General features: G+C 58.5%; 46 protein-coding genes and 2 pseudogenes (2 of these 48 cut by a window edge). 13 read left to right on the top strand and 35 right to left on the bottom strand.

Annotated elements, in window-relative coordinates:
• The 3 genes from BLR16_RS01895 to BLR16_RS01885 form a co-directional block, all read right to left on the bottom strand.
• Positions 1 to 942: the 5' portion of a TonB-dependent siderophore receptor gene (locus tag BLR16_RS01895; protein WP_371123433.1), read on the bottom strand. 1,431 nt of this gene lie to the left of the window's left edge; only the first 942 of its 2,373 coding nucleotides appear in the window; its start codon is at positions 940 to 942; its stop codon lies beyond the left edge, outside the window.
• 160 nt (positions 943 to 1,102) lie between these two features.
• Entirely contained in the window at positions 1,103 to 2,083 is a 981-nt protein-coding gene (locus tag BLR16_RS01890; RefSeq protein WP_074806455.1) for a FecR domain-containing protein, read from the bottom strand.
• A gap of 2 nt (positions 2,084 to 2,085) precedes the next feature.
• Entirely contained in the window at positions 2,086 to 2,625 is a 540-nt protein-coding gene (locus BLR16_RS01885) for a sigma-70 family RNA polymerase sigma factor (RefSeq protein WP_003370913.1), read from the bottom strand.
• Positions 2,626 to 2,917: 292 nt separating this feature from the next.
• On the opposite strand from BLR16_RS01885, the gene BLR16_RS01880 reads away from it, so the two are divergent.
• Positions 2,918 to 4,219: a sensor histidine kinase gene (locus BLR16_RS01880; RefSeq protein WP_054080937.1), complete on the top strand. Its 1,302-nt coding sequence runs from the start codon at positions 2,918 to 2,920 to the stop codon at positions 4,217 to 4,219.
• On the opposite strand, the gene BLR16_RS01875 is transcribed toward BLR16_RS01880, so the two are convergent.
• Positions 4,212 to 5,015 carry a phosphatase PAP2 family protein gene (locus BLR16_RS01875; protein ID WP_003370920.1) on the bottom strand — a complete coding sequence of 268 codons (804 nt, stop codon included), beginning with the start codon at positions 5,013 to 5,015 and terminating at the stop codon, positions 4,212 to 4,214. The two genes, BLR16_RS01880 and BLR16_RS01875, sit on opposite strands and share 8 nt — an antisense overlap.
• A 258-nt stretch (positions 5,016 to 5,273) precedes the next feature.
• Here BLR16_RS01875 and BLR16_RS01870 point away from each other — a divergent pair, with 258 nt between their 5' ends.
• The gene (locus tag BLR16_RS01870; protein ID WP_223272540.1) at positions 5,274 to 5,948 is read left to right on the top strand and encodes a lipopolysaccharide core heptose(II)-phosphate phosphatase PmrG; all 675 of its coding nucleotides are present in this window, start codon (positions 5,274 to 5,276) and stop codon (positions 5,946 to 5,948) included.
• Positions 5,949 to 6,065: 117 nt separating this feature from the next.
• On the opposite strand, the gene BLR16_RS01865 is transcribed toward BLR16_RS01870, so the two are convergent.
• Positions 6,066 to 7,997, bottom strand: a complete 1,932-nt coding sequence (locus tag BLR16_RS01865) for an LTA synthase family protein (protein WP_054080936.1) — start codon at positions 7,995 to 7,997, stop codon at positions 6,066 to 6,068.
• Between the two features lie 328 nt (positions 7,998 to 8,325).
• Between BLR16_RS01865 and BLR16_RS01860 the strand changes: the two genes are divergently transcribed.
• Positions 8,326 to 9,813 (top strand): ArnT family glycosyltransferase, encoded by a 1,488-nt coding sequence (locus tag BLR16_RS01860; RefSeq protein WP_074806461.1) that lies wholly within the window; start codon positions 8,326 to 8,328, stop codon positions 9,811 to 9,813.
• 33 nt (positions 9,814 to 9,846) lie between these two features.
• On the opposite strand, the gene BLR16_RS01855 is transcribed toward BLR16_RS01860, so the two are convergent.
• The 8 genes from BLR16_RS01855 to arnB are packed head-to-tail and all read right to left on the bottom strand — an operon-like array spanning position 9,847 to position 18,670.
• Positions 9,847 to 11,241, bottom strand: coding sequence for a UDP-glucose dehydrogenase family protein (locus tag BLR16_RS01855; protein ID WP_003435331.1), 1,395 nt, complete (start codon positions 11,239 to 11,241; stop codon positions 9,847 to 9,849).
• On the bottom strand, positions 11,219 to 11,623 hold the full coding sequence (arnF, locus tag BLR16_RS01850) for a 4-amino-4-deoxy-L-arabinose-phosphoundecaprenol flippase subunit ArnF (RefSeq protein ID WP_003370934.1): 405 nt from the start codon (positions 11,621 to 11,623) through the stop codon (positions 11,219 to 11,221). The genes BLR16_RS01855 and arnF overlap by 23 nt, the downstream gene beginning before the upstream one ends.
• 26 nt (positions 11,624 to 11,649) lie before the next feature.
• Positions 11,650 to 11,994: a 4-amino-4-deoxy-L-arabinose-phosphoundecaprenol flippase subunit ArnE gene (arnE, locus tag BLR16_RS01845; RefSeq protein ID WP_003370936.1), complete on the bottom strand. Its 345-nt coding sequence runs from the start codon at positions 11,992 to 11,994 to the stop codon at positions 11,650 to 11,652.
• Positions 11,991 to 13,640, bottom strand: coding sequence for a lipid IV(A) 4-amino-4-deoxy-L-arabinosyltransferase (gene arnT, locus BLR16_RS01840; protein WP_161437849.1), 1,650 nt, complete (start codon positions 13,638 to 13,640; stop codon positions 11,991 to 11,993). The genes arnE and arnT overlap by 4 nt, the downstream gene beginning before the upstream one ends.
• Complete coding sequence (gene arnD / locus BLR16_RS01835) at positions 13,640 to 14,521, bottom strand: 4-deoxy-4-formamido-L-arabinose-phosphoundecaprenol deformylase (RefSeq protein WP_003370941.1); 882 nt, start codon at positions 14,519 to 14,521, stop codon at positions 13,640 to 13,642. Before arnD ends, arnT begins: the two co-directional genes overlap by 1 nt.
• On the bottom strand, positions 14,521 to 16,515 hold the full coding sequence (gene arnA / locus BLR16_RS01830; protein ID WP_054080933.1) for a bifunctional UDP-4-amino-4-deoxy-L-arabinose formyltransferase/UDP-glucuronic acid oxidase ArnA: 1,995 nt from the start codon (positions 16,513 to 16,515) through the stop codon (positions 14,521 to 14,523). Before arnA ends, arnD begins: the two co-directional genes overlap by 1 nt.
• On the bottom strand, positions 16,512 to 17,525 hold the full coding sequence (gene arnC, locus BLR16_RS01825) for an undecaprenyl-phosphate 4-deoxy-4-formamido-L-arabinose transferase (protein WP_074806471.1): 1,014 nt from the start codon (positions 17,523 to 17,525) through the stop codon (positions 16,512 to 16,514). The genes arnA and arnC overlap by 4 nt, the downstream gene beginning before the upstream one ends.
• Entirely contained in the window at positions 17,522 to 18,670 is a 1,149-nt protein-coding gene (arnB, locus tag BLR16_RS01820; RefSeq protein ID WP_058396909.1) for a UDP-4-amino-4-deoxy-L-arabinose aminotransferase, read from the bottom strand. The genes arnC and arnB overlap by 4 nt, the downstream gene beginning before the upstream one ends.
• A gap of 976 nt (positions 18,671 to 19,646) precedes the next feature.
• On the opposite strand from arnB, the gene BLR16_RS01815 reads away from it, so the two are divergent.
• Positions 19,647 to 20,057, top strand: coding sequence for a DUF2946 family protein (locus BLR16_RS01815; RefSeq protein ID WP_054080930.1), 411 nt, complete (start codon positions 19,647 to 19,649; stop codon positions 20,055 to 20,057).
• Positions 20,058 to 20,165: 108 nt separating this feature from the next.
• Positions 20,166 to 21,560 (top strand): PepSY-associated TM helix domain-containing protein, encoded by a 1,395-nt coding sequence (locus BLR16_RS01810; RefSeq protein ID WP_074806474.1) that lies wholly within the window; start codon positions 20,166 to 20,168, stop codon positions 21,558 to 21,560.
• Positions 21,561 to 21,655: 95 nt separating this feature from the next.
• On the opposite strand, the gene BLR16_RS01805 is transcribed toward BLR16_RS01810, so the two are convergent.
• From BLR16_RS01805 to BLR16_RS01760, 10 genes are all read right to left on the bottom strand, one after another.
• Positions 21,656 to 23,251: a gamma-glutamyltransferase family protein gene (locus BLR16_RS01805; protein WP_161437848.1), complete on the bottom strand. Its 1,596-nt coding sequence runs from the start codon at positions 23,249 to 23,251 to the stop codon at positions 21,656 to 21,658.
• A 31-nt stretch (positions 23,252 to 23,282) separates the two neighbouring features.
• Positions 23,283 to 24,155: an ABC transporter permease gene (locus tag BLR16_RS01800; RefSeq protein WP_003370958.1), complete on the bottom strand. Its 873-nt coding sequence runs from the start codon at positions 24,153 to 24,155 to the stop codon at positions 23,283 to 23,285.
• The gene (locus BLR16_RS01795) at positions 24,155 to 25,099 is read right to left on the bottom strand and encodes an ABC transporter permease (protein ID WP_003435284.1); all 945 of its coding nucleotides are present in this window, start codon (positions 25,097 to 25,099) and stop codon (positions 24,155 to 24,157) included. The genes BLR16_RS01800 and BLR16_RS01795 overlap by 1 nt, the downstream gene beginning before the upstream one ends.
• Before the next feature lie 28 nt (positions 25,100 to 25,127).
• The gene (locus tag BLR16_RS01790; protein ID WP_003435281.1) at positions 25,128 to 26,630 is read right to left on the bottom strand and encodes an ABC transporter substrate-binding protein; all 1,503 of its coding nucleotides are present in this window, start codon (positions 26,628 to 26,630) and stop codon (positions 25,128 to 25,130) included.
• Positions 26,627 to 27,760 (bottom strand): ABC transporter ATP-binding protein, encoded by a 1,134-nt coding sequence (locus BLR16_RS01785; RefSeq protein WP_092194065.1) that lies wholly within the window; start codon positions 27,758 to 27,760, stop codon positions 26,627 to 26,629. The genes BLR16_RS01790 and BLR16_RS01785 overlap by 4 nt, the downstream gene beginning before the upstream one ends.
• Positions 27,757 to 28,773 (bottom strand): ABC transporter ATP-binding protein, encoded by a 1,017-nt coding sequence (locus BLR16_RS01780; protein ID WP_074806486.1) that lies wholly within the window; start codon positions 28,771 to 28,773, stop codon positions 27,757 to 27,759. Before BLR16_RS01780 ends, BLR16_RS01785 begins: the two co-directional genes overlap by 4 nt.
• The gene (locus tag BLR16_RS01775; protein ID WP_042930935.1) at positions 28,770 to 29,507 is read right to left on the bottom strand and encodes a FadR/GntR family transcriptional regulator; all 738 of its coding nucleotides are present in this window, start codon (positions 29,505 to 29,507) and stop codon (positions 28,770 to 28,772) included. Before BLR16_RS01775 ends, BLR16_RS01780 begins: the two co-directional genes overlap by 4 nt.
• Before the next feature lie 331 nt (positions 29,508 to 29,838).
• Positions 29,839 to 30,159 (bottom strand): AtuA-related protein, encoded by a 321-nt coding sequence (locus tag BLR16_RS01770; protein ID WP_060707809.1) that lies wholly within the window; start codon positions 30,157 to 30,159, stop codon positions 29,839 to 29,841.
• Positions 30,156 to 31,520, bottom strand: a complete 1,365-nt coding sequence (locus BLR16_RS01765) for an acyclic terpene utilization AtuA family protein (RefSeq protein ID WP_074806489.1) — start codon at positions 31,518 to 31,520, stop codon at positions 30,156 to 30,158. The genes BLR16_RS01770 and BLR16_RS01765 overlap by 4 nt, the downstream gene beginning before the upstream one ends.
• Complete coding sequence (locus tag BLR16_RS01760) at positions 31,521 to 32,813, bottom strand: CitMHS family transporter (RefSeq protein WP_074806492.1); 1,293 nt, start codon at positions 32,811 to 32,813, stop codon at positions 31,521 to 31,523.
• A 131-nt stretch (positions 32,814 to 32,944) separates the two neighbouring features.
• On the opposite strand from BLR16_RS01760, the gene BLR16_RS01755 reads away from it, so the two are divergent.
• From BLR16_RS01755 to BLR16_RS01745, 3 genes are all read left to right on the top strand, one after another.
• Positions 32,945 to 33,844, top strand: a complete 900-nt coding sequence (locus BLR16_RS01755; protein WP_042930937.1) for a LysR family transcriptional regulator — start codon at positions 32,945 to 32,947, stop codon at positions 33,842 to 33,844.
• Between the two features lie 90 nt (positions 33,845 to 33,934).
• Positions 33,935 to 34,405 carry an arsenate reductase ArsC gene (locus tag BLR16_RS01750; RefSeq protein ID WP_074806498.1) on the top strand — a complete coding sequence of 157 codons (471 nt, stop codon included), beginning with the start codon at positions 33,935 to 33,937 and terminating at the stop codon, positions 34,403 to 34,405.
• Positions 34,406 to 34,478: 73 nt separating this feature from the next.
• On the top strand, positions 34,479 to 35,006 hold the full coding sequence (locus BLR16_RS01745) for an NUDIX hydrolase (RefSeq protein WP_074806500.1): 528 nt from the start codon (positions 34,479 to 34,481) through the stop codon (positions 35,004 to 35,006).
• Positions 35,007 to 35,211: 205 nt separating this feature from the next.
• On the opposite strand, the gene BLR16_RS01740 is transcribed toward BLR16_RS01745, so the two are convergent.
• A complete protein-coding gene (locus tag BLR16_RS01740) occupies positions 35,212 to 36,048 on the bottom strand; it encodes a PhzF family phenazine biosynthesis protein (protein ID WP_074806551.1) in 837 nt (278 codons plus the stop codon).
• Between the two features lie 523 nt (positions 36,049 to 36,571).
• A complete protein-coding gene (locus BLR16_RS01735; protein ID WP_003433874.1) occupies positions 36,572 to 37,036 on the bottom strand; it encodes a DUF3429 domain-containing protein in 465 nt (154 codons plus the stop codon).
• Between the two features lie 499 nt (positions 37,037 to 37,535).
• On the opposite strand from BLR16_RS01735, the gene BLR16_RS01730 reads away from it, so the two are divergent.
• Entirely contained in the window at positions 37,536 to 38,255 is a 720-nt protein-coding gene (locus BLR16_RS01730) for a hypothetical protein (RefSeq protein WP_004417680.1), read from the top strand.
• A gap of 503 nt (positions 38,256 to 38,758) precedes the next feature.
• Positions 38,759 to 39,829 (top strand): alpha/beta fold hydrolase, encoded by a 1,071-nt coding sequence (locus tag BLR16_RS01725; RefSeq protein WP_003433875.1) that lies wholly within the window; start codon positions 38,759 to 38,761, stop codon positions 39,827 to 39,829.
• Positions 39,830 to 39,876: 47 nt separating this feature from the next.
• Here BLR16_RS01725 and BLR16_RS01720 read toward each other — a convergent pair whose 3' ends face one another.
• Entirely contained in the window at positions 39,877 to 41,202 is a 1,326-nt protein-coding gene (locus BLR16_RS01720; protein ID WP_054080912.1) for an NAD(P)/FAD-dependent oxidoreductase, read from the bottom strand.
• Positions 41,203 to 41,599: 397 nt separating this feature from the next.
• Here BLR16_RS01720 and BLR16_RS01715 point away from each other — a divergent pair, with 397 nt between their 5' ends.
• On the top strand, positions 41,600 to 42,040 hold the full coding sequence (locus tag BLR16_RS01715) for a tryptophan-rich sensory protein TspO (RefSeq protein WP_003371008.1): 441 nt from the start codon (positions 41,600 to 41,602) through the stop codon (positions 42,038 to 42,040).
• Between the two features lie 124 nt (positions 42,041 to 42,164).
• On the opposite strand, the gene BLR16_RS01710 is transcribed toward BLR16_RS01715, so the two are convergent.
• Entirely contained in the window at positions 42,165 to 43,343 is a 1,179-nt protein-coding gene (locus tag BLR16_RS01710; protein ID WP_032609567.1) for a DUF2252 domain-containing protein, read from the bottom strand.
• A gap of 48 nt (positions 43,344 to 43,391) precedes the next feature.
• Between BLR16_RS01710 and BLR16_RS01705 the strand changes: the two genes are divergently transcribed.
• On the top strand, positions 43,392 to 43,595 hold the full coding sequence (locus tag BLR16_RS01705) for a hypothetical protein (RefSeq protein ID WP_032609569.1): 204 nt from the start codon (positions 43,392 to 43,394) through the stop codon (positions 43,593 to 43,595).
• Here BLR16_RS01705 and BLR16_RS29145 read toward each other — a convergent pair.
• The 5 genes and pseudogenes from BLR16_RS29145 to BLR16_RS01685 form a co-directional block, all read right to left on the bottom strand.
• Positions 43,585 to 44,169: pseudogene (locus tag BLR16_RS29145) on the bottom strand (methyl-accepting chemotaxis protein); the annotation flags it as partial. The gene BLR16_RS01705 and the pseudogene BLR16_RS29145 sit on opposite strands and share 11 nt — an antisense overlap.
• A gap of 273 nt (positions 44,170 to 44,442) precedes the next feature.
• Positions 44,443 to 45,213 (bottom strand): annotated as a pseudogene (locus BLR16_RS29140) (MCP four helix bundle domain-containing protein); the annotation flags it as partial.
• 475 nt (positions 45,214 to 45,688) lie between these two features.
• Positions 45,689 to 48,721, bottom strand: coding sequence for an efflux RND transporter permease subunit (locus BLR16_RS01695; protein ID WP_074809524.1), 3,033 nt, complete (start codon positions 48,719 to 48,721; stop codon positions 45,689 to 45,691).
• Entirely contained in the window at positions 48,718 to 49,821 is a 1,104-nt protein-coding gene (locus tag BLR16_RS01690; protein WP_016568179.1) for an efflux RND transporter periplasmic adaptor subunit, read from the bottom strand. Before BLR16_RS01690 ends, BLR16_RS01695 begins: the two co-directional genes overlap by 4 nt.
• The gene (locus BLR16_RS01685) at positions 49,818 to 51,248 is read right to left on the bottom strand and encodes an efflux transporter outer membrane subunit (protein WP_024663274.1); all 1,431 of its coding nucleotides are present in this window, start codon (positions 51,246 to 51,248) and stop codon (positions 49,818 to 49,820) included. The genes BLR16_RS01690 and BLR16_RS01685 overlap by 4 nt, the downstream gene beginning before the upstream one ends.
• Positions 51,249 to 51,524: 276 nt before the next feature.
• Here BLR16_RS01685 and BLR16_RS01680 point away from each other — a divergent pair, with 276 nt between their 5' ends.
• Positions 51,525 to 52,859, top strand: coding sequence for a diaminobutyrate--2-oxoglutarate transaminase family protein (locus BLR16_RS01680; RefSeq protein WP_074809522.1), 1,335 nt, complete (start codon positions 51,525 to 51,527; stop codon positions 52,857 to 52,859).
• A 215-nt stretch (positions 52,860 to 53,074) separates the two neighbouring features.
• Here BLR16_RS01680 and BLR16_RS01675 read toward each other — a convergent pair whose 3' ends face one another.
• The 3 genes from BLR16_RS01675 to sypC all read right to left on the bottom strand — a co-directional run.
• Positions 53,075 to 55,036, bottom strand: coding sequence for a MacB family efflux pump subunit (locus BLR16_RS01675; RefSeq protein WP_003426772.1), 1,962 nt, complete (start codon positions 55,034 to 55,036; stop codon positions 53,075 to 53,077).
• Positions 55,037 to 55,038: 2 nt separating this feature from the next.
• The gene (gene macA / locus BLR16_RS01670) at positions 55,039 to 56,196 is read right to left on the bottom strand and encodes a macrolide transporter subunit MacA (protein ID WP_074809519.1); all 1,158 of its coding nucleotides are present in this window, start codon (positions 56,194 to 56,196) and stop codon (positions 55,039 to 55,041) included.
• A 63-nt stretch (positions 56,197 to 56,259) separates the two neighbouring features.
• Positions 56,260 to 57,671 carry the final stretch of a syringopeptin non-ribosomal peptide synthetase SypC gene (sypC, locus tag BLR16_RS01665; protein WP_092194062.1) on the bottom strand. Its footprint extends 39,166 nt past the window's final position, so 1,412 of the gene's 40,578 nt are visible here — the last part of the coding sequence; its start codon lies beyond the right edge, outside the window — the gene reads right to left on this strand; its stop codon occupies positions 56,260 to 56,262.

Here is a 57,671-nt window from a genome sequence, read left to right as displayed (position 1 = left end):
CGTGTCGCCGTACCAGGCAAGCGATGGCGCGACCAGAGATTCGCGATGGGTGCCGAAATTACGCCAGTAATCCTCGTCTTCATAATCCACCACCATGCGATAAGCCAGACGGCTGTCGCCCAGCCCGCCGGTGCTGTCAAAGCTGCCACCGCTACCGTCGCGGCCATGCGCATAGGCGGAGGCGCGACCACTGATTGCGTTGTAGCTCTCCAGCTGCGGGCGTTTACTGACGACGTTGACTACGCCACCTGGGTCCATGATGCCGTAAAGCAGCGATGCCGGACCTTTGAGCACTTCCACGCTGTCAGCAGTAGCGCTCAGACCACGTCCCTGAACGATGGGCATTCCGTTGTGCATGATCGAACCGTCGCGATTGCCGCCAAAGCCACGCTTCATCAAGGTGTCTTGCGTCGCCGCCAGGGTGTTGCCCTGAGTGATGCCACTGGTATTGGCCAGCGCATCGTCCAGATTGCGCGGCTTCTGATCGCGCAGAACTTGTGCAGAGACTACGTTCACGACCTGGGGCACTTCCAGCGTCGACCTGTCGCTGTGCAGGATCGAACTCGTACCGGTTGGCTGGTAGCTGGTACTGCGATCGGAGTTGGCTTCAACCTGTATCGCGCGCAACTCCATCGACTCTGAGGCAACCAGCGTGTAGCTGCCGTTGCTTTGCTGCGCGGCAAAGATGCCGCTGCCTGCGAGCAATGCGGTCAGTCCTTCAGTGACCGAGTAGTTGCCGTCAAGGCCCGGTCCGACCTTGCCGTCGGTATACGCCGCATTTCCGGCCAACTCGATACCTGCCTGCTGGGCAAAACGGACGAGTTGCCCGGTGAGTGGGCCTTTCTCGATGCTGAACCGGTGAGTCAATGCGCTTGCATCGGTGGCAGAGGCGGTTGAGACCCACGATGCACTTACACCGCCCACCGTCAATGGAATGATCATGGCCAGCGGCGTCAGGCTGAGATAAAACGGGCGTCGTTTATGGAAATGCATAGTGCTGGCGTCCACGCTGATGAAAGGAAAAAATATTGGCTTTCATCTACACCGGACGAGCAGGGCAAAAGGGGAACCACCGCGTGCAAAAAAAATCAGGACCGCGCAATTATGCCCGCGCCTCGACAGTGACCCACCAGGGCAGCGTGCGCTTGATCGCCACGGGCAGTACCGACGCGAGGGCAGCCAGTGCCCTGTCTGTATCTTTGATGGAAAAGGTGCCGACCACTCGCAGCCCTGCAATCTTCTCGTCACAAGCAAGGTAGCCATGCCGGTAGCGGGACAGTTCATTGACGAACTGCAGGAGCGGCATACCTTCAGCGACCAGAATGCCGGAGGTCCACGCGCGGCCAGAGGCAGGAGCGGGTTGTGGGCCGTCGAGTCGATCCCCATAAAGGGTTATCTGCTGCCCGGCATGTACATCGCAGCTTTGATCGGCTGCCATGACCGACACCTCGCCTGAATAGACCGTGATGCAGGTGGCGTCATCATTCAGCAGCCGTGCACTGAATTCTGCGCCGTATGCCTGCGCTTTTCCATTAAGGGTCTTTACCTGCGTCCGCTTATTCCGCGAGCGGATAGCGTCGATCAACACTTCGCCTTTCAGCAGTTGCAACGCTTGAACATCAGGGGAGGCCGTAACGTTCAATGCGCTGGCGGTGTTGAGCCAGATTCGGGTGCCGTCAGCCAGCGTGAACTCTCGTGTTTCGCCCGTTGAGGTGGATAAATCGGCCCGAATCGAAGCAAACAGCGAGCCGTTCTCACCGTTGTTCAGCAGGTGCCAGCCCAATGCCCCGCCCAGTGCGAGAACGCCCATTGAAAGAAGGGTCTGACGGCGGCTCATCGATGAAGAGGTGGTGGACTGTAGAACCTTGTAAGCGCCATTTCTTTCTAGCGGATCCTGAAACTGGGCGAAGCGTCCACCTATCTTCTCCACCAGTGCCCAGGCCTTGCGGTGTTCCTCGTTCTGGCTCAGCCAATTCTGCCACTTGCGTCGCTCGGAATCGCCAGCATCCTCTGCACCCAGACGCGCATACCATGCCGCAGCTTGCTGGAGAACATCATAATGATCACTGCGAGGACTGTTCATGGTCAACACCCATCGGCACGTGCGGACAGTTCACGCACCATGCACTGATACATGACCTGTGCCATGTACTTTTTCACCATGCGCTCGCTGGTGCCAATCTGTTCGGCAATCTCGCGGTAAGTGTTGCCTGACAGTTGCGCCAGCAAAAAGGCGGTTCGCGCCTTGTGCGGCAAGTCACGCAGCATGGCGTCGATTTCATGCAGTGTCTCGAGAAGAATGGTGACGTACTCGGGGGAGGGGTGTAGGTTCTCGGGCCTGTTTGCCAGCTCTGTCAGCCATGCCTGCTCGATCTGCCCCCGGCGCCATTGATCGATGCACAGGCCACGTGCAACGGTACATAGGAACGACCGCGCTTCACCGGGCAGCATGAATACTCGTGGCTTGAGCAACAGGCGCAGGAAGGTATCGTGAGTCAGGTCCGCTACGTCGGCAGTGTTGAACGAGTTGCCAAAGCGCCGGGTCAGCCAATGACGTAGCCAGCCGGAGTGCTGTGCATAAAGGTCGTCGATGCGGGTCTGATCAGGAGCGCTTGAGCAGGTCATGAGAAAGCAGTCGTTCCGAAGTTATAGAGAATCATACGCATACAATAAACAATCTCATTGATAAAGCACAGAACAAGCGTGCCAATTGTCTTGTTGACTGACGTATGCCCTGCTTGCGTGTTCTGGCGTTGCCGCTCAATACGCTCGCCGCACGTGGGCAGGCGCTGTCGCAGATTCTGATCCTGCGTGCTATACCGATAAGCTATCGTCGATTTGAACCGGTTGCGTAAAGTGTCCAGCGTCGCGATATCCCGCCTGTGCGTGACGCACAAACGTATCGTTTTGGTAAGCCATGAATATAAAAACCAACCTAAGACGCCGCATTGTGGTGGTGTTTGCGCTGATGAGCGCATTTGTGGCGGCCATGTTTGGCATCGGTATTTACATGACCGAGCACTTCGTTGAATCCAGGCTCATTACCATTGATCTTGAAAACGATCTGCACCGTCTCTTGAATGCGCAAAGTACCAATGAGTGGAGTCATCGGCCTGAGCGCGAGGAATTGTTCTACGTCGAAGAAGGCGCAGGCGATTTGGCTGTTCCGCAGGATCTGGAATATCTGCATCCGGGGTTTCAGGAAATCACCCGTCAGGGCAAGGAGTATTATGCGCTGGTGAGTACCGTCGCCGACCGTCGCTATGTGTTGTTGCGAGATCAAAGTGGTTTCGAAAAGCGCGAAAGGATGTTGCTGGCCATTGTATTTGTCGGTTTTGTGCTCAGCGTGCTGCTTGCCGTGTTGCTTGGGCGTGTGCTCGCCACACGCGTCATCGCTCCGGTCGCGCGTTTGTCGCGTCAGGTTCGACACCGTGATCAACTGTTGTCTATTGCGCCGCCGTTGTCTCCGGACTATGCCGATGATGAAGTGGGTGAGCTGGCTGTTTCTTTTGACCATACGCTCGGGCAATTGCGAGCGGCACTGGGCCGAGAGAAGTTGTTTACCAGTGATGTCAGTCACGAGTTGCGTACCCCTTTGATGGTACTTGCCTCGTCCAGTGAGTTACTGCTTGAGAGCCCCTGCCTGGATGAGTTGGGGCGAGCGAAAGTCTTGCGTATCACGCAGGCGACGTCCGACATGCGCCAGCTCGTTGAAACATTTCTCATGCTGGCCAGGGACAATGGAGCCCATGCGCGCAATGGTCTCCGGGCAACCGTACATGAAGTGGCGTGCGAGCTGATTGAGGTATGGCGAACGCCGATAGAAAAAAAAGGGCTGGAGTTGATGTTCAGTCCTGGCGCGAACGCAGGTGCGTCTTACAACGCGACCCTGTTGCATTCGGTAATGGGGAATCTGCTGCGTAATGCCTGGCATTACACCGATACGGGGTATATCAAGCTGTCGCTGTTCAAGACCGGGTTTTGTGTAGAGGACAGCGGCTCGGGTATTTCCGACGACACGCAGAATGCGTTGTCCCGACCCTTCGTACGGGGTGAGGAACAACGTGGTGAAGGGCTGGGAGTAGGGCTGTCACTGGTTAATCGGATCTGTGCCTATCAGCGATGGCAGGTGACATCAAGCAACCTGCCTGGCGGTTGCAGCTTCCGTGTGGAACTGCAACCGCAGGATGCGGACAGCGAGCCCGTCAGAGTCAGTTGAGTGGTTTATGCGGGGTGGTTTCAATCGGTTGCGCCAACTGCCGCCAGCCATAAAAGGCGAGCGCGGTAAGCAGCGCACTGAGCCAGACAATCACACCAGCCCAGAATGTGTGGGACATGAAATGCCAGCCCTGAACAACTCGTGTGGTGCCGTAGATTGCACCCAGTACGGTCGATGCGTAGAGGATTGCCTTGGCATGGCGCCAGCAGTAACGGCGTGCAACGAAATACAGTGCCACCATGGTAAATCCCCCCGAAGCATGGCCTCCTGGCCAGCAACGACCTGCACCTGCTTCATGGAACAGGCTGAAGTTTTCGAACCACTCCTTTTTCTCCATTGTGCCGCCATACAGAGTGGTTTCCACAGGGCAGTAAATGCTCGTGTGACTTTTGAAAAAGTGGATCATGCCGGTGATCACCGCGAAAGAGACCACGATAAATAGCAGGTCGCGACGGTGACGAGCAGTGAAGCGTAACAATGGGGCTACCCGAGCAGTTTCCAGCAAGCCAATCATTCGGTCATTGCGCCCGGGCTTCAGCAGTGGCCATATAAAGGACAGCAACAGCCCGATCACTGCGGCTTCTCCCGTCCAGTCGGGAATGATCCTGGGCCAGCGGTGGGTCAAATTTTCAAATAGGCGGTCATGCTCAAACGGAAATACCTGAAGCGGGTAGTAAAGCCAGTTGCTGATCGCTTCGTCGAGCGAAGTAAGATCAAAAACGAAAAAGGTCAGCAGCGCTATTGCCACCGGCACGCCGAAGTTCCAAGCATAGAATCTTGATTTTTCGCTTTGCACTCTTTTTTATTCCATAGTCATTTGCGTGGCTTGAGAGTTCAGGTCGATGTGCCCAAGTCTTCTGCGAGGCAGAATATACGTAGCGGCCTGTTCAATTCCTAGCAGGACTTTCATGAAAACCGTTTCATTCAGCTTTGGCATTTTTTTCACATGTCATTGACCCGACGATGACCTGTCCTTGATCAAGCTGGCGGCCTTAAAGGACAGAGTCAGCGTGTTCGGTTGTCCATTGAACAGGCAGGCATGCGGGGCAACTTGATGAAAAGTTATGGTAAATCCGCGTTCAGGGCATCTTCGCTTCTGGGCGGCAGGGTAAATGTTGTTCTGATGGCGGCCGCCATTGTGATTTCTTTGCTTGTGTTGACGGGTTACACCTATTGGCCGCGCTCGCCAGTTCGGCTTGTTCAGGGCGAGAATCTGGCCATGTCCGGTTTGTATGCCAGCTGGAAGAAAGGTGATGTGATGGTACTGGTTCGCCACGGCGAACGCTGCGACCGCTCCAGCAACGAGTGCCTTGGTGCAAACGACGGCATCACTCGCTACGGCAGTTCCGTTTCGACAGATGTCGGCCGGTCGTTCAGCGAACTCGGGCTTGCACACACCGATGTAATAACCAGCCCTTTGACCCGCACCGCCCAGACCGCACAAGCCATGTTTGGCCATCCGATGGAGGCCCAGGAATGGTTGTACAACTGTGATGAGAAGATGCTGAATGAAGTCATGGCGCACAAGTCTCTGAATCGAAATCTGATTCTGGTGACGCACAGCGGTTGTATTGGTCAGTTGGAAAGCCTGCATGGGTATCCTCATGCAGCCACCAGCGAGTACGACAGTGCGCTTTTCATTTCGCTCGACAGCCAGGGTAAACCCGTTATCCGGGGAATTATAAACCCGGAGGACTGGACGCAACTGGCGCAGCAGAAAAGCCGCTGAGTTGCCAGGTACGCAGTGAAACTTAGTAGTGACTGAGGGCGGCGCATCGAAGAGGGTCTGCTCGGATAGAGGGCAAGTCGTGGCTTGCCCTCTATAGGCGGCGATGTTGCGTTACGGCTATGGCTTGGCGTTTTCAGGCTTCCAGCCGAGCAACTTGTGTTTGAACCCGTAACTGGCAACCTGGTAATAGGCGATGGCACGAGCGATCAATGGATCATCGCTGGTCGCCTTGCTTTCGACACTTTCTCCCGGCGCATTGTCGTGACGACGCAGACCCTGGCGGGGGCTGAGGATCGCAAGGTTGTTGCCGTCAAACAGGCCCAGGTGCTGGTAATTGCCGACTACCACGCGAGGTGGCAACGAGGTGTCCAGAAACAGGTTGCGGCCGAAGAACGTCGATTGATAGTCCAGGTTCAACAAACCCAGCAAGGTGGGCGCCAAGTCGATCTGACTGGCCAGACGGGATATTTCTGCCGGCTGGATCAGCTTGGGGGCGTAGATGAACAGCGGGATAGCATAGTTATCGATAGGCAGGTCTTCCTTTCCGGCGCTGCCCGCGGTGTGGTCAGCGACGAAGACGAATATTGTGTTGTCGAACCATGGTTTCTGGCGCGCGTCCGCCAGGAACTTGCCAATGGCGTAATCGGTATATTTCACTGCGCCATCACGGCCGTTACCCGACGGGATGTCGATACGTCCTTCGGGATACGTATAAGGGCGATGGTTGGACGTCGTCATGAGTTGCAGCAGGAACGGTTTTTTTGCCGCAAAATCGGCATCCGCCAGGTTCAGCGCCTGACGATAAAGGTCTTCGTCAGCCATGCCCCAGGCATTCTTGAAGTGAATGTCCTCTTCCTTGACGCTGCTCTGATCAACGACGCGATAACCGTTGCCGCTGAAAAAAGCATTCATGTTGTCGAAGTAACCACGCCCGCCATAAACGAAAACGCTGTCATAGCCCACATGGGCCAACTGCTGACCCAGGCTGGCAAAACCACTTTCGCGACCCACGCGCTTGACCACCGAGCGCCCTGGCGTGGGCGGAATGGAAAGGGTTATGGCCTCCAGACCACGGTCGGTGCGTGTACCTGTGGCGTAGAAGTTGTTGAAGTAAAGACCCTGTTTGCGTAGCGCATCGAGGTTGGGCGTCAGGTTGCGTGTGTCTCCATTGCTGCCCAGGTATTTGGCACTGAGACTTTCGATGGTGACCAGTACGATGTTAGGCGTGCGTGGCGTTCCCGGGTTGTTGATCGACCGTCGAATATCCAGAGGGTCGTTGCCAGTGAACTGGCTGTCGGGCTCGGCAAGCTCCTGGCGCATTTGACCGGCGACCTGAGCATCGGGGAGGGTGGCGTAGAACTGTTGATAGTCCAGTTCATTGTTGCGGAACGCGGCAAAAAACTGATAAGGCCCGTTACTGGCGAGTTCCCGCTGATAGGCATTGCCACCCATACCGCGTGGTGTGTCCTGATCGACCCATTGCAGGCTGATACCCGCGAACAATAGCAATAATGCACTGGCGGCAAGACGACCACGATAGGACGGCAGGGCCGCTTTCACTGCTGCGGCTACTGCTCGACTGATCAGCAGGCTAACGACGATAGCAACCAGCGCCAGAATGCCGAGCAGTTTACCAACAGGGTAGGATTCGAGAATGTTATTGAGTACTTCATCGGAATAGACCAGGTAGTCCACCGCGATAAAGTTGAACCTCACCCCGAACTCATCCCAGAACAGCCATTCGGCGACCGATACAAACAGCATGACGAATATACTTATCGTCATGACCCCTTGAAGGAACCAGCGGTGCCCGCGGGCACGCCACAACACCGGCGGGCAGAGGAAGACGTAAATGCCCAGAGGGACTGCAGCGTAGCTCAGGAAGGCAAGGTCGTAGAGAAGTCCTGTTGCGAAAGTCGCGAAAAATTGCGTTCCTGCTTGATCCATATGAGTCGAAAATAAAAAAAGGCGTGTCAGAAAGAAAATGATCAGCCATGTACCAGTCGCCAGCAGCAAGAATCGGGCTGGGGCTGTTGAATAAATCCGCATTTGTCAATTCCTTGGACGGGAAAAATCTGAAATTTCAGGGTGAAATATGTTGAGCATCAGCGTCTACTGCTGCGTCATGAAAGTAGAAGAGTTTTTCGCGTTGTCAAATTTCTGTAATCATAAACACACGCGGAAAGACAGTGCATCCTGCACGCTCTATTAATGAGTGTTAGCCAATTATTTATACACAAGGGTGAGTATTTGGTTGCGCAGGCGTGAAAAAAATGTTTAAGAGCTGTTCAACAATTATTCAACAACTCACTGTTTATAATTTGTCGTCCTGTTGCCTGTCGGTATCCTCTTTCTCGTCAAACCGGTATCTCCCTTGATGACTTCTCGTGTGCGTTCGCCGTTGCTGTTACTGCTGGGTGTCTTGCTGTTTTTTCTCGCACTGGGAAATCACCAGTTGCAAAATTCGACGGAGCCACGCGTGGCTGGCATTGCCATGGAAATGCACCTGAGTGGCAATTGGATTACGCCGAAACTGAACGACCAGCCTTTTCTGGAAAAGCCGCCGATGAGTGTCTGGCTGGATGCGGCGGCTATTCAGGTGTTCGGTCCTGCCCCATGGGCGGTAAGACTGGCTTCTGCCTGCGCGGGTCTGCTCAGCGTGTTGCTGCTTTACAGCATGCTGCGACGTTTCGGGCGGCCGGCATCCGTGGCCTGGGTGGCTGCTTTCATGCTGGCGACCCAGGCCAGCTTCTGGAGCAATTCGCGGCAAGTGGGCGAGGATGCCTTGCTGGCGTTGGGGGTAACCACCGCTTTGTTGGCATTCTTCCATGCCAGTAATCGCCTGCGTAGTGATGGGCTCTCTACCGGGCCCTGGTTGCTGTTCATGCTGGGTATCACACTGGCGACCCTGAGCAAGGGCGTGCTGGGGCTGGCAATGCCGGGCGTGGTGATTTTCGCCTGGCTTGTTTGCGAGTCAGTGCAGAACAAACGCATTGTTATTGCTCACTGGTTGCGCCCGGCAATGCTCACCCTTGTGGCCCTGATTCCGCTGCTCGTGTGGCTGTGTTTCCTGTACGGACAGGGTGGCACGCAATCAGTGAAGGACGTGCTGTGGACCAACAGCGTTGGACGCTTCAGTGGTTCGTTCGAAGAGGCGGGTCATTACGAACCTGCCTATTATTACCTGACAAAACTGCCTGAGGCATTCTTGCCGTGGAATATCCTGGTTTATCTGGGGCTGTGGCATTTTCGAAAGCAGTTAATGGCCAATCGTTATCTGCTGTTCTTCGCCCTGTGGCTGGGCGCGCAGTTCCTGTTGTTGTCGCTGGCCTCCAGTAAACGCATGGTTTATCTGATGTCGCTGGCACCTGCGGCGGCAGTGATTGCTGCGGAATATGCTTTTGTTCTGGGTGAGCGATTGCAGGCTCGGTCGGGGCGCTCATTTTTTGCGGCGTCTATCATGAGAAATGGAAAGGCGCTCATGGCCGCAGGCGTTGTGCTGGTTGTAGCGAGCTATCTAAGTGCAGCCCTATGGCTCGCGCCATACGCCGACAGGCAGTTGTCATTTCTGCCATTGACCGACAAAGTCCATAACCTGCAGGTGCAGGGACGGCAGGTTGCCTTATTCCAGCCCAGCGAACGGCTGGCGGGGGCCAGCGTGTTCTATAGTCAGAGCCTGCTGAAAACACTCGCTAGCAACGCTGAATTGACTGGTTTTCTTACCAGCGCTGACGGCAATGTCGCTGTGATGGAAAGCATGCAGCCACCCGAACCACCTCTGCGGATTGTTGACAGCGTAAAGGTCGGGGATCGTATCTACTATTTCGTCAGTCAGGCACCGCTGGGAGTGGCTGTCAGTTACTGACAGCCACTCTGCACGGCGAGCGTCGCAGGTTTGTTATACGGCCTGACTGCTCGCCACTTGATCATGCGGTATCCACTGCTTCTGCGGGATCGGCAGATCGCACGATTCACCACGACCGATGGGGAAGTAGTGAAAGCCGCGTTTTGCCAGCCGTTCAGTGTCATACAGATTGCGGCCGTCGAAGATGACCGGGGCGTTCAGGCGCTGCTGGATCAACTCGAAATCCGGAGCTTTGAACTGCTGCCATTCGGTGCAGACGATCAATGCATCAGCCTCGTTGAGCGCTGATTCTGGCGTCCCCATGAGAATCAGATCCTTGCGATGACCATAGAGGCGCTGGGTTTCCTGCATGGCTTCGGGGTCGAACGCGCGCACGCTGGCCCCCGCGTCCCACAGCGCTTCCATGAGCACGCGGCTGGGGGCATCGCGCATGTCGTCGGTGTTGGGCTTGAATGCCAGGCCCCACAGGGCAAAGGTCTTGCCGCGCAGGTCGCCCTGATAGAACGCGTTGACCCGCTCGAACAGTTTGTTCTTCTGTCGTTCGTTGATGGCCTCGACCACCGACAGCAGGTCGTTGGAGCAATGCGCCTCTCTGGCGCTGTGTATCAACGCACGGATGTCCTTGCCGAAGCATGAGCCGCCATAGCCGCAACCGGGGTAGATAAAGTCGTAACCAATACGTGAGTCGGCACCGATGCCCAGCCGCACGGACTCGACGTCTGCGCCCAGATGTTCTGCCAGCTCGGCGATCTGGTTGATAAAGCTGATTTTGGTCGCCAGCATGCAGTTGGCGGCGTACTTGGTCAGTTCGGCGCTGCGCAGGTCCATGAACATGATCCGCTCATGATTGCGGTTGAACGGCGCATACAGCTCGCGCATGACGTTTCGCACCGCTTCATTTTCGCAGCCGATGACGATACGGTCCGGGCGCCGGCAATCGTTGACCGCCGAGCCCTCCTTGAGAAATTCCGGGTTGGAGACGATATCGAACTGCAACAGCCGGCCCGCCTGACGCAGCGCCTTGTCGATGTGGCTGCGCAAGGCGTCGCCACTGCCGACCGGTACGGTGGATTTCTCGACGATGATCAGTGGTTCGCGTCGATGCCGGGCGATGGCTTCGCCCACCGCGAAAAAGCCGCTCAGGTCAGCTGAACCATCGTCTCGGGAGGGCGTGCCGACCGCGATGAACAGGACCTCGGCATGCTCCACCGCCAGTTGCCCGTCGGTAGTGAAGTTCAGACGCTGCTGATCCAGATTTTCACGCACCAGGTTGGCCAGGCCAGGCTCGTAGATATGCACCTGGCCCAGGCGCAACTGATCGATCTTGGCCTGATCAATGTCCATGCAGACCACATCGTGGCCGACTTCGGCGAGCACGGTCGCTTGTACCAGGCCGACATATCCGCTACCGAAAACGCTGATTTTCATGGGAAAGATCCTGAGGTGATGGGTCGCACATGCGCCGGAGGTTGATGGTCAAGACACCTGCCACGATCAGGGTGACACCCACAGTTTTCGATACCGTGAACGTCTCGTGGAAAAACGGCAGCGCTGCGGCGAGCATATAAACCAGCGCGTAGCTGATACTGAGCAGCGAATAGGCACGGCTCAGGGGCAAGCCCCGCAGGGCAAGTAGCCAGAAAAGCATGGAGAGCGCATAAGCGGTGATCGAGGCGCAAACGACCACCAGTGCACGGAGATCGAGCTGCGTCGGATTGTGCAGTTCGAGCCATTGAGCGGGCGAGGGCAGGCGGCTCATGCTCCAACGCATGCCCAGTTGCGCTGCGCTGACCAGCGCCACACTGGCCATGGCGCACAGGGTTGCCCGGCAGCGCGTCACGCCTGACGCCCCAGCTGAAATACCCCGACAAGAATCAGCGCAATACCCAGCCAGTGCTGTGCGTCAACCGGCTCATCGAACAGATAGCGACCTGCCAGCGTGATCAGCACGAAATTAAGACCCAGCATCGGATAGGCGATGCCAACGTCCAGGCGTTGCAACACCAGCAGCCATATAAGCAGGCCCGCTCCAAGGCAGGCCACCGCCAGCCACAGCCATATCGAACGCAGCGCTGTAAACGCGCCGGGAAATGCGCCACGCCAGTCTTGTACTGCGTACTTCTGCGCGATCTGGCCCAGACAGGTCAGCAGGCATGCACACGCGAGCATCAGCCAGGTCACGATGCCGATTTCTCGTAAATGAGGATGGCCAGGTTGCCTTCGTCATAGCGCTGACCATCCTTGGGAAGACTTTCGAGCTCTTTCAGTTCCTCATCGCTCTTGCCGCGCATGATGACGCCGACCCGGCCTTGGCTGCGGGCGTTCTTCATCCAGGCATCGATGTCCTGCAGGCGGACTTCGCGACCCTGCACATCGGGATAGCCCAGCCCGTATTCCAGCTCGCCCCAGGTGTTGAACAGCGCAACATCAGGCCGTTTCAGGCGCCACGCCAGTGCCGAGGCCGCGCCCAGATCGTTGCTCAGCAGATGCGTGCAGTCCGCCAGTTCGACCTGGTGCCTGACCACGAACGGGTCGGGAGTCTTGTTATTGATCACATCGTTTGGCAGCGCAGCGGGTAGCAATGCGATCAGCAGCCAACTGCCCAGCGCCGGCATGGTCCAGAACGTCAGTGGACGCAAGCCTTGCAGCGCGTTGGCAAATGTCCATCCGAGAAGCACGATGACCGCCAGTGACAGATGCATCGGTTCGTTTTCGTAGACGGGCTGCTTGAGTTGCAGGTAGATCAACGCCACAAGCCCGACAAAGCTGACGGTCGCGTTGACTAATCCATTCGTGCGCAACGCAGTGCTGTGACCTTTATCAAGGCGGTCGACCAGAGCATTGGCCATCAGCAGTGCCAACGGCAGCAGGCACGGCAGTATGTAGGTCGGCAGTTTGCCTTTGCTCAGGCTCAAAAACGCCAGCGGCAGCAGCAGCCACAGCAGCAAAAAGGCAATGTCAGGGCGGCTTTTTTGTTGCCATGCCTGCTTCAGTGTTGCCGGCAGCAGCAGTGCCCACGGCACACAGGCCGCCACGAGCAGGGGCACATAGAACCACCAGGGCTGGGCATGCTGCGCATTGTCCCCGGCAAAGCGGTGAATATGCTCGTGCCAGAAGAAGTAACGCCAGTAGTCGGGCGCTTGCTGGTGGATCGCCAGCGCCCACGGCAGGCAGACGGCGACCGCAATCAGTACCGCGAGCGGACCGAATCTGAGCAGCTCGGCCAGGCGCCGCTGGCACAGCATGTAAGGCAGGGCGATGATGACGGGCAGTGCCCAGGCGAGAAAGCCCTTGGTCATGAACCCCATCCCGCAGGCCACGCCGACTACCGCCCATGCCGCCAGACGCGCTCGACCGACGCTGTGCACGGCGTACCAGAATGCCAGCAGTGTCACGTTGGTCCAGAAGGTGAATTGCGGATCGAGATTGGCGTAACCGGCCTGGCCCGCGACAAAGCCGAAGCTCATGAACAGCAAGGCGCTGGCGAACTGCTTGCGCGGGTCGTTCCAGATCTTGCCGGCCAGCAAATAGGCCAACAGCACGCTCAAGCCGCTGGCCAGTGCCGACACAATGCGCACGCCGAACAGGTTTTCGCCAAAAACCTGCTGCCCCAGTGCAATCAGCCAGTAACCGGCAACCGGTTTTTCGAAGTAACGCAATCCCATGAAGTGCGGGACGACCCAGTTGCCACTGTGGAGCATTTCCTGGCTGATCTGCGCATAGCGGGTTTCATCGGGAATCCACAGGCCGTGAAAGCCCAGGGGCAGCAGATAAGCCAGTACGAACGCCAATAACAGCAGCGCAAGATGACGGTGCCTGACATGCATCACTGCTGCACCCCCAGCCAGCCATCGCGGCCGGGCAGGTGACCGCGAACGATATGCCCGGAAGGCAGCCGTTCAATGGCACCTGGCAGCAGATCGCCCAACGGTGCGAAGTGGATGCCCTGGGTATTGGCGCGCTTTAACAGCTGCCTGAAACCGTCGGCCATGATGATTCCTTCCACTTCGGCGTGGAGGGTGTAGACATTGAGTCTGCGTGCGGCAAAACGGCCGAGAATGTAGTCGTTGAACGCATCCGGCTGCAGGTGCGGACCGACGACTTCATCGAAGGTCGGCAAGTCCACCGGAACCTGAGCGGTACCGACACTTCCATCCGCCAGCAACGGGCGAAACAGACTGACGCCACGGCAATCACTGTTGTAACGAAAGCCAAACGCTTCTTTGGCCTGCACGACGCGCTGGTCGGCGCGCCAGCCTGCTGCCGCAGAGCACACCACCGGCTGGCCGAGGATGTCGCTCAGGCAATCGACCCCACGGTGTATCTGGGCGGTCAACTGTCGGTCGCTCCAGTGTCCGGCATTCGCTTGCCAGCCATGGTGATCCCACGCATGCAGGCCTATTTCGTGGCCTGCATCCAGCGCGCGGCGCATCAGTGGGCCAAGGTCCCGGCCAATCGGTTTGCCCGGCCATGCGGTACCGGCCAGCAGAATATCCCAGCCATACAGGCTCGCCGCCCTGGAACGCAGCATCTTCCAGAAGAACGTGGGCCTTACCAGGCGCCACAGGTGGCGTCCCATGTTGTCGGGGCCGACACTGAAAAAGAAGGTCGCCTTGACCTGCGCTTCGTTGAGTATGTCCAGCAGCCTTGGCACGCCCTCACGGGTGCCTCGGTAAGTGTCGACATCGATTCTCAGGCCTGCCTGCATCAGCACTGGTCCGCTTTTTCAGCCATGGCTTCGCGCAGGAAGAAATCCAGGGTTTTGCCGATGGTTTCGCTCAGCTCGATACCCGGTGTCCAGCCAATAAGCTTTTTAGCGTTGTCGATGCTCGGCGTGCGGTGGCTGACGTCCTGATAGCCCTTGCCATAGAAGGACTGGCTTTCGACTTCGCGGAAGCCCGCGAAAGGCGGAAAATGGCCGCGCAACGGATGGGCTTCGAACTGGCGAAGCAACTCTTCACCCAACTGACGGATGCTGGCTTCGTTATCGGGGTTGCCGATGTTGATGATTTGTCCGTTACAGCGCTCATCGCGGTTTTCGATGATCCGCGCCAGCGCCTCGATGCCGTCGACGACATCCGTGAAGCAGCGCTTCTGGGCGCCGCCGTCCACCAGGCGAATGGGCGTGCCTTCGACCAGGTGCAGGATCAACTGAGTGATGGCCCGCGAGCTGCCGATGCGCGCCGAATCCAGGCGGTCCAGACGCGGTCCCATCCAGTTGAACGGACGAAACAGGGTGAATTGCAGGCCTTTCTGGCCATAGGCCCAGATCACCCGGTCCAGTAGCTGCTTGGACACCGAGTAGATCCAGCGCTGCTTGTTGATCGGGCCAACGATCAGGTTGGAAGTGTCTTCGTTGAAGTTTGCGTCCTGGCACATGCCATAGACTTCGGAGGTGGACGGAAAAATCACGCGCTTGTTGTACTTCACGCAGTAGCGGACGATCTTCAGGTTCTCTTCGAAATCCAGCTCGAAAACCCGCAGTGGATTGCGCGTGTATTCAATCGGCGTGGCGATGGCCACCAGTGGCAGCACAACGTCGCATTTCTTGATGTGGTATTCGATCCACTCGGTGTGGATGCTGATGTCACCTTCGATGAAATGAAAGTTCGGCTTGGCACGCAGGCGCTCGATGGCGTCCGAGCCGATATCCATGCCGTAGATTTCGTAACGGTCATCCTGCAGCAGACGCTCGGACAGGTGGTTGCCGATGAAACCGTTGACGCCGAGGATCAGCACACGGGTACGACGGATCGACCGGCGCTGTGCCTTATCGAGCAGTTGCGAGCCTGCTACAAGCCCGAATTCGCGCGCCAGTTGTGCACCACTGAGGTACAAGCCGCTGTCGCCGCGCTGCCCTGCGGTGATGATCAGCGAACCCTCGCCACAGGCAATACGCAACGGGTCGTGGCTGATGACCGTGCCGGGTGCTTCGCCGTTATTGCCTGCCTCGGCATTGGCGGCCCAGACAATCAACTTGTTCTCGCCTACCGGGCAGAATGCGCCAGGGTAGGGCTGCGTGACTGCGCGGATCAGGTTGTAGAGCTGGGTGGCTGGCAGCGACCAGTCGATCAAACCGTCAGCCGGGGTACGCCGACCGAAATACGTTGCACGGGATTCATCCTGAAGCGTAGCTGGCAGTTGCCCTTCTGCCGCCAGCAGGGGCAGTGTTTCGCAAAGCAGGTCAGCGGCGGCATCACGCAATTTGCCATGCAGCGTCAAGGCGGTATCGGTGGCACTGATCGAAACCCGCTGCTGGGCGACTATCGGCCCGGCATCCGCGCGTTTGACCATCTGATGCAGGGTCACGCCGGTTTCACTTTCGCCGTTGACCAGCACCCAGTTGGCCGGCGCGCGGCCGCGATAACGTGGGAGCAGCGAGCCGTGCAGGTTCAGCGCGGCCTTTTTCGCGCAGGCCAGCAGCGAGTCGCCGAGGAGCTGGCGATAGTAAAAGGAGAAAATGAAGTCCGGGGCCAGTTTGCCGATGCGCTCCACCCACAGCGGGTGATTCGGGTCCTCGGGGGCATGCACCGTAATGCCGTGCCGGGCGCACATCTGGGCCACAGAACCAAAAAAGGTTTTTTCTCTGGGGTCGTCGGCATGGGTGAACACTGCGGCAATCTCATAGCCTGCATCCAGCAACGCTTGCAGGCCGACACAGCCAATATCGTGATACGCGAAAACGACAGCTTTAATGCTCATGGCGCGACCTTGTTCATATAGGGAGTTACAGGGGAATCAACGCTGTTGGTGGCCACTCGGGACGAGCTGCGCACGACTTTCTCGATGAAGAAGCGCGGACGCGCACGCACGTCGCTGTACATCCGGCCCAGGTACTCACCCAGCAGTCCCATACCGATGAACTGCCCTCCGGTGAACACGAACAACACGGCAAACAGGACGAACATGCCGTCCCCGGCCCATGACGCGCCGAAGATCAGGCGCAGAACGATCAGCAGCGCCGCGAACAAGACACCGAGCAACGCCATGCTGAAACCGATGATGCTGAGCAGGCGCAGGGGCGTGGTGGTCATGCAGGTGATCAGGTCGAACATGAGGTTGATCAGGCGCATCGGGCTGTATTTGGAGTCGCCGTGCTCGCGTTCGGCATGGTCGACCAGCACCTCGGTGGTGTGTCGCGCGAAGCTGTTCGCCAGAATAGGAATGAACGTGCTGCGCTCCCGGCAGGCGAGCATGGCATCGACAATCGTGCGTCGGTATGCGCGCAGCATGCAGCCGTAATCGTTCATGGCCACGCCGGTGGAACGCTGCACGGCCAGGTTGATGAGTTTCGATGGCCAGCGTCGCCAGGCGGAGTCCTGACGATTGCCGCGCACCGTGCCGACTACGTCGTACCCTTGTTCAGCGAGCTTCACCAGGCGAGGGATTTCCTCGGGGGGATTCTGCAGATCGGCATCGAGGGTGATGACTACGTCGCCCTGGCACTGCTCGAATCCGGCCATAATGGCGGCGTGCTGACCGTAGTTTCGATTCAGGATCACCGCGACGAACGGGCTGTCGGCGCGCCCGGCAGCCCGCTGGAGGATGTCTGTCGAGTCGTCGCGGCTGCCATCGTCGACCAGCACGATTTCGAATCGGTGGTCGAGCTGTTCGCAGGCCGCTTCAGTACGGCGCAACAACTCTGGCAGGCTTTGTTGTTCGTTGTAGACCGGGATGACGATCGACACGAACTTGATGGGATACGGTTTCAATGGCTGGATTCCACGGTCGATTCAATGGCACCGACCACCCGCTCGACATCATCGAGGGTCATGTCGGGGAACAGGGGGATGGAGCACAGCCTTGATGAATTCCATTCAGTGTCCGGCAGACGGACGTTCGGGAAACGCTTGCGGTAATAGCTGTGCAGGTGAGTCGCGATGAAGTGGATGCCGGTGCCGATGTTCTGCGCTTGCAAGGCCTTCATGAAGGCGTCGCGATTCAGCCCGCAGCGCTCGGGGTCGATGCGCAGAATGAACAGGTGCCAGGCATGTTGCTGGGCATGCCGGGGCAGGGCGAGAGGCAGAACGGGGCTGTTGGCCAGTCGATCGAGGTAATGGCTGGCGAGTGTCTGGCGCTGTGCATTGATGGCGTCAAGGCGCTGCAACTGCACCCGCGCAATGCTCGCATTCATGTCGGCCAGGTTGTATTTGAAGCCAGGCTCCATGACCTCGGCCTGAGGCTTGCGACCCAGGGTCAGGCGGTCGTAGGCATCGACACCCAGACCATGGAATTTAAGCTGACGCACCCGATCAGCCAGCCGTGCATTGTCGGTGACCAGCATCGCGCCTTCGGCACAGGTCATGTTCTTGATTGCGTGAAAAGAGAAGATCGCAGTGCCTTGCTGGCCGACCGGACGTCCCTGGTAACCGGTGCCAACGGCATGTGCAGCATCCTCGATCACGGTGATGCCGTGCCGTTCGGCGAGCGCATACAGCGGATCGAGATCGAATGCGGCGCCTGCGTAATGCACCGGCACGATCGCTTTGGTCCGGGGGGTGATGGCTTGCTCTATCAGCGCGGCGCTGGTCATCAGGGTGTCACGGTCAACATCGACAAACACCGGAGTGGCCCCCAGCAGGCAGATCATGTTGGCTGTCGACACCCAGGTTTGCGATGGTGTAATCACTTCATCGCCAGGCCCTACACCCAGCGCCAGCAGCGCAATGTGCATCGCTCCGGTGGCCGAAGACAGTGCAACTGCATGTTGCGCGCCGACCCGTTCGGCGAACTCTTCCTCCAGCTTCTGACATTCCGGGCCGGTGGTGATCCATCCGGAACGCAGCACGCGCGTTACCGCAGCAATTTCTTCATCGCCAATGGACGGCCGTGAAAAGGCAAGAAAAGTTTGACTCATTTACAGAGACTCTCCGATTGACGCAGCAGGGCCGAACATAAAAAAGTCACACGACGAGTGCGCAAATACAGGGTGCGTGAGTGCCGTGAACTTAGGCGTTCAATTGTAAAAATAATGTCCAGATGCCGTTGCTTTTTTGTATCGCCTGGCAGGCTTTCGAAGCATAGAGTAGGGGGAAACTCAAACGGCCGACAATGTCGTTATGCGTCCATGTAGAATTATTAATCTGGCGTTCAGGTTTCATCGAGCTCGTCATGAACAGACAGCTTTAGTTCAGCTTGTTCATGATAATCATGGAAAGTTAAAGCGGATGAAGTGTGTTGCAGTTGCAGGATTTTTTAATGAAGGTTTCATGACCGCGAAATGGGTTTCGCGTTTTTTAACAGGGTCGAACCTGAATCGAACAGGTTGCTATTGGCCCGGTTTCATTGGGGGGGAGGCAGCTTTTTTCTCGGTTTTTTGAAAAGCAGACTGCGCGTCCGGATAAACCCGGGTCAAGAGGAATTCGCTCGGGTGTAGAAAACAGTGTCGCCATCAAGTGATATATATAACCAAGCGATAGAGTCGGGCAGTGTGGTATGGAAAAGTACGTGTATAAGGGCCAGGTTGGTACGGGTCATCATCGAGGTGTGATTGGGGGCGTTATAAGTTCGAGACGGTTCAGTGCACGCGTGCTGGTTGTTGCAAGGTGTTCAAGGTTTACTTCATGTTCTCTTATGTCCATTGGCACGATCCTGTAGGTGGCGGGTACAGGCGAAGTATTTAACGACGGATTTAAAAACGACTGTCTGCTCGACTGCAATTGCCAGGTTCATTCGATGCAGCGAAGCAAGAAACCACGCGGTGCGCCCTGGCGTCCACCAGCACATGGCGGGCTCGTATAACCCGCTTCACCGCGATTATCGCTCCTGCGAAGGCTGCCGATCTGTACACCCCATTCTGTCTAGTTCCGGCTGGAGATGTTAAATTAGCCGCCATGAACTTCTTCCGAACCCATTGCTCGCCCATTGCCTGGATACTGTACGCAGTTGTCCTGTTCAATGGTCTTGCGTGCAGCATCGGTCACGGCCAGATGATGGCCGCCTTTGCAGGCACTGCAGTGGCGTCGGTCTCCCATGCAGACCATGGGATGTCGGATATGCACGGTGGGCATCACACGATGCACATGTCCATGGACGGCTCGTCCAAAAAGACGGACATGTCAGGCGGCATGAAGGCGCAGTCGGGAGACTGTTCGTTTGCCGGCACGCTGACGCTGGCGATGATTTTCTTCGTGGCGCTGGGCTGGCTGACCCGTATCCGCCGTTCTCGTTTCGTGTTGCCCGACCTCTGGCTCGGCAACCTGCCAAGGTACTCCCTCCCGCGACTCAATCCACAGGCCCCGTAGCGCCCATCGTGGACGTGTGATTATCGCTCGCACGAACAACCGATATTGTCTTTACAGCCTGCCGGAAGGTCATTCCGGCGGGGCGCGTTTATACGTTGGTGAGTCCTTATGTCTGCATCCTGTTCAAGCCCGGAGCTACGGCCTTCCGGGGCGTTTGTCGCCTTTCTGAAAAGGCTCCATTTTTACATCGGCGTATTCGTCGGTCCGTTCATGCTGGTCGCGGCCTTGAGTGGCATCGTCTATGCGCTGACCCCGCAGATCGAAGATTCGCTCTATGCGCGTGCGCTGCACACAGACAGCCGTGGTCCTGCCATGAGCTTGCAGGCGCAGATCCAGCGCGCGCAGGCATCGGCAGGTCCAGGCCTGAGCGTTGCCGCAGTGCGCCCGGCACCCCGGGAAGGGGATACCACTCGGGTCATGTTCAGCGATCCGGGCTTTGGCCCATCAGAGCATCGAGCGCTGTTCGTGGACCCGGTGAGTGGCGAAATTCGCGGCGACATGAAGGTCTACGGTACCAGTGGCGTACTACCCCTACGCACCTGGATCGATCAGTTTCATCGGGGCCTTCTGCTGGGCGATGTCGGCAGGATCTACAGCGAGCTGGCCGCCTCATGGCTGTGGGTGGCTGCGCTCGGCGGTCTGGTGCTGTGGACGGTTCGCCGTCGTCGGCAGAGTCGTGAACGCGGCAACGTGCGCCGCTGGCATGCAACCACCGGCGTATGGCTGTTGCTGGGGCTGCTGTTCTTCTCGGCCACCGGTTTGACGTGGTCACAGTACGCTGGCGATAACATTGGCGTACTGCGTGCCTACTATGGCTGGTCAACGCCAAGTGTGGCCACCGCACTGGGCGAATCGGCGGCGATGCCAATGTCTATGCCCATGGACGAGCACGCCGAGCACCATATGCACATGGCGCCGACGACACAGGCATCCGTGCTGGACCCTGCCTTGTTTGACAGCGTTCTGGCCAGAGCGCGTGCCGAGCATATCGATACAGCCAAAGTTGAGATCAGGCCATCCGCGAGCAGCGACAAGGCGTGGGTGGTCAGCGAGATAGATCGCAGTTGGCCGACGCAAGTGGATGCCGTGTCGATCAACCCGCAAACACTGGAAGTGGTCGATCACGTCAGGTTTGCAGACTATTCGCTGCCCGCCAAGCTGACCCGCTGGGGCATTGATGCGCACATGGGCGTGTTGTTCGGTCTGGCCAATCAATTGGTGCTGGTGGTGTTCGCCAGTGGCCTGGCGGCCATGGTCGTCATGGGTTATGTGATGTGGTGGCGACGTCGTCCAACGCTTTCTCAACCACGCAATCAGCAGGCAACGCTCTTGAGTCTCTGGCGCTCATTGAATCCGGGCGCGCAATGGGCGTTGATCCTGGTCGCAGTGTTGACTGGCTTTGCCCTGCCCGTATTGGGCGTGAGTCTGCTGGGCTTTATCGTCCTGGACGCGCTACTGGGCTACCGGCGAGCCGCAAGACCCTTGGTCGACGGCAAGGTGTAACCCTTAGTTGCGCGGATTACCAAGCGTATCGAGCAACTGATTCCCGACCAGGGCCGTCTGCTCGATGGCTTGTCAGTAGCGGATATCGCGGTCGCTCAATACGCTGCGACCGTTCCGTCCTTCCTCGGATCGGTCCCGCCCACGTATCCATGCGCGGTGCGCTGGATAATCTGCGCACCGCCGAAGGCAAACACGCCGCTCGGCTCCTCGACATCGATGTCGTGACCCTTGGCGCGCAGTGCTTTCACCACCTCGGGGTCAAACGCACGCTCCACGGCGACTTTCAGGCCGGATTCGATCCTCCAGCGCGGTGCGTCGGCAGCGGCTTGCGGGTTCTGTTTGTAGCGCAGGATGCGCATCATCATCTGCAAATGACCCTGCGCCTGCATCGGGCCGCCCATCAAACCGAAGGACATCAGCGGCGTGCCGTCGGCATTCATGACAAAACCGGGGATGATGGTGTGGAACGGGCGTTTGCGCGGCGCGACGTAATTGACGTGCTGCGGTTCCAGCGAGAAGCCCGCGCCGCGGTTCTGCATGCTGATGCCCGTACCGGGTACCACCACACCCGAACCGAAGCCCATGTAGTTGGACTGGATGAACGAGATCATCATGCCGCTTTCATCCGCTGCCGACAGGTACACCGTGCCACCCGGTTTTGGCGAGCCGTGCCCGGGATTGGCAGCCTGATCGGTGATCAGCCCTGCGCGTTCCGTCAGGTAAGCCTGGCCCAGCAAATCGGCTGAGGGCACGCGCATGTGCTCGCTGTCGGCGACATGTTCGTCGAGGTCGGCCAAGGCCAGTTTCATTGCTTCCAGCACCGGATGAACCGTCTCGAGGCTGTCCACCGGGTGTTTACCGACGCCCAGTGCTTCGAGCATGGTCAGGCCGGCAAGGGTGGCAATGCCCTGGCCATTGGGCGGCAGTTCATGCACCACAGCGCCTGCGTATGGCACTGACAGGGTGTCGATCCAGTCCACAGTGTGCGTCGCCAGGTCGTCGAGACTCATCACGCTGCCATTGGCGTTGGCATGGGCGATGATTGTTTGCGCCAGTTCGCCGCGATAGAACGCTTCGCCTTTGGTCTGCGCGATCAGTTCCAGCGTGCGGGCATGGTCCTTGAGCCGGATTTTCTCTCCGGCCATGGGGGCCTTGCCATCCGGCATGAAACACTCGGCAAAGCCCGGTTGGTCCTTGAGCAGATGCGCGCCGCGTTTCCACAGCTCGGCGATAATCGGTGTGACCTGATAGCCATCGCGGGCGTAGCCGATCGCCGGTTCGGCCAGGGTCGCGAAGGGCAGTTTGCCGTAGCGTGCCGAAAGCTCCACCCAGGCCGACACTGCACCCGGCACGCTGACCGCAGGCCAGCCGCGTTGCGGCATCTGGCTCTGGCCTTCGAAGTATTCCGGTGTCCAGGCCTGTGGCGCGCGGCCGGAAGCGTTCAAGCCTTGCAGCTTGCTGCCGTCCCAGACGATGGCAAAGGCATCGCTGCCGATGCCGCAGCCGGTGGGCTCTACCACCGTCAGCACCATGGCCGCGGCGATGGCTGCGTCGACCGCATTGCCGCCACGGCGCAGCATGTCCAGCCCGGCCTGAGCGGCCAATGGTTGAGAGCAGGCGACCATATTGTTGCCCATCACCGGCGAGCGGGCCGACGCGTACGGTTGGTTGTAATCCAGATCATCGAACATAAGCGTTTCTCTTTGGCAGAAGACGAAAGGTTTAGCCCTTGGGGTCCAGCGCATCGCGCAGGCCGTCACCCAGCAGGTTGAAACACAGGACCGTGATGTAGATCGCCACACCTGGCGCAATCGACATCCACGGAGCCTGCTCCATGAAATTTTTCGCAGTATTGAGCATCGAGCCCCAGGACGGCGACGGCGGTTGCTGGCCCAGGCCGAGAAACGACAGGCTGGCCTCGGCCAGAATCGCCGAGGCGATGGTCAATGTGGCCTGTACCACCAGCGGCGACATCACGTTGGGCAGCACGTAACGCAGGATGATCCAGCGATCCGGCAGACCGATGGCGCGGGCACCTTCGAGGTAATCCTCGTGTTTGATCGACAGCACCTGGCCGCGGGTCAGGCGGGCAAAGATCGGCATCGCGGACAGGCCGATGGCGATCATCGCGTTGGTCAGGCTGGGGCCGAGAAAGGCGCCCAAAGCGATGGCCAGCACCAGAAACGGACAGGACAACAGCGCTTCCATGACCTGCGAGATGATCATGTCCAGCTTGCCACCGAAGTACCCAGCCAGCAGGCCCAGCGGCACGCCGATGACCATGGCGATGGCCACCGAAACACCACCGGCCAGCAGCGAACTGCGTGCGCCATACAGCAAACGCGAGAATAAATCGCGCCCCAGTTCGTCGGTGCCCATCCAGTAGATCAATGAAGGTGCCTTGCGTACCGCGAGGAAGTTGGCTTTGAGCGGGTCATGAGGCGCAATCCAGGGCGCCAGAACGGCGGCCAGGACAAACAGCAACAACACTGCCGCGCCAATCACTGCGCCTTTGTTGGCCAGGAATTTTTTCAGAAAAGGCGAGCGACTGCGGGGCAGGATCGCGCTGTGCGACAGGCTGGCGATAGCGGTCATCAGGCAGTCCTCAGGCGTGGGTTGATCAGGCGATAAAGCACGTCTGCCAGCAAGTTCAACATCAGGAAGCCAATCGCGACACATAACACCACGCCTTGCACCACGGCGTAGTCACGGTTGAATACGGCGTCGACAATCATCTTGCCGAACCCCGGAATGCTGAATACCTGCTCGGTCAACACCGCACCGCCGAGCAACTCACCGAACAGCAGTGTCGTGAGGGTGATGATCGGCATCAATGCGTTGCGCAACGCATGCTTGAGAATCACCGTGCGCGGGAACAATCCCTTGGCCCGTGCGGTGCGGACGTAGTCAGCACGCAGGACTTCCAGCATGGCGCTGCGGGTGTGGCGCATGAGAATCCCGGAAAGCCCGGCACCCAGTACGAACGCTGGCAGGATCAGGGTCTTCAGGTTTTGCCCGAAGTCCTCACCCATCGGCACAAAGCCGGAGGCGGGTAGCCACTGCAGTTTCACTGCAAAGATCATGATCAGCAGAATGCCCAGCCAGAAGTGCGGGATGGAAATCCCCGACAGCGCCACCACGTTGGCCCCGTAATCCACCGCAGTGCCTTTGCGCACCGCCGAAATGATTCCGGTGGGAATGCCGATAAACAGCGCAATCAGCAGGGCCAGCACGGCCAGTTCGATAGTCACCGGCAGTTTCGACGCCAGCAGCGTGGTCACCGGTTGCTCGGTGCGCAGCGATGTTCCCAGGTCGCCGGTCAGCACGTTGCCGACCCAGTTGAGGTACTGCAACGGGATCGGGTCATCGAGCCGGTATTTGTCGCGCAGGTATTCCATGACCGCTGGATCGCGTTCTTCCCCGGCCATGGCCAGCACCGGGTCACCCGGCAGCAGCTTCTGCAGGGTGAAGACGAACAGCGAAACCAGAATCAGCGTCGGTATCGAGCTGAGCAGGCGTCGCAGGATGAACATCAGCATACCGGAACCTCGCAGGTGCGCCCGTCAGTCATGGCTTGAACGCGACATTGTTCAGACGAATCAGACCGTCCGGGTTAGGGACGAAACCGGTCACGTTGTTACGCATGGCAATGATTCGCGGGTCGAAATACAGGTAGACGGTCGGTACTTCATCGGTCAACAAACGCAGCGCTTCGTTGTACAGCGCCTGGCGTTGTGCAACGTCGTTCACGGTGCGCGCCTTGTTGAGCAGTTCGTCGAGCCTGGCGTTACAGTATTTACCGTCGTTCTGGCCGCCTTTGCAGGTCACGAACTGATGGATATCGCCGTCCGGATCGGGGCGGCCTGACCAGGCGCTCATGCCGATCTGGAAGTTGCCGCTCGCCTGTTCGCTGAGCATCGTCGCGTATTCAGTGGCAATCAGGTTGACCTTGAAGCCTGCTTCTTCAGCCATGGCCTGAATGATCTGCCCGACCTGCTGTGCGATGGGGTTGTTGGCCACTTTCAGGTCCACCGCCAATGGTAGCTTCACACCGGCCTGAGCCAGCAGCGCCTTGCTTTTCTCGATATCGCGAGCCGGGATCGGCAGGTCCTTGTCGTAATACGGGCTGTTTTTCGGGAACGGCTGAGCGCTTGGCGCGTACAGACCCTCGAACACCACCTGGTTGATAGCATCGCGGTCGATGGACAGCTCAAAGGCTTTGCGTACGCGCTTGTCCTTACCCATCGGCGAGTTGGCTTTTTCACCGTTGCCGATGTTGAACATCAGTTGCATGTAGCCCAGGCCGGGTGTGTTGTAGATCGCCAGCTTGCTGTCACCCTTGACCGTTTTCACATCGGTTGGTGCAACACGCTCGATGATGTCCAGGTCGCCGGAGCGCAGGTTGGCCAGGCGCACCGATGTATCCGGAATCGGCAGGAACACCACTTTGTCGAAGTGATAAGCCTGTTTATTCCAGTACTTGTCAAAACGCTCCAGCACGATTCGATCCTGCTGCACGCGCTGCACGAATTTGTAAGGGCCGGAGCAGACCGGGTTGGCGGCGAATTCGCCTTGCGCAGCTTTCGGCGCGAGCATCATTCCGGCGCGGTCAGACAGCTGTGAAACCAGCGTGGCATCGGCCTGCTTGAGCTTGATGGCGACGGTTTTTGCGTCTATCACCTCGACGCTGTCCACCGAGGCCAGCTCGCTTTTGCGCAGCGAGTCGGGGAGGGTGCGGGCGCGGTCGAGGTTGAACTTCACCGAGGCGGCATCAAAAGGTTCGCCATCGTGGTACGTCACGCCTTCGCGCAACGTCATGGTCAGGGTTTTACCGTCTTCGCTCCAGTTCCAGGCGGTGGCCAGTTGCGGCGAGTAGGTCAGGTCCGGGTTGACGTCCACCAGTTTGTCGCACAGCGCGGTGTAGACCAGGCGGCCGGAGTAGGTGCGCGAACGATGCGGATCAAGCACATCGGGATCGTCCTGAATGCCGATGCGCAACGTCGATTCGGCAAAGGCAGCGTTGGCGGCCAGCAATAACAATGTTCCTGTCACGACGCGTGCGATTTTCATGGCTGGCTCTCCACTGCAAGGGATTGATGATGCTTGAACAGATTCAGGCGCTGGGTGTAGGCAGCGCTGGGTGTCGGAAGGATCAGCGTGGCGCTGCCTGCGTTGGCGATTTCACGCCAGAAGTGGCAGGCGACCTGGCGTTCGGCCTCGACTGTTTCCATGACCGGCGCAGCGTCCTTGCACAGCGCACGGGCGTGCGGGCAACGGGTATGAAAGCGGCAACCCGAAGGCGGGCGGCTGGGGCTGGGCATATCGCCGCCGAGGAGCGGACGCGGCTGGCGCAGGTCAGGGTGGCTGACCGGCACAGCGGCCATCAGCGCCTGGGTATAAGGGTGCAAAGGGTTTTCGAACAGCGCGTCGACCGGCGCCAGTTCGACGATTTCACCCAGGTACATCACCGCCACGCGGTCGCTCATATGGCGAATCACGGCCAGGCCATGGGCAACAATCACCAGGGTCAGGCCGAATTGATGCTTGAGGTCTTCGAGCAGGTTGACCACTTGCGCCTGCACTGAAACGTCCAGCGCCGAGACCGGCTCGTCACCGAGGATCAAGCGCGGCTCGGAAGCCAGGGCGCGGGCAATGCCGATGCGCTGGCGCTGACCGCCGGAGAATTCATGGGGATGCCGACCGCCGTGTTCCGGAGCCAGACCTACCGTGCGCAACAACTCGGCGACTTTAGCCTGACGGTCGCTACGGCTGGCCTGGCTGTGCAGCCAGATCGGTTCGCCAACGATGGATTCCACGGTCATGCGTGGATTCAGCGAGGCGAACGGGTCCTGAAAGATGATCTGTAAGTCACGGCGTACCTGACGCAGTTTTTCCGGCGTCAGGTTGGCCAGGTTGCGGCCCTCGTAAATCACGTCGCCCGCAGTCGGTTGCAGCAGGTTGAGCAGCAAGCGGCCAAGGGTGGATTTACCCGAGCCGGACTCGCCTACCAATGCCAGCGTCTCGCCCTTGCGGACTGACAGGTTGACCTCATTGACAGCCTGTACCGGCGGCTTCTTCGGCTGCAAAAGGCCGCTTTGCACGGTAAAGTGCTTGCTCAGGCCGATGCCTTCCAGAATGGGTTTCTGCGCGTTGCTGTCGGGGCTGACGCGCCCGGCGATGTCTGATCTGGAAAGGTTCACGCACTGACTCCCACATGCTGTTCCAAAGGCGCACGGATGCACGCGGCGAAGTGTCCGGGAGACAACTCAAGCAGCGGCGGGCGTTCGTCTCGGCATCGCTGGATCACGAACGGGCAGCGCCCGGCGAAACGGCAACCGCCCGGCATTTCTGCCGGCGTCGGCACCCGGCCGTTAATGGTCGCCAAACGACCTTCACGAGGGCCGATCGAGGGCATCGAACCCATCAGGCCGATGGTGTACGGATGCTGCGGATCGTCGAACAGGGTTTTCACCGGGCCGCTTTCCACGACACGCCCGGCGTACATGACCATGACGTCATCGGCGACTTCGGCGACTACACCCAGATCGTGGGTGATCAGAATCATCGCTGTGCCGGTCTCGGTCTGCAGGTTGGCTATCAGCGAGAGGATTTGTGCTTGAATGGTCACGTCCAGCGCAGTCGTCGGTTCATCCGCGATGATCAGCGCTGGGTCATTGGCCAGCGCCATGGCAATCATGGCCCGTTGCCGCATGCCACCCGAGAGTTCATGTGGGTAGGCGTCCAGCCGCTGGCGAGCGTCCGGTACGCGGACCTTTTCCAGCATGTCCAGAGCCCGCTGGCGGGCAGCCTTGTCTGAAAGGCCCTGATGACGCATCACGCTTTCAGCGATCTGCTCACCGATGGTGAAGACCGGATTGAGGGAGGTCATCGGCTCCTGGAAGATCATCGCCATGCGGTTGCCGCGCACATCCAGCAGGCGCTCTTCGGACATGCCCAGCAAGGCTTCATCGATCAGTAGCGAGTCGCTGGCGTCTACCTTGGCCGTCGTCGGCAACAGGCCCATCAGGCCCATTGAGGTCACGCTCTTGCCGCAGCCGGACTCGCCGACGATGGCCAGGGTCTTGCCGCGCTTGACGGAAAACGACACGCCGTCGACAACATTGGCGGGCGCACCGGCAAAGCGGATGGTCAGGTCGCTGATGCTGAGCACCGTGCCGTCGCCGTTTTCTGTGAGGTGGGCAGTGGCGCTCATAGGCTGGCCTCCAGGTCTTGGTTAATGACGGTGTTCAGGGCCTGTTGCAGCGCACGTAAATGGCCGCGCATGGCGGTGGCGGCTTTGATCGGATCGCGGCTTTCAATGGCGCTGACAATGTCGTCGTGATCGTGGCTGTAAGTGTCGAGGCGGTCGGCATTGCGCGCCCGGTGACGCAAGTCTCGCCAGGCGGGGTCCAGACGGATCGCATCGAGCATTTCGAAGATGTCCAGCATCAGCCGGTTACCCGCGGCTTCGGCAATGGCACGGTGCAGGGCGCTGTCCCACAGCTCGATGCCTTCGGCATCGGTCTGCTCGGCGACCTGCTGGCGAGTGGTGCGCTCGGCAAGGCGGCGCAGAATCGCCATCTGTTCACCACTGGCCCGTACCGCCGCCAGTGAGGCAAGCGCTGGCTCCAGGTGCAGGCGCGCTTCCATGACCTCGGTGAAATTGGTCCGGCCGGAAAGCCGCGCGAAGCTCATGGCGGCACTGGGTGGCGTCGGTCCGACAAATGTCCCTTTACCTTGCCGGCGCCAGACCTGGCCTTCGGCTTCCAGCACCGACAGGGCGCGACGAACTGCGCGTCGGCTGACCCCGAAATCGGCCGCCAGATCCCGCTCTGTAGGCAATGCCCGCTGGGGGAAGGCCGCATGCTGGGCAACGATCTGGCGCAACGCATCCAGCGCCAGTTTCGAAGAGTTGTCGATGGGGATGTCAGGGTCGAACCTTTGCATCATGGTACTCGCGCCAGACCGAAAAAAGATGCCCTGAGCTGCCCGCAGGCAGGGGTTCCAGGCATAAGGGGTGGTGCAAGAGCGATGCCAATGAAAATTGGTTCGGTCAATTTTGCCGGGCAAGAGGGCCAGCCACTGTCGCGGATCAAGCCTGGCGGGCCAATGTTCAAAGGTCCGCCGGGTTGGTCCGCGGCATGGCAAGGGGATTGGTTCGCCGTTGAGTGAACCAATTTTTCAGCGGGTACGGATTTGTTGCATCAATGCGTGCAGGGTGCGCCAAAGTGCACCGCTAGGTGCGCGACCGATGTGCCGCCTCGCGCTAAGCCGCTCGTCATTCCAGGGCCAGATCGAGCAGTGCGGCCCCCAGAGCCTTGCCGTGGGCATCGAGCGCCAGTGACCGCGTGACCCCGCCACGCAGGATGCCGGGCAGGACGAAGTTGAGCGCACCAACACGTGGCAGTTCGTAGCGCCGTACGGGTGGTCCATTTGCATCCAGCAGTTCGGCAAAGTGTTCAGTGACCCGTTGCACCGTCAGCAGCTCAGCCAGACGTGGATAATCGTCGATGCGAAAGGCAACGATGGAGATATTGGAGACGTCACCCTTGTCACCGGTACGTGTATGAGCGATGTCCCGCAATTTGGTGGTGTTCATGCCAGATCCTCCAGATGTACGTGCAGGTTGACCTGGTCTCTCGGCACAAACAACGACGCCACCGCGACTACCTGGCGGACTGACTTGCTCGCACCGCCGCCGCCGTACGGGCCGTTGGTGTAGAGGGTTTCCACCTCATTGCCGACGCGTATTGCATCGTTTTTGTCCACGCAACGCGCGGCCACCCGGAGGCGTACTTCCCAGGGCTCGCCCTCGGCGCGCGCTCCCAGGTGACCTCCATGCAAGGCGTTAACGCCGATCAGTTCGGCTCGAATGTCCTCACATACCACGCCTGTCAGGGCCAGGCGTTTGAGTACGATGTCCTTCGCCAATTGTCCGCGAGCCAGCGCGCCGGGGCCGCCGTAGGACATTTGTCCTTCGCCGATCCAGCCATCCAGAAAACCTACTGACACCTTCAGCGTCGCGGGACGTGCGTGTCCGTCCGCCCCCTGAACGCGCACTTCGTCTCTGGCGACGGATTCGAAGGCAGCATCGGTAAAATCCGCGCTGACATCCGGCGTCAGATAGGCGGCAGGGTCATGCACTTCGTACAACATTTGCTCGGTGCAGGTGGCGGTATCAATGCGGCCACCGGAGCCTGCCACTTTGCTGATGACGGCGTTGCCTGCCGCATCTATCTCGGCCAGCGGGAAGCCCAGACGGTCGAGGTCTGGGACGTCTTTAACACCAGGATCCGCGAAATAGCCGCCGCTGACCTGGCCGGCACATTCGAGCAAATGCCCGACCAGGGTTCCGCGGCCCAGCAATGCCCATGCGTCCTCGGCCCAGCCGAACTCGAACATTTGCGGTGCGAGAAACAGTGAGGGATCAGCGACCCTTCCGGTAACGATCACGTCAGCATCGGCGCGCAAGGCCTGGATGATTCCTTCCGCGCCCAGATAGGCATTGGCCGAGATGAGCCTGTCGCCGAGGGATCGCAGAGACCTGCCGTTGTCGAGGGTTTGATCGGGCTGTTGCAGCAGGGCTGCGAGTACGTCATCGCCTGTCAGGGCTGCGACTTTCAAGCCGTTCAAGCCCAGTTCTGCCGCTATCCGGCGTATTTCACTAGCGGCGCCAAGCGGATTTGCAGCGCCCATGTTGGTGATGATTCGCAAGCGGCGGCGCGTACCGTCAACGCCGTTGCCCACAAAAGGCAAGACCCGGCGCATGCGCTCGCTCAGCAATGGATCGTAGCCTGCTGATGGGTCTGCCAGACGCGACTGCTGTGCCAGTGCAATGGTACGTTCTGCGAGGCATTCAAATACCAGGTAATCCAGTTGCCCATGCTCGGCCAGCTCGATCGCCGGCTCGATGCGGTCGCCGGAATAACCGGCTCCTGAACCAATCCGTATTGTTTTCATTCAGAAAACTCCTATGACCATAGCGGTCAGGGTCATGATGACCGAGGCCGCAAACAGGAAAGGGATAGTGAAACGCTGGTGGTCAGCCAGTTCGATCTTGCACAGGCCGACCAGCAGAAAGGTCGCTGGCGTCAACGGGCTGACCGGGAAGCCGGTGGTATGCACGCCAAGCAGCGACGCCTGCGCGACCTGCATCGGGTCAACGCCGAGCGCTTTGCCGACCTCGGCGACCACGGGCATGATGCCGAAGTAGAAGGAGTCCGGATCGAAGAGCAGGCTCAAGGGCATGGATAGAAAGCCTACGACGACCGGGATCAGCTTGCCGTGCCCGGCCGGGATCTGGCCTACGGCCACTTCTGCCATGGCCTTCAGCATCCCGGTGCCCTGCATGATGCCTGTGAATACCCCGGCAGCAAGCAGAATACTGGCCATGGTCAGGGCCGTTTTGGCGTGTGCGTCGATGCGTGCCCGTTGTGCGTCCACGGCAGGATAGTTGATGCACAAGGCAATCACGGTGCCGAGCATGAACATCACCACCGGATCGACAACCCCCGCGATCATTACGCCCATCACCACCAGCGTCAGCAGCAGGTTGATCCAGAACAACCGAGGCTTGCGCAGTTCACGCTCGGCATCACTGAGCACGCGTTGGTGGGGTTTTACATCGAGATTGTCAGGACCCAGGCCCAGGCGTCGCTCTTCACGCTGTCCCAGGAAGAACGCGCAGGTGAAGACGAAGATCAGTCCGACGATCTGCACCGGAATGAGCGGCTGAAACAGATCCGAAACCGGCACGTGAAGGGCTGCGGAGGAGCGCAACACCGGACCCGTCCAGGGCAGGAAGTTGACACCCGCAGCCATCGCCGTGACGCAGGCCAGTATGCGTTTATCCATGCCCAGCCGCGTATACAACGGCAGCATTGCCGGAATGGTCACGAGAAAGGTCACCGCGCCGGAGCCGTCCAGATGCACCAACAGCGCCAGCAGTGCGGTGCCCATGACGATGCGGGTCGGCCGTGTACCGACCCGTTTGAGGATGCGATCGATGATCGGATCGAGCATGCCGGCATCCGTCATGATGCCGAAGAAGAGGATGGCGAATACAAACATCCCGACTACAGGCGCAACGTTCTTGATGCCTGTGATGATGAAACCACTGGTTTGCAGACCAAAACCAGCGAGGAGGGCGGCGATGATCGGGAGGGCGATCAATGCAACCAGGGGAGATATGCGTTTGCTCATAATACTGACGAGCATGGCAAGGATGGTTATCACACCGAGTGTGGCGAGCATGGGCAGATCCTCTTTGGCATCCCTGTGCGCGGCAGCGACGAGACACCCTCTTGTTGTTTTGCAAGAGTAATAACAACGACGCTATGCTCTGTGAATTGAAATATTCAGTGGGTCTTGTTCGGAAAAACAAAATGAAGAATTCGATCCAGCACATCCGCGCCTTTCTGTCAGTCGCTCAGACCGGCAGTTTTTCCAAGGCCGCAGCTGCTCTCAACTTGTCGCCGTCTGCACTGACCGTACAAATCCAGCAACTGGAAGATTGGCTTGGCGTTGCCTTGCTGGAACGAAGCCCGCGTCATGTCTGCTTGACCGGCGCCGGGCAAAATGCGCGTTTACCCATGGAAAAACTGCTGTTGGATCTGGACAACATCGTTACTGCTGCGCGGGATATTGCAGCCTCACGACGCGGCTTGATCACCATCGCCGCCTTGCCATCGCTGTGTTCCGGTGTACTGCCTGTCGTGTTGAAGACGTTCCGCGAGCGGTTTCCCGGTGTCGAGGTCAGACTGCGAGATGTCGTCGCGCAACGCATCGACACGCTTGTCATGGAGCGCGAAGTGGATTTCGGATTAGGCGTACAGGCTCGGCCCACTCATGGGCTGGAGTTCAACGCGATATTGGAAGACCGGTTGTGCCTGTTCGCCCCAAAAGACCATCCACTGGCAAAGCGTCCGACGGTGAGACTGGACGAGATAGCTGTTTTTCCGATCGTTCTTACCGGCAGGGAAAGCAGCGTTCGCGATTTGGTCGAGCGAGTGTTTGCTGACGAGCAACTGCCTTTATCTGCGGGGCTGGAAGCCAATTACATGTCTACCGTGCTGGCGTTGGTCAGGCAGGGGCAGGGCGTTACACTTCTTCCGGAGTCAGCGGACGATGGGCGGGGAGACCTGAGCAAGGTGCCAGTTGATCATCCGGGTGTTGTTCGGCAAATCGGGCTCATTACCCGTACGGAGCACACAATGGCCCCAGCTGTTGTCGAATTTGTTCGGTTGCTGGAGGGGCTGCGCACGCTCGGCGATCCCAGCCATTGATTTCCTGTTATACGAATGGAATAGGATGGGATAGAAGAAAGACGGGTGTCTCGGCATTGCGTCCCGGTTTCTGACTCAAGGTATGCAACGATGAAAGTATTGTTCATGTGCACCCACAACAGCTGCCGCAGCATTCTGTCTGAGGCGCTTTTCAACCATCTGGCGCATCCAGGTCTGGAGGCAGTCAGCTCGGGCAGTTTTCCCAGTGGCCAGGTAAATCAACAGGCTTTGCGAACCCTGGAAGCAGCAGGTATTTCCACCGCAGGCCTTAGCAGCAAGGCTTCGGACGTTTTTGAAGGCTCGCCTCCAGATATCGTGATCACCGTCTGTGACAGGGCTGCAGGTGAAACCTGCCCGATCTTCTTCGGGCCTGCCCTGAAGGCGCATTGGGGGCTGGCTGATCCTTCCGAAGTCTCCGGGTCGGAAGCGCAGATCACCGCAGCGTTTGAAAGTACACTCGCCAAAATTCGCGAGCGTGTGACAGCGTTTCTTGCGTTGCCACTGGAGGCCATCAGCACCGACCAGCTCAAGGCCGAATTTGATCGTATAGGTTCGCTTTGAAGAGCAATAAAGGTTGCTACGACCAGGCTGACAACTGCTTCGAATTCTCCAGCTCACTCGAAATGAAGATCCCATGCAGCTCATTACCGAAATCATTCATCCCGAACTGAAGTCCACACAGGGCAGAATATTCAGACGCCATGCGGCACGCGGCATCGTATTGAGGGATGAGAAAATACTTTTACTGTTCACTGAACGCTATAACGACTTCAGCTTTCCTGGAGGCGGCCTTGATGCAGACGAGGACGTTGTTACAGGGTTGAAGCGTGAACTTGAAGAAGAGACGGGCGCTCGCGAAATTCAGGTGCTCCAGCATTATGGTTACATCGAAGAATACCGGCCCTATTGGAAGCCCCAGTATGATCTGATGCACATGACCTCACATTTTTATCTGTGCGAAGTCGCGCACCAATTAGAGCCCGTTAGAATGGAAAGCCATGAAATAGCCAATGGCATGCGGCCCGTCTGGATCAGCGTAACTGAAGCCATCGCTCATAATGAGGCTGTTATGCAGCGTCAGGAGTCTTCGATGGGGCAGTCCATACAACGCGAGACCTTAATGCTGAGAAAAGTCGTCTCGGAGTTGGTCGTCAATCGGTGAGTATTTTATGTCTGGGTCAAGTGCAGGAGGGGCGCTTGTGGGGGGGGGATTGATAACTCAACTAAATGACTGTTTAGTTGAGTTATTAATCTCAGGGACTTTAAGGTTGGGCGAGGGCGGTTGTTCTGCAGGCGAATATGAGTCTCACGTTCCTTGGTAGATCGTCATCAAAAGCTCGCTGACTCAACCTGATTTTAATCATCTGCTAAAAAGAGACTTGGCCGGTAATGCATTTTTGAACTTCACCACCAACCCAGATGCCTTCACCGATCTGTTCTACCTGAATTCGTCCGCGACGTCCCAACGCCGTACCTTGGCTGACGGTATATCGTTTTGGCATTAGCCCGGCGGGTATTAGCCATTGGGCAAGGCTGGCATTAAGGCTACCAGTAACAGGGTCTTCGGCAGACCTGTTGCTAATGAAGGCTCGAACTTCGATATCAGCTTCTGCATCTCGCCCGACCCAAGGCGCAAAGGCCCCTACGTTTAACCCATTCAGTGCTGCATAGTCTGGATGTATTGCCAACAATTCTTCACGCGTGCGCAGCATTACCACAACCCAGCCCGGGCCGTTGTCTGCCCATTGGCTCGCAATAATACGGTCAGGTGCAACACCCAATCCATCGATGATGCGGTGCAAAACATCGTCTTCAACCGCGCCTCCACGTAGCAACGGTGGTGCCGCGAAAGACAAACGAGGGCCGTCGCGGCGGATGTGAACTAAACCTGCACCACACTCCTGAACGACTTCTTTACTTTGCGAAAAACCATGATCCCCCAGCCACACGTAACAGCTGCCTAAAGTAGGGTGGCCAGCGAAAGGAAGTTCACGGATTGGAGTAAAGATACGTACACGATAATCCGCATCAGGATGGGTAGGACGCATGAGAAATGTCGTCTCGCTAAGGTTTGTCCAACGTGCGAACGCGGCCATTTGTTCGGTGGTCAGATCATCAGCGTCGCTTACGACTGCCAGGGCATTGCCTTCCAGGGGCTTACTGGCGAATACATCAACCTGGTGAAAACTCAGTGTATTGGGCATAAAGCGCTCGTCGGTCGGGTTCCGTGGGAAAGGTAACCCTAAATACATCGCAGGATAGTGTCCACATAGCCGCACGAACGCCCCGGCGAAGAGCCAGTTCTTGAGTCCAGGAGCCCATGATTGGATCTGGTTCTCGACCCCATTGTTGTTAATGGGTACAACCGAGTCATCGCGACAGCGCTGCGTAGCCATCACGGATAAAGCAACTCGATACAGCGCCGGGCTCGCTCAGTGTTTTTAGCTTCGTGATAGATCAATGTGCGTGGCGGTTTCACTCAGGATTGATTCGAGGCTGGTTGGCATGTGTCGACAGGAGCCTTTTCCTGCGGAAATGCGCTCGGCACTGCCAAGATCGCGCAACATCTTGTTACGCATAATGTATATTATGTTAAATTATGTGTGTTTCTATGTCTGTATATGTGTAGCCGCTTTCACCAATCCTTACCTCCCTTTCATGAACCCCGATGCCTCGACCTCCCTCTGTGCTTGCTGACGCTGCATCGGCGAATGATTGTGAGAGGCTTCATAAATGAAGCGCCTCAACCATCGCTGCAAGCAGCAGGCAGATGCTAACCACAGCGGTAAGCCGTAATCGCATAGGAAGGTACCAGCCGGGCAAGCTTATAACCCGCAAGAGCAGTCTGTCCTGCCAAAAGTGGACAACAAAGCCGATGACCAGCAGCAAGCAACCCAATGGCATTGGCAGTAACGTGGCAATCCAGGCAATAAGTGCAGGGATGACACTCCAGATGAACCGGCCGCTGCGCTGCTCGGCTTTCATGTCTTGCGCGGTCATGGCGAAGCCCCAGTGCAAGGCGCCGACGAAGCTCAGGATGACGGCTCCATAGTTAACAAGCGCAATCGCAAACAGCGGCCGATAGTCGCCAGAGAACGGGATCAGCAGCGCCAGAGAAATAAACGGCAAAAGACCGCCATAACCCAGCAGGCTGATGGGCTTTGGCAGAGAGGTTGAAGGCAACGCGTTCATGTGTATTCCTTGCAGTGAGCGACACTCAAGACTGTAGGCCCAAAAGCCCCGCTTGAGCGATACATTGATGGCAGGTGGGCCCCGCCTTATGACCCGGTCTTCAGGGTAACCCCATATCGTGATTGAGCCGAGAGCAGTGACCATTTGGGCAAATTGAACGAGATTCCGCATCGGCCCCCTGCCCGGCCTATCCAGATCAAACCCCAGCGTTGATCTTCAAGGCGTGCAATCAGTTTGCTACTTGCTGACGGAGTCATCTCATGAGCCCTGGCAGCAGAAAAACTCCTGCTTTCCGTGCTTTTGCCCGTCGTTGCGCGCCACCATCGTTGCTCTTTCACGTGCGCAATAAAGCAAATCTTATGGCCTTCAGATATCAGGGAACTGACAAGCCAGTATGAGCCACTTAAACGACGGTGATGTCTGGAACCCTTTGGTGCGTGACATTCGATGTGGTAGCGACACTCCCAGCTAACGTAATTCGAACAACGAAGGACATAATATGCTAAATAGAATTTCATCATCCAGCCCGACCAGCTATGTCAGTTCAGGCAGCTCATCGGCAGGTATCAACCCCAGTATAAATGTCAGGCCTCCAAGGGGTGGGCCCGTTGATACGCTAGTAGGCGCAGCCAGTGACAACAACCTTGTGTACATTGGTGATGAGCACGGTAAGCTTTTCATACCTAAACTAATAACCGAGTCCGCTGCAAAACTTAAAAATGCAGGCGTCGACCACCTGGCGGTAGAGTTTGTAAAGCACTCCGATGGCGCCGCGTTCAGAGAAGCATTGAGCGATGGAAAAAGCGCTGTCAAACACTTTCTGGAAGCATCATGGGGGCGACACGGAGACGCTTGGCTAGACAAGGTTTCTGAGGCGCTGTGCAGTGCTCATCGTGCAGGGATTTATGTTTCTGGAATTGATAGGAAAATGGCGATAGATCAGCCTAAAACGCCGATGCAAAAAATTTTGTACATGAAAAAGAGGCTAGCTTTGAATGTAGCTTGGGATGCGGCGGCTACAAGAGAGGCCTCCGCTGTCTGCGCGAACAAAAGTATCGTATGGGGCGGTGCCGGCCATTTCAGCAACAGCAAGACTGACGGACCAAAAGACATGCGGCCAGGCTTGGTAATCTCGTTTGATCTGACTGGAAGAGGCTCTAGCAGAATCAATGATGCTGATGAACATAGCCATATCGTGATCGCTGGCGAGGATAACTAAAGAAAACCATTACTGGTTAATTTTCCTTGGCCATTGCATTTGACGTCTTGGCGAAATTCCGAGCAAGGTCATTGCTTCCGGCCAAACCGTTTGAGGTTTCCGGCTGCGTTTTCATCGCTTCGACTGGGCTGACTGGACTTTTGGCCCAGTCAACCCTCTTACGGGCGCAACTCACTCACCCCCTCCACCGCTCCCTCGCCAACGCGCGAACTCGCTTTTTTCAAGCATATTCTTCAAAACAAAGCTGCGCCAAGGTGTTAAGTAATGTTATATAAAAATTAACTTAACATTATCTGATCGTTGGAAGATGATCTTTTCGACATCCATGACGCCCTGACAAAAACACAAAACGGGACGGGAACCAAGATCCCCTGTATCGACACCGGGGACATTGCACCGCGGTGGCACCACCCCAAGGGCCAGCGAAACGCGCGCCAAGTAATCACTCTCCTGCAAGCATCGAAGCGCAGGACCTCCTAAAACAAAAATAATAGGACATACCCATGCATAGACTCATTTCACGTCCCACGATCGGGCTGTTGTTTTCTCTGACCTTACTCGGTTCTGCCGTCAGTGCCGCGCCGTTACCCGCTGCGACCGAGGGCGACTGGGTTGCACCGCAGTTCACCTTCCATACCGGTGAAAAACTCGCCAACCTCAAACTGCACTACATCACCCTTGGCAATCCCAAAAATCCCGCCATCCTCTTTCTGCACGGCACCTATCGGCCAGGCAGCGATATGCTGAGCAAGGATTTTGGCGGGGAGCTGTTTGGCCCTGGTCAACCGCTGGACGCCAGCAAGTACTACATCATTTCCACCGATGGCATCGGCGTGGGCCAGTCCAGCAAACCATCGGATGGCTTGCGCACTCGGTTTCCGGCGTACAACTACAACGACATGGTTCAAGCCCAGTATCGGTTGGTCACCGAAGGTCTGGGTATCAAGCACCTGAGGCTGATCATCGGTAACTCCATGGGCGGCATGCAAACCTGGATGTGGGGCCAGAACTGGCCGCAGATGATGGACGCACTGGTGCCCATGGCTTCCCAACCCACCGAAATGTCATCCCGCAACTGGATGATGCGCCGCTTGCTGGTCGAGTCAATCAAGCAGGATCCGGCCTGGAACAACGGCAACTACAGCGCGCAACCGCCGTCCCTACGCTTGGCCAACGCGATGTTCAGCATCGGTACCAGCGGCGGTACTCTGGCGTATCAGGCGGCTGCCCCGACCCGCGCTCAGGCCGATAAGCTGGTGGATGAACGCCTCAGCGCTGCACAAACCGCCGATGCCAATGACTTCATCTACCAATGGCAATCTTCCGCCGACTTCAACGCAGCCCCCGGTCTGAAAAAAATTCAAGCTCCGGTGCTGGCCATCAATTCAGCGGACGATGAGCGCATCCCGCCGGAAACAGGCCTGATGCAGGCGTCGATGAAAGAACTCAAGCACGCACGGCTATTACTTATCCCCGCCAGTGCCGACACCCGTGGTCACGGCACCACGAGCATGGCAAAGTTTTATAGCAAGGAGCTCGGGCAGTTCATGCTTGAGACTGAAAAGGCGAAATAGACCACCCGCTCACCCGTGCCAAACGTTTTCAACAAAACGGCTTCAGCTCAAAAGTCCGCCACCTTGCCCCAGGCGGACGTTTGAAAACGGTCAGGGTGATAAGGACGCGGGTCTACAATGGGGCTCACACCGCTGACAATATCGGCAATAAGATGACCCGCGCCGGGGCCAATACCAAAGCCATGCCCGCTGAAGCCGGCCGCGATCACCAGCCCCGGCAGGCTGGACATTTCGCCGATACCGGGAACGCCGTCCGGCGTACTGTCCACGTAACCGGCCCAGGACGCCTTGATCGACGTACCCTGCAGTGCCGGCACCAATTCCACCGCGCGCTTGTAAGTCAGCGCAACTGCGGAGGCGTCAGCGCTTGGATCGAGAATGCGCATTCTCTCCATCGGCGTGGGCTGGTCCAGGCGCCAGCGCTTCAAGCTTTCGTGGCCAGCCTGCCAGCCTTCCAGCCCCCCAGGTGCAAGGTTGCGCCAGCGACGCTGAAACATTGGCAGGAATTGCGTAGAGAACCTCAGCAACTGCGGCGTGATATCGACTCGACCCCGGCCACTGATCGCCAGCGTGTAACTGCCATCAAAGCGGCGGGTCATGGACGCGCCGGTGGTATGCAGCGCACTGGGAATTTCCTGGCTCGGGGCGGTGACCGAAAGCACTGTCTGACGAATCGTCGCTTGCGGGAAGCGAATACCATACTGGCGGCAGAACGAAGATGCCCAAGCGCCTGCGGCAAGCACCGCGAGCCGGGTGCGGATGGTGCCTTTTTCGGTGACGACTGCCGACAAGCGACCGCCTTCGGTCTCGACGCCCCGCACGGCGCAGTCCTGATGCACGCTACTGCCCAGTGCCATGATCGCGCGCGCGACTGCGGGGGCTGCGCGGGAAGGGTCGGCAATGCCATCGGTGGGCGCAAACACCCCACCTTTCCATAGCTTGCCAGTCGCCCTGCCCCGTTCGGCAGCCTGCTCGGCGGTGAGCATCTGGGTCTGCACGTTGACAGTGCGCGCAAACTCGCCCCAGCGCGCCCACCCTTCCAGCTCCTGGTCGTTGTTGCTCAGGTAGAGCAAGCCGCAGCGCGTAAAGCCGGTCTGTTCACCGGATTGCTCGGCGAATTGCTCCCACAATTCCAGGCTTTTGGTGGCCATCGGTAATTCACGCGCATCGCGATTCTGCTGACGGCACCATCCCCAGTTACGGCTTGACTGCTCGGCGCCTATGCGGCCCTTTTCAACAAGCGCGACCTTCATGCCGCGCTTGGCAAGGTAATAGGCGGTAAACGCGCCGATGATACCGCCGCCGATCACAACCACATCGGCCTCCGCCGGCAGATCTGCAGAGGTATGCACGGGAGTTAAAGGTGCTGGCATGTTCTGGTTATCCACGTGAGTTCAGAAGAGTGACCTGTTGCTAAAGCCCGACCCGTCCAGCCAGTCCTCCGATAAAGCGCAGACCACCGTTGTCTGACGGGCATCTGGCCATCAAGGGTTTATTACACCACCATAAGGCCGTCAATAAGCGCTTAAACGCGGGGCTACCTGGTAGAAACCACCGTTTAAACGGCACGCTTCGGCAGACTTTATCGAGGCGCCGAGGTCGGCTTTACAATTCGGCAACAGCGCTTTCCAAGGCGTCAAGCAGAGGGCACGCCTCTCTTCTTCGCTCTGACCCTCACATCAAAAAAACGGACCTTTTCAACACAAAGGCGTCCAACCTGGGTATCGCTACCACCGATCAGCCTCATAAGCCCTCGACTCAGGACAACCCATGACCTTCTTCATTTTCCTTTTAGCCTGCTGCGCCGCCGGAGCAACCGGCATCATCTTCAAGCCAGGAGCATGGTACGAATCTCTTAAGAAACCGAGCTTTACCCCGCCTGACTGGGCGTTTCCGGTGGCGTGGACGACGATTTATCTGCTTCTCGCCTGGGCGGGCTATCGCTTGACGCTGATCCCCGGCAGCGAGATCGTACTGGCCTTGTGGGCCGCTCAAATAGCGCTTAACACGTTGTGGACGCCGGTGTTTTTTGGCGCGAACCGTCTGGTTGCTGCGATGGTGATTCTGGTTCTGCTGTGGGTCGTGGTTGCCGCGATGATCGTGATGGCCTTGCAACTGGACATCATCACCGGGCTGATTTTGTTTCCCTACCTGGTCTGGCTCTCGGTAGCAGCGGCGCTGAACTTCTCCATTCTGCGCCACAACCGATAAGTGCCTGGCGCTGACTTCCTTATGCTTCCCCGGCGAGTTTGAGCAGAATATTGATTAACTGATTCATGTAAGCCAAGGACGGCCAGCATCGGCAGTTAATCTGTTCCGCTCAATTCACAAGGCGCTACAGCGCGTAGCGCCGACAGTGCTCAAGGTAGCCTTGCTCGTGACTGCCGACCAGTTGAACGACGCTTGACCATAGCCAGGAGGGAGCGTCCAGGGTCTCGGAGCGATTGCTTTGCAGATCCCGGATCCACGCCGCACGTGTGGCCAGATCCATCTGTCTGGCGTGGGCGTTACCAACCACTTTTGCGAGATACGCTGCGGCCTGCATGGCCTCTTGCTCGGTGAGCTCATCCAGTTCCAGCTTCATGTCCTGAGGAAGCAGCTCACGTATGAAGAACGAATGATCCAGCATTCGTACGGCAACCATTCGGCTGCCCAGGCCGGGCGATAGGTTCCGGGCGCCCTCCACTACCCGTTTGCCATTGTCTCTGGGCATGCGAGCCCTTGCCGTACGGGGGGCCGCCGCTGCGACGGCTTCCTTGACGTCGAGCAGGCAGAACTCTTCATCCTCTTCATCGCCAACACCCATCAGCACCGCATAGCGAAGCAGCCCCAGCGAGCTGCATCCTTTCACCCAATAGGCGGAGTCGAGTAAGCGCACCCGGTCATCCTGCGACCTGCCTTTGAGCGATGTCACCAGCGCATGAATCTCCGGCGTTTCACAAAGCTCCTTGATTGCATCGCGTTCCGCGCGTGACAGTTGCCAGAAATGCTTACCCAACGGAATGGTCGGCTGCGTACCTTCGAAGCGCTCCTTGGCAAGGTGCTTCCACGTGCGTTGTACCGCGCTACGCATTCCGGCTTTCACTTGCGCAGGGCGATCAGGCTCTTCATCGTCGTCGCCCAAAAAAGCTTCTTCGTAGCCCTGCATCATCTCTTCCAGCATTCTTGCCGTGGTAACGCCGGGCAAGTCCGAGCCACGAGCAGCCGTCGCCAACGACAACCCCAGCCTCACCAGGTCATGGGCAGGATTACCGATGACGGCCTGATCGAGATCGCGGATATGCATGTCGATGCGCCCTCTCGAATCCCCCGTGGGCCCGAGATTGCCGGCGTGACAATCGCCACAGATCCAGACCGGCGGACCGCTGGGCAGACGTCTGCCCGACTGGCTGTGAAGCCACTCATAGAACTGGGCGGTATTGCCTCGAACGAACGCGTGCGCAGACCGCGCCATTTTTAGATTGCGCAGATTGATGAGGGATTTGAGACGTGTGTTCGGGCGAGGCGTTTTCATCGGAAAACCTTGAAGAGGGTTATTCCATTGACTCTTCATGTGACACGAATGTTTCAAGATATTTCATATCTGATCGCTGTTTATTTCAGCGTCCCAGCCGGATTCAAACTATTTCAAGCGCTTTGCCCACCGCAAACTGGCAAGGTCGACCGTCAACAAGAAAAGAACAAGAGAAAGCAGTGTGTATTCCCGGTCAAAGCGGTCCAGACGATCAGACCGGAAATACACCTGCACAAGCCTGTTAAAGCTTGAACTGCGCAACCATCGTGTTGAACGAAATCGCCAGCCGTGACAGTTCCTGACTGGATGCACTCGTCTGATTAGCGCCCGCTGCAGACTGTGCGCTCAGCTCCTGAATGTTGACCAGGTTGCGATCCACTTCGCGTGCGACCTGGGCCTGTTCTTCGGACGCCGAGGCAATCACCATGTTGCGCTCGTTGATGGTGCCTACGCCGCTGGTGATTTTTTCCAGGGCGCTGCCGGCACACTGAGCGAGTTCCTGGGTGTTGGTGGCCGTCGCCAGGCTTTTGCTCATTGCAGCGACCGCACCGTCGGCGCCGGACTGCACGGTACCGATCATGCCTTCGATTTCCACCGTTGAAGCTTGGGTGCGGTGCGCCAGAGCGCGCACTTCGTCGGCTACCACAGCAAATCCTCTGCCTTGCTCACCGGCGCGTGCAGCCTCGATGGCGGCGTTCAGCGCGAGCAGGTTGGTCTGTTCCGCAATGCTGCGGATGACCTCAAGCACTTTGCTGATATCCCGGACGTGGCCAGCAAGCGTTGTGACCGACCCCGTTGACTCGGTGATCTCGCTGACCATCGTGCCGATGCCCTTGACGGTATTATCCACCTGGCCCCGCCCGTTAGCGGCGTCGGTTGCCAGTGATTTCGACTCCTCCGACGTAGACACCGCATTGCGGGCTACCTCTTCCACAGCCGCTGTCATTTCGTTCACTGCCGTTGCAGCCTGTTGAATCTCGTCATTTTGCCGAGTAAGACCGCGGGTGCTTTCTTCCGTGACCGCGCCAAGCTCTTCGGCAGCCGAAGCAAGCTGATCGGACGCGCTGGAAATCTCCTGAATGGTTCGTTTCAAATTACCCTGCATCGTGCCGATCGCATTGAGCAACTGCCCTGCTTCATCGCCTCGGGTGCTGGAAACGCTCTGGGTCAGGTCACCCGATGCAATACGTTGTGCAACTTCGATAGCGCTTCTAAGCGGCCCGCTAATCATGCGAGTGATCAGAATACCCAGCATGATCGCCACCACAAACGCGATGACAACACCCGCGGTCAGCATGAATACCGAGGTGCTTTGCAACCTGTCAGCGGCTTCTGCACCCTCTTTGATTTGGCGCTTGTTGGAGTCGATCATGATCTGCAGATAGCCGCGAGCCTTGTTGAACTCCCCGTCAGCCAGCGCGTTTAAACGAATGCGCGCATCTTCCAGTTTGCCGGCCTGTTCCAGGTCAAAGATATTCTGGGAAGCAGACATATAGGCTGGCATCAAGGCGTCGTACTGATCACCCGCTGCACGTTCATCGTCCTCCAATGGAGTCGCGCGGTAGATGGCATAGACTTTTTGCGCACGCTCAAGCTCGGCGTTGATACTTTGACGCATTTTCTCCGCCGTGGCCGTGTCCTTGGCATCGAGCAAACGGTAAAGCCCGCGGTTATGCGTGGTCAGGGCGGTCATCGTCTCGTTGGTGTTGGCCACTGAAACCAGATTATTCGAGAACGTCAGCTCAAGGGCATCGGAAAGCCGGTTGATACCGAGCATACCCACACCACCCACAGCCAGTGTGATCACGGCGCAAACGGTGAACGCGGCCATGAGTTTTTTAGCGAAACTGGTGCGATTTATCAGGTTCATTGATTATCCATCATCGTTAAGTAAGGGGGTCACTTCTGTCCGGAAGCCCTACTGCACTAGAGACAACTAGTTGCACGTGGTTCTAGATACCTTTTCTACAAGCGGTTCATCGGGCTACGGAAATGGCTATCCAATTTCTATGCCAGAGCGGAACCTGTTTATAACAGCAACTAACGGCGTCACTGCGTAGTGGCTATCTGCCGTCAAGCCGTTAGCTTTACAGGTCGTGAGAGGTGGAAAGTGCTGTTCACTGCACGCTAATCTTTCGCGATCCCTGACGTTATCGGCATGGATTGGGTTTTATGAACAGGCGTAGTGTGGAACGGACTAAAAAAGTGGTAATTAGATGAAAACGGGCACTGATGCGCTGGGTGCGTTCAGTGGAATCCAGAGAGGAAGTGTATCGAAATGCGAAGTATTCTCTTGGATGCTTACCCCTTTCAGGGTGCCCGCCTCTATGACGGATTACATTGTTTTATAAAGGCCTGCGGAGCAAACTTTTAAGCCTCTCATGACCATCATCGACATAAGTAAAGATAACGGGCACCACCAACAGGCTCAGTACGGTCGAGGCCAACAGTCCGCCGATAACGACCACCGCCATCGGTTGACGGAAACCTGATTCGCCGCCCCATCCCAGTGCGGTCGGCAACATGCCCGCGCCCATTGCGATGGTGGTCATCAGGATCGGCCGGGCGCGTTTGTGACAGGCGTCGATCAACGCTTCATAGCGGCTCACGGTGGGTGCGCGGCGAGCCATGATTGCGTATTCCACCAGCAGGATCGAGTTCTTGGTCACGATCCCCATCAGCATCAGCAAACCAATGACCGACGCCATGGAAAAACTCATTCCGCCGATCAACAGTGCCAACAGTGCGCCGCCAAGCGATAGGGGGAGCGCCGAAAGGATTGTCAGCGGCTGCATGAAGTCATGGAACAGCAGCACCAGCACCGCGTAGATACAGAATACGCCGACGGCCATCGCCAGGCTGAAGTTGCCAAACAGCTCGCTCATCAACTGCAACTCGCCCTGCTCCACCAGTTTCACTTGCGCTGGCAGGTTCTGCATGGCCGGCAACTGCTTGGCCTGTTCCATCACTTCGCCCAGATTGCTGCCATTGAGTTCGATGGACAGCGTGATATTGCGCAAGCGGTCGATACGATCAATCTCCGCGGGACCGCTGCCCATGCTGAGCTCTCCCAGCGACGCCAGCGCAATCTGGCCATCACGCCCCTTGATCCGTAGCTGAGCGAGGCTCTGCAGGTCGGTGCGTACTTGCGGTTGCATACGCACACGCACATTGACCTGGCGCTGGGACAGATTGATCTTGCCCAGGGACGAACTGTATTCGCCGTAGGTGGCCATGCGCAGGGTGTCGGCGATGTCCTGGCTACTGATGCCCTGCTCTGCCGCCCGGAAAACATCCGGGCGCATCTGGATTTCCGGCCGTTGCACCGCCGCACTCGAGGTGACGTTGCCGATGCCCTTTATCTGGCGTAGCTGCGGTTCAAGAGCGGCGGCAGTGCGCTCCAGCAAATCGCCGTCATCGCTGGCAAGGACAATGTCCAGACGTTCTCCGCTGCCGTCACCACCGACCGTTACCCGCACACCGGGCAAACTGCGCAGACTTTCACGCATGCTCGCTTCCACTTGCGACTGTTTCAGTGCGCGCTGGTCACGCGGCAACAGATCGACGGTCAGTTTCGCGTCCCGATCACCTGCACCGCCCGCATCGCCGCTGCCCGCCGCGATGAAGACGTGGGCCACTTCAGGAATCGCGCGTAAACGCTTTTCAGCCTGCAAGGCAATCTCACCGGTCTGAGCCAGACTGGTGCCGGGCGGCAATTCCAGGCTGACGGTGCTGCTGGCAATATCCTGAGCAGGCAAAAAGCTGGTTGGCAGCAACGGGATCAGCGCCAGCGAGCCGATAAACAAAGCACCAACAATGGACATGGTGGTCTTGCGGCGGCTCAGGCTGGTGTGAATCCAGCCCAGGTAACGTCTCATCAAACCGCTGTCATGCTCGCCATGCGGCCGTGCCTTGAGCAAATACGCCGCCATCATCGGCGTCAGAAGACGGGCGACCAGCAACGAAAACATCAACGCAGCGCTGGCCGTCACGCCGAATTGGCGAAACAGTTTGCCGGAAATCCCGCCCATGAAAGCAGTCGGCAGAAACACCGCGACCAGGGTCACGGTCGTTGCCAATACGGCAAGGCCAATCTCGTCGGACGCCTCGATTGCCGCCTGTCGCGGGGTTTTGCCCATGCGCAGGTGTCGAGCAATGTTTTCGACCTCAACAATTGCATCGTCCACCAGAATGCCGATTACCAGAGCCAGCGCCAGCAGCGAAACGGTATTGAGGCTAAAGCCGGCAAAATACATGACGCCGAAGGTCGGGATGATCGACAAAGGCAATGCCGTGGCCACGATAATGGTCGCCCGCCAGTCACGCAGGAACCACCAGACCACCAGCACCGCCAGTAACATGCCTTCGTAGAGCAGCGCCATGGAGCCACGATAGTTTTCCATCACCGGCTCGACGGCATTACTTGCCTCTTCAATGTGCACGTCAGGGTGTTGCCTGGCGAACTCACTGACTGCCTGGCGCAAGTCTTTGGTCACGCCTACGTCGGAAAAGCCCAGGGAGCGGATGACCTGAAAGCCAATTACCGGTTTGCCGTCGCGATACGCCAGGGTGTTGCGCTCGGCATGGGTATCACGCACGGTGGCCAACTGCTGCACAGCGAGCATCCGTCCATCGCTGACAGGAATGCGGATAGCGCCCAGCGCCGCCGGGTCATCAATGCCGCCGAGGACACGCAGCGCCTGTTGACCGCTGCCCAGATCGCCTTGGCCACCGGAGTTATCTTTCTGCATCGCCCGCAGACGATTCGCAATGTCTGTCACGCTCAGACCCAGACCGGCCATCAGCGCGGGATCAAGGTCAACCTGGACTTCGCGGTCCACACCGCCCACGCGACTGATCTTCGCGACACCACGCACGGTCAGAAGCTGTTTGCTCAACTCGTTGTCGACAAACCATGACAACGCCTCTTCGTCCATACGTGGCGCATCGACCACATAGGTCAGCAATGCCGTGGTATTGGTGGTCAGGCGGGTGACCGATGGCGTGTCGAGGTTGGCTGGCAACTCAGCCGCAGCGCTGTCCACCGCATTGCGCACTTCGTTGAGGGCTTCGTTGCCATCCTTGTCAATCTCGAAGATGACATTGATGAGGACGCTGCCTTCGGAAATTTTCGTAGTGACGTGCTTGAGCAGGCGCAGCGATGTCAGCTTGTCCTCGAGCTTGCGCGCGACTTCGGTTTCCAGTTGCTCGGGGGCGGCGCCTTCCAGTGAGGCACTGATGACCACTGCAGGCAGATCGGTGTCGGGAAAGTCCTGGATACCGAGACGTTCGAATCCGAGGAAACCAAACAGGGTCAGCAGTAAAAACAGCATGACCGCCGGGACCGGGTAACGAATCGACAACGCGGAGATATTCATTGCGCACGGGCCTCGGCGTTGACCAGCGTCACGCTGGCCCCGTCATTGAGGAAGGCCCCACCGCTGCGGACGATCTGCGCCTGCTCTGCCAGGCCTCCGACGATTTCCAGCGCCGATCCACGACGTCGGCCGATCTCGACCACGTGTTGGCTGACGCGCATGTCTTTGCCCAGCACAAACACATAAGAGTGCCCGTCGCGCAGGATCACGCTGGTGTCCGGAACCGTCAGCGCCGGGCTTGAAGGCAGTTCGATGCGACCGCTGGCGTACATGCCGGCGCGGGCCACAGCCCCCACCGGCAGGGAAACGTAGACCAGCGCCCTGCTGGTCTTGCCATCGAGCACTGGCGAGACCAGGCGCACGCGTCCCTGGACCTCGATACCGCCCGGCAACATCACCCGGGCCAGCTGGCCTGGCTTAACGCCTGGCAGTTGCTGGGCGTCCAGTTCTGCCTGCCACTCGATCCGGCCATCCCGGATCATCCTGAACATCTCGCTGCCCGCCGACACCACGTCGCCAAGCAAAGCCTTGCGCCCGGAAATGATCCCGTCATCCACCGCGACGATGCGCGTCTGCGTGAGTTTGATCCGGATGCTGCGCAGATCGGCATTCGCCGAGGCCAGGTTGGCTTCGGCGGTCTGTACCTTGACCCGGTACTCTTCCAGTTGCTGCTCGGACAAGGCCCCGCTCTGTCCGACCACCGCCGCACGTCGCGCATTGGAACGGGCTTCCTGCAATTGCGCAGTGGCCTGGGCGACCGCCGACTTCTGCTTGTTTTCCTCGGCCAGCACGCTGTCATCGGCCAGAGTCGCCAAGACCTGGCCCTTCTTCACCTGATCGCCTATATCAGCCTTCAGGCTGGCGATACGCAAGCTCCCGGTCTCGGCACTGATCACGGCTTCCTGCCACGGCGCGAGCGCACCGCTGGCCACTAGTTCCTGCGGCCAGTCTTCGCGGTGCGGTTGAACCGCCTCGACCGTCAGGCTGGTAGCTGGCGCTGCAACGGCGGCCGGGGTCGGTTCTGCACGGCCAAACAATATCCAGCCCGAGACACTCAACGCTGCCAACGCCAGCAGCCCATAAACGTGTATCTTCCTCATGCGCCGCCCCGCTTCGGTGTCTCTCTGGCCAAACCTTCGCGACTGTCCTGCCATCCACCGCCCAGGGCCTTGTACAGGGCAATCCAGTAACGCACCTGATTTTGTTGCACGGTGATCAATTCGATTTGCGCCGACAGCGCCGAGCGTCGAGCCACTTCGCGGTCCAGCAAGCTGGCATTGCCGGCCTGCCAGTTGCGGTCTGTGGCCTCGAACGACGCTTCATAGCCGTCGGCTGCCTGCTGCGTACTGGCTTGCCCACGCCGTGCCGCGTCCAGACGCACCAGTGACTGCTCGACTTCCATCACCGACGTGCGCAAGGTCTGCCGATAGGTCGCCAGCGCCGCGTCATAATCCGCCTGCGCCGAGTCCACCGCCGCCCGGCGCTTGCCTGCGTCGAACAACGGAACGGTCAGTTGCGGGCCGAGGCTCCAGACACGGCTGAATACTCCAGTGGTCGTCCCCACCTGGAACGAGCCAACCAGACTCAGTTTGGGAAGACGATCAGCCTGGGCAGCGCCGATCTTCGCATTCGCGGCGGCCAGCTCGCGCTCGCTGGACGCCAGGTCCGGGCGCTGGCGCACCAGATCGGCGGGTATTTCCCGTACATCCAGCAACGCGGGCTGCGGCAGTCGCGCGGGGTTATGGCCGAGCACTTCTCGCACCTGTTCCTCGTCGCTGCCGGTCAGGGCCACCAGGCTTTTGAGCAGCACGTCGCACTCGCTTTGCTGTTTGATAAGAGTCGCATTGCTCGCCGCCGCACTGGCGTCGCTCAATGATGAATCGGCGGCTGCGGTGAACCCGGCCTGAAACGACACGCGAGTCAGACGTGCGGTCTGCTCCTGGGATTGCGCCTGATCACGGTAAGCGTTGACCAGCATCTGGCAGCCGCGGTACTGCACGAAGTCATCACCGACCTCGGCGGCCAGTGACACACGAGCGTCATGCCAGTCATTGACACGTGCTTCGAGCAGATTACGCGAAGCCTCGTCGGTGCGTCGCAGTTTGCCGAACAGGTCCAGTTCCCAGGACGCATCGAGGGTTGCGCCGGAGGTCGTACCGCTCTTGTGCAATCCGCTCTGATTGATGCCGGCGCGCGACTTGCTCACGCCGCCGCTTACTTGCGGCAGCCTGTCGGCAACGCTGCCGTCCAGCGTGGCGCGAGCCTGGGCAATGCGCGCCAGAGCCTGATCGAGGGACGGGCTGTCTGCCTGTGCCAGACGCAGCAGGGTTGCCAGTGCCGGGTCATTGAACTGTTGCCACCAATCCTGCAGCCCGACCATCGACGCGCCATGAGGCAGCGGCGCATGCCACTGGCTGGCAACCGCCACCGCAGGCAATTGGTAGTCCGGTCCTGGCGTGCAGCCGCTCAGCAGCGATACCCAAAGCGTTGACACCAGGAAGTAGCCAGCAGGTTTGCCAATCGACATAAAGCTCTCGAAGATTCCGGAACAGTGGTGTCTTGAGGAAGGGGGTAACGGGGCAAGAGTCCGGACGATCAGGAGCATTGTCGCGAGGTTTCTTACAGCGCCACAAATCCCTTTCGTAGCATGCATTTAACGCCTGAGGCCGCGAGATGTCTGTCGTGGAATACGGGGACAGTCCGGCGGCGATAAGTTGGCGATCACCCTGAGGTTCTTACAGAATCGGACTCTGCTCGAAGCGAGTAGCAATGAATCCGTACCTGTGCCAACAAGGGATCGACTATGGAAGAGTTAAGCAATCTCAAGAAACTGGAGTCGAATGCGCGCACCTACGCAGCGACCTTCCAGCAGCTGTTTGTCAGCGGCAAGGGCATGCGAGTCAAGGACGCCAACGGCCAGGAATACCTCGACTGCCTGTCGAACGCTGGCACGCTCGCACTGGGTCATAATCCACCGATTGTCCGTGACGCGGTGATCGAATTCCTCAACAGTGATCATCTGCAGCAGGCCCTTGACCTGGCCACACCGGCCAAGCACGCCTTCGTCGAAGAACTGTTCGCGACGTTGCCCGCCAGCATGCGCGACAACAGCAAAATCCTGTTCTGCGGCCCCAGCGGTTCAGACGCAGTGGAAGCCGCCATCAAACTGGCCCGCCATTACACCCAGCGCTCGCCGCTGATGTCCTTCCACGGTGGTTACCACGGCATGACCGCTGGTGCATTGTCGGCCATGGGCAACCTCAACCCCAAGGCCGGCCTGCTGGCGCAGGGTACCCACTTCCTGCCGTTCCCCTATCGCTTCCGCTGCCCGTTCGGCACCGATGGCGAACACACCGACCGTCTCTCCATCGAGTACATCCGCACGGTACTCAGTGACCCGGAAAGTGGCGTGCCCAAACCGGCGGCGATGGTGGTCGAAGTGATCCAGGGCGAAGGCGGCTGTATTGCGGCATCGGCCGAGTGGTTGCGCGCCGTGCGCGAGATCACCCGCGAATTGGGGATATTGCTGATTATCGATGAAGTGCAAACCGGCCTCGGACGTACCGGCAACCTGTTTGCCATCGAACATTCCGGGATAACGCCGGATATTCTGGTGCTGTCCAAGGCCATCGGTGGCGGTTACCCGATATCGGTGATCGTCTATGCCGAGCATCTGGATACATGGGGCCCGGGCATGCACGCAGGTACGTTCCGTGGCAACCAGGTGGCGATGGTGGCAGGCGCTGCGACCATGCGTCATATCAAGGAACACGACCTGGTCGGCAATGCCACGCGCCGAGGGGAGCAGTTGCACAGCGGGCTGGAGGATATCGCCCGGCAATTCCCGTTTATCGGCGACGTTCGTGGCCGCGGGTTGATGCTCGGGGTGGAAATTGTCAAACCGGCCAGCGGATCGCATCCGGGGGCTGGCGATGGCGCACGTGCGCGGGCGATCAAGCTGGAGTGCTTCAAGAATGGCGTGATCATCGAGACCGGTGGACGCAACAGTGCAGTCCTGCGCTTCCTGCCTCCGTTGAATATCACAGAGTCAGAAGTGGGCATGGTCCTCGACCGCTTCGAACAGTCCCTCAAGAGCAGCAGCGCCGCACGGGTTTCCAGCGTCAGCGCGGTTGGCTGATCACTCGCAAAAGCTTGCTTGAGAGGTTGATGCAGCCGACAGATAGACGTCGGCTGTATGAGCCCCTCACGAACGCTATCCTATTCTGAAGCCTCCTGCATCGACGTTTCATACGCCGATCTTTTTCACCCCGCGCGCAGGCGTCTTTCAGTGCGCGGTCGCGCACAGGCGTTACTCTCCGTTGGGCAGGACATCCTTGTCCTGTAATCCCCTTGTCAATCCCGAGCAAGCGCCTCGATCGGATCGAGCTGTGCCGCGTTACGTGCGGGTACGAAGCCGAACACGATGCCGATCAATGTCGAGCAGATGAACGCCGTGACAATCGAGCCCACGGAGAACACCATCTGCCATTCCTTGACCAGCAGTGAAAACACATAGCCAATCACGAACGACAGACCGATGCCGATGACCCCACCAATCAGACAGACCATCACCGCCTCCACCAGAAACTGCTGACGGATATCCGACTGGCGTGCCCCGACTGCCATGCGAATGCCGATCTCGCGCGTCCGCTCGGTGACGGATACCAGCATGATGTTCATCACTCCGATGCCGCCTACTGCCAGCGAAATTACCGCGATCAACGACAGCAACAGGGCCAGCGACTGGCTGGTCTTCTGCACCGTTTGCATCACGCTGTCGAGGTTGTAGGTGAAAAAGTCCTTGGTCCCGTGCCGCTTTTGCATCAGCTTGTTGACGTTATCCTCGACCACCTTGCTCGGTTGCCCGTCCTTGACCCGCACGGTGATGCTGTCCAGGTAGCTCTGACCCAGCAGACGGCCAGAGGCGGTTTCGTAGGGCATCCAGATATTCAGGTTCTTGCTGGTGTCGAAGATGTTCTTCTTGTTCTCGGTCACGCCGATCACTGTACACGGCAGGTTACCCACCAGGATCACCTGGCCCAGCGGGTCGACCTTGGGACCGAACAGTCGGATCCGGGTGTTGTAATCGATCACCACCACCTGCGCCTGCCGACGGGCGTCATCCTTGTTGAACCCCACCCCCGAGCCCATCTTTGTGCCACGCACCTGGAAGTAGCTAGGGCTGACCCCGCTCACCGTCGCCGATACGTCGATGTTACGGTAGCGCAGCAGCATGTTGCGGCCGATGTTCGGCGTGGCGCTGTCGATGTAGTACTGACTGCTCAGCGCCGCTACATCGGACAGCGCCAGGGTCTGGATATCCATTGACTTGGTGTCGCCAAAGTCACTGCCCGGGAACACCTCAATGGTGTTGCTGCCGATGGCCTCGATGTCCTTGAGCACATAACGCTTGGCTCCTTCGCCGATCGCAACGATAGACACCACCGAGGTGATGCCGATGATGATCCCGAGCATGGTCAGCAGCGTGCGCATACGGTGCGAGATCAGCGCCACCCACGCCATGACGAAGGCCTCTTGGAACAGGCCGATGTTGGCCATCAGGCGGTTGCCCTGCCTGGGTTTGGACGGCAGGCGCTCGGTAGCTTTTTCGTTGATGATCGGGCGATCGGTGTTGACCCGGTCGGCGATGATCTCGCCGTCACGCATTTCGATGATGCGCTCGGCGTGCGCTGCAACCTTCTCGTCGTGGGTCACCAGGATCACAGTATGCCCTGCGCTGTTGAGCTCGAGGAGGATGTTCATTACCTCCTTGCCGCTCACGCTGTCGAGGGCTCCGGTGGGTTCGTCGGCCAGAATGATCTCGCCGCCGTTCATCAGCGCCCGGGCGATACTCACGCGCTGTTGCTGGCCCCCTGACAACTGACTTGGCCGATGCTCCAGATGCCCGGACAGGCCCAGACGCTCGAGCAGTTTCTGCGCGCGCTCCACTCGCATGCTCTTGCCGGTGCCTGCGTAGATGGCCGGCATTTCGACGTTCTGGATCGCCGCCAGGTGCGGTAACAGGTGGTAACGCTGAAAAATGAAACCGAAGTGATCGCGACGCAACTCTGCCAGCTCATCATCGGTCAGCGTACCGGTTTCACGCCCATCGACCTTGTAACTGCCGCTGTTAGCGTGGTCCAGACAACCCAGGACGTTCATCAGTGTTGACTTGCCGGAACCCGAGGCCCCGGTAATGGCAATCAGGTCGCCGGCATTGATCGTGAGGTTGATGTCATTCAGCGCGATGAAGTCTTTCTCGCCGGCGACGAAACGACGGGTTACACCCTTGAGTTCCAGAAGAGCTCGACTCATGGTCAGGCCCCCGCTGCCGCTGGTGTGGCCGATGGTTCACCGATCACCACCTGGTCACCCTCGGCAAGGCCGCTCTTGATCTCGACCCGCACATTGTTATTGATACCGGTCTGCACATTGCGGCTCTGGGCCTGGCCTTGAGCGTCCATCACGCGCACCGGGAAGGTTCCGTCGCCGTTCTTGTCGCCCAAGGCCGCAACAGGTACCGTCAGTACGTCCTTGGCCTTTTCGCGGACGATATGCACCTGAGCGGTCATCGAAATACGCAGACGATGATCCGGGTTGGGGACGTCGAACAACGCGTTGTAGAACACTGCACTGTTCGGCTTGCTGGCGTTGCTGGACTGCGAGTCAAGAAAGTTCTGCGGCGCCGGTTCCGTGCCTTTCAGTTTGGCGTAATAGCGTTTTTCGGCATCACCGAGGATGGTGAAATACACCTCTTGCCCCGGTGTGATATGAATCACGTCGGCCTCGGAGACCTGTGCCTTGACGGTCATGGTGTCCAGATCCGCCAGTTTGAGAATCACTGGTGTCAGTTGGCTGGCGATCACGGTCTGCCCTTCCTGCGTCACGATACCCACCACATCACCGCTGATCGGCGCAACGATGCGGGTGTAGCCCAGGTTGATCCTGGCGGTCTCGATCTGGATTCTTGCGTCGCGCACTTGTGCCTCCAGCGAGCGCAGGTTGGCACTGCGGACCTCGAAGTCCGATTGCGCCGTATCGAAGTCCTTTTGCGAGATCGCGTCATCTGCACGCAGTTGTTTGTAACGTTGGTAAATGGCTTTGGCGTCCTTGAGCTGTGCGACAGCCGCGTCCTTCTGGGCGATCAGGTTCTGTTCGTTGACCTGCGACTGACGCAGGGTGTTCTGCAGCACCACGGGATCGATTTCCGCCAGCCACTGACCTTGTTTGACCTTGTCACCCAGATTGACCTTCAGTGACTTGAGCTGGCCCGAGACCTGCGCGCCGACGTCAACCTGTTTGATGCCTTGCAGCACCCCGCTGGCCAGCACCGAGTTTTCAATTTCGGTGCGTTCGACCTTGGCAGTCAGGTACTCCGGTGGCTTTTCCGGGGACTGGATGCTGTAGGCAATACTCGCTGCCAGAACCAACAGCACTACAACAATGAGCACTTTGCGAAACTTCAACTTTTTCATAGAAAGCCACGAATGTGTTGAGGATTGACCCGGCGATCAACCGCCGGGCTTGAAGAAACGAGGTTATTGACGGGGTAGCCACCAGTTCGCCAGATGCTGTACATGCTGCGCCTTGAGGATGGTGAAATGGTTGCCCGGCCCACGCCAGATAGTGAGATCCGGGGCACACCGGCGCCAGCCGCTGACCATCGCCTGTTGTTCGCGCTGATTGCCCGCCGCATCCAGCACCGGGTCGTCAGCCAGCACCAGACGCACCGGTCCGGTGTAGATCTGCGACGGTTGATAACGCGTGCGCAACGCCGTACCGAAGGCCCGCGCAGGCCCACGCATCGCGTCCGGCGACGAACGCTGCGGCAGCATCCCTGCCCGCACCATTCCGGCATGCAACAAGCGCATCTGGCCGATATCGTCCTGGGCCCTGAAGGCCGTACGATCGATGCCCAGCGACTTGCCCGCAGCCAGCTCCATGGTCTCGATCAAACGTTCCAGTACGCCTATCGCGGTGTAAGGTTTGCCCACCACGCCGTTGCCGCCCGGCGACTCGCTGTCGATCAGTGTCAGCGAAGCCACTTCCCTGCCGCTTGCCGTCAGGCGCGTGGCCATTTCAAAGGCCACCCAGCCGCCGAACGAATGACCGAGCAGATGCACCGGCCCTTCGGGATGAGTGCTGTCGAGTGCTTGCAGATACGCCTCGGCGGCGGTTTCCACCAGGCTGTAAGGCACCGTGCGGCCATCCAGCCCGCGTGGTTGCAGCCCGTGGATTGGCCAGTGCGGCCCAAGGGCATCGGCCAGGCTGATGAAGCCGGTCACACTGTCCCCTGCCCCCGGTACACAGAAAATTGGCGCGTGATCGCGACGTCCGCCCTGAATCGTCAGCAACGGCCGGTGGGCGCTTTCGGCCCCCCGCGAAGGATCGGGCAGATCAGCCAACGCCTGGCTGATCGCCTGACCCAGGCCCTCGATATGCGGCGGCTTCATCATGCTCAAGTGATCGCCCGCGACCTTGATACTGCGCAACTGAGCGACTGGCAGGACGCTATCCCAACCCAAGTAACCGCTGTGTTTCTGCGAGTTGGGTTCCCACTCGATGGCGGTAAACAAGTGCAGCGGCACGCTGTTGGGATAAACCGTGTAATTGGCCTGCGCATGACCGTGAGCCACCTCTCGGTCTAGGTACTGCCAAAGATCCTCGGTCGTGTAGGTTTCCAGCTCCGGAGGCAGCGCACCCTGCTCACGACAGTGTTGCAGGAGCCCTGCGAAATCAAAGGTCTGCCGGTTTGCACGCACTCGCTCAAGGGCCTCCAGGGCCTGCGTGCATTCGCCTCGTGCTCTCCAGAACTGCTCGCAGTGTTCCAGCAGGTGCTGACGGTGGGCGGTCTGCAGGTCCCAGCGTTCGCGACCCTGATCCACCAGGCGCGGCATGTAGGTGTCGAGCAGGCCGATAAACTCCACCTCCTCGTCCATACCCTCCAGCT

Origin of the sequence: Pseudomonas sp. BS3767 (assembly GCF_900099665.1) — a bacterium.
Lineage (GTDB): Bacteria > Pseudomonadota > Gammaproteobacteria > Pseudomonadales > Pseudomonadaceae > Aquipseudomonas > Aquipseudomonas cerasi.
The sequence above is the reverse complement of the archived record's forward strand: the minus strand, read 5'-3'. Positions and strand labels throughout refer to the sequence as shown.

Bases quoted from the DNA above. Each gene is read 5' to 3' on its own strand.
- BLR16_RS01740 (WP_074806551.1), bottom strand. From the start codon at position 36,048: ATGCCCAATACACTGAGTTTTCACCAGGTTGATGTATTCGCCAGTAAG.
- BLR16_RS01765 (WP_074806489.1), bottom strand. From the start codon at position 31,520: ATGAAAACAATACGGATTGGTTCAGGAGCCGGTTATTCCGGCGACCGC.
- BLR16_RS01730 (WP_004417680.1), top strand. From the start codon at position 37,536: ATGCTAAATAGAATTTCATCATCCAGCCCGACCAGCTATGTCAGTTCA.
- BLR16_RS01685 (WP_024663274.1), bottom strand. From the start codon at position 51,248: ATGTCGATTGGCAAACCTGCTGGCTACTTCCTGGTGTCAACGCTTTGG.
- BLR16_RS01735 (WP_003433874.1), bottom strand. From the start codon at position 37,036: ATGAACGCGTTGCCTTCAACCTCTCTGCCAAAGCCCATCAGCCTGCTG.
- BLR16_RS01710 (WP_032609567.1), bottom strand. From the start codon at position 43,343: ATGAAAACGCCTCGCCCGAACACACGTCTCAAATCCCTCATCAATCTG.
- BLR16_RS01725 (WP_003433875.1), top strand. From the start codon at position 38,759: ATGCATAGACTCATTTCACGTCCCACGATCGGGCTGTTGTTTTCTCTG.
- arnB (WP_058396909.1), bottom strand. From the start codon at position 18,670: ATGAGTCAAACTTTTCTTGCCTTTTCACGGCCGTCCATTGGCGATGAA.
- BLR16_RS01780 (WP_074806486.1), bottom strand. From the start codon at position 28,773: ATGAGCGCCACTGCCCACCTCACAGAAAACGGCGACGGCACGGTGCTC.
- BLR16_RS01770 (WP_060707809.1), bottom strand. From the start codon at position 30,159: ATGAACACCACCAAATTGCGGGACATCGCTCATACACGTACCGGTGAC.
- BLR16_RS01675 (WP_003426772.1), bottom strand. From the start codon at position 55,036: ATGAGTCGAGCTCTTCTGGAACTCAAGGGTGTAACCCGTCGTTTCGTC.
- arnF (WP_003370934.1), bottom strand. From the start codon at position 11,623: ATGGCCAGTGTGGCGCTGGTCAGCGCAGCGCAACTGGGCATGCGTTGG.
- BLR16_RS01860 (WP_074806461.1), top strand. From the start codon at position 8,326: ATGACTTCTCGTGTGCGTTCGCCGTTGCTGTTACTGCTGGGTGTCTTG.
- BLR16_RS01815 (WP_054080930.1), top strand. From the start codon at position 19,647: ATGAACTTCTTCCGAACCCATTGCTCGCCCATTGCCTGGATACTGTAC.
- BLR16_RS01720 (WP_054080912.1), bottom strand. From the start codon at position 41,202: ATGCCAGCACCTTTAACTCCCGTGCATACCTCTGCAGATCTGCCGGCG.
- BLR16_RS01775 (WP_042930935.1), bottom strand. From the start codon at position 29,507: ATGCAAAGGTTCGACCCTGACATCCCCATCGACAACTCTTCGAAACTG.
- arnT (WP_161437849.1), bottom strand. From the start codon at position 13,640: ATGCATGTCAGGCACCGTCATCTTGCGCTGCTGTTATTGGCGTTCGTA.
- BLR16_RS01680 (WP_074809522.1), top strand. From the start codon at position 51,525: ATGGAAGAGTTAAGCAATCTCAAGAAACTGGAGTCGAATGCGCGCACC.
- BLR16_RS01750 (WP_074806498.1), top strand. From the start codon at position 33,935: ATGAAAGTATTGTTCATGTGCACCCACAACAGCTGCCGCAGCATTCTG.
- BLR16_RS01870 (WP_223272540.1), top strand. From the start codon at position 5,274: ATGAAAAGTTATGGTAAATCCGCGTTCAGGGCATCTTCGCTTCTGGGC.
- BLR16_RS01690 (WP_016568179.1), bottom strand. From the start codon at position 49,821: ATGAGGAAGATACACGTTTATGGGCTGCTGGCGTTGGCAGCGTTGAGT.
- macA (WP_074809519.1), bottom strand. From the start codon at position 56,196: ATGAAAAAGTTGAAGTTTCGCAAAGTGCTCATTGTTGTAGTGCTGTTG.
- BLR16_RS01890 (WP_074806455.1), bottom strand. From the start codon at position 2,083: ATGAACAGTCCTCGCAGTGATCATTATGATGTTCTCCAGCAAGCTGCG.
- BLR16_RS01705 (WP_032609569.1), top strand. From the start codon at position 43,392: ATGTTTCAAGATATTTCATATCTGATCGCTGTTTATTTCAGCGTCCCA.
- BLR16_RS01790 (WP_003435281.1), bottom strand. From the start codon at position 26,630: ATGAAAATCGCACGCGTCGTGACAGGAACATTGTTATTGCTGGCCGCC.
- BLR16_RS01755 (WP_042930937.1), top strand. From the start codon at position 32,945: ATGAAGAATTCGATCCAGCACATCCGCGCCTTTCTGTCAGTCGCTCAG.
- BLR16_RS01855 (WP_003435331.1), bottom strand. From the start codon at position 11,241: ATGAAAATCAGCGTTTTCGGTAGCGGATATGTCGGCCTGGTACAAGCG.
- BLR16_RS01810 (WP_074806474.1), top strand. From the start codon at position 20,166: ATGTCTGCATCCTGTTCAAGCCCGGAGCTACGGCCTTCCGGGGCGTTT.
- BLR16_RS01695 (WP_074809524.1), bottom strand. From the start codon at position 48,721: ATGAATATCTCCGCGTTGTCGATTCGTTACCCGGTCCCGGCGGTCATG.
- BLR16_RS01880 (WP_054080937.1), top strand. From the start codon at position 2,918: ATGAATATAAAAACCAACCTAAGACGCCGCATTGTGGTGGTGTTTGCG.
- BLR16_RS01865 (WP_054080936.1), bottom strand. From the start codon at position 7,997: ATGCGGATTTATTCAACAGCCCCAGCCCGATTCTTGCTGCTGGCGACT.
- BLR16_RS01805 (WP_161437848.1), bottom strand. From the start codon at position 23,251: ATGTTCGATGATCTGGATTACAACCAACCGTACGCGTCGGCCCGCTCG.
- BLR16_RS01800 (WP_003370958.1), bottom strand. From the start codon at position 24,155: ATGACCGCTATCGCCAGCCTGTCGCACAGCGCGATCCTGCCCCGCAGT.
- BLR16_RS01760 (WP_074806492.1), bottom strand. From the start codon at position 32,813: ATGCTCGCCACACTCGGTGTGATAACCATCCTTGCCATGCTCGTCAGT.
- BLR16_RS01715 (WP_003371008.1), top strand. From the start codon at position 41,600: ATGACCTTCTTCATTTTCCTTTTAGCCTGCTGCGCCGCCGGAGCAACC.
- BLR16_RS01745 (WP_074806500.1), top strand. From the start codon at position 34,479: ATGCAGCTCATTACCGAAATCATTCATCCCGAACTGAAGTCCACACAG.
- arnA (WP_054080933.1), bottom strand. From the start codon at position 16,515: ATGAGCATTAAAGCTGTCGTTTTCGCGTATCACGATATTGGCTGTGTC.
- BLR16_RS01885 (WP_003370913.1), bottom strand. From the start codon at position 2,625: ATGACCTGCTCAAGCGCTCCTGATCAGACCCGCATCGACGACCTTTAT.
- arnD (WP_003370941.1), bottom strand. From the start codon at position 14,521: ATGCAGGCAGGCCTGAGAATCGATGTCGACACTTACCGAGGCACCCGT.
- BLR16_RS01795 (WP_003435284.1), bottom strand. From the start codon at position 25,099: ATGCTGATGTTCATCCTGCGACGCCTGCTCAGCTCGATACCGACGCTG.